Genomic DNA, 57671 nt, shown 5'->3' with positions numbered 1-57671 from the left:
ATCATAACATAGAGATGATCAAGGAGTCTGGAGCAAAGAGAATTGTTACTTCTGACCCACATGCTTATAATGCTTTGAAAAATGATTATCCAGATCTTGGCATTCCAATTGAGCATATTGTGGAAGTTGTTGCAAGAAGCATTAAAACAGGTGCTCTCAGGCTTAATCCGGTTGAGGACGCTTCAAATATTTACACCTATCATGATCCATGCTATCTTGGTCGTCATAATGATATTTACGAGGCACCAAGAGAAGCTCTTATGGCAATACCCAACCTGAAGCTTTCGGAAATGCTTAGGAGCCGTGACAGGTCTTTTTGCTGTTCAGGTGGAGGGCTGATGCTTTTCTATGAGCCAGAAGAAGAAGAAAGAATGGGTGTTCTTAGAGTAAGAATGGCTGCAAAAGCTGGTGCAAATGTTATGGTTACAGCATGTCCTTTCTGTATGGTAAATATGGAAGACGGAATTAAGGTTGCCAACATGGAAGATAAAATGGTAGCTATAGATTTTGTTGAACTTATAGACAGACATCTTGCTTAAATAAAACTCTGCCGGGATTTTCCCGGCAGTTTGACAATGTCACTTGCCTTAAATTTTTAAGGTTATGGCTATACTCCAAAATTAATATTCTTTTTTGGGAGGATTTGATGGAAATTTTAGTTTGTGTAAAAAATGTCCCTGATGTAGGGGAAGAAGAAATCGAACTAGACGGCAACGATCTTGATTACGACGAACTTACATATGTTGTAAACGAGTGGGATAACTATGCCGTTGAAGAAGCTATTCAGATAGCTGACAAAGTTGGCGGAAACGTTACTGTTATTACAGTTGGTGACGAAGATGCTGACGAAGTGCTTCGCCGTGAAATGGCAATGGGTGCTGGAAGTGCAATTCATCTTGAAGATGAAGCTTTTGAGAAGTCAGATGCAAGAGGTGTTGCTTCAATTCTTAAGGCTGCTGTTGAAAAGGGCAAGTATGACCTTATTCTTACAGGTGCCCAGGCTGACGCAGGTTATGGTGCTGTAGGCGGTATGCTTGCTGCAATGCTTGACTACCCATATGCTTCTCTTGTTAACAAGATTGAAGTTGGAGAAGGAAAGCTTACTGTAGGCCGTGAAATTGAAGGCGGAAACACAGAACTGAACGAAATAGAACTACCATGCGTTCTTTCAATTCAGACAGGTATCAATGAGCCTAGATATGTCGGTATTAGAGGTATCAAGCAGGTTTCCGGTGTTGAAATTCCAACGTTTGACGCAGCAGCTCTTGGTATTGACGAGTCTGCCGTAGGTGAGGAAGGCGCAATAGTTAAGCGTCAGGATTATTTTGTTCCTGAATCTGGTGAAGGCGCTGAGATGCTTGAGGGTAGCGATGATGAAATCATTGATAAACTCATTGAAATCCTAAGAGCAAATGGAGGGCTATAATAATGGCACAATTTTTCGCATATGTACAGCACGCTGATGGCGTAATTGAAGATACAGCAGGTGAACTTGTTGCTGCTGCAAAAGCAATGGGAGCTGATTCTGTAACTGCTATAGTAACAGGCTCAGGCATTGATGCTGCAGCCTCTGCTGCTGGTGAATTTTTTAATGAAGTTTATAAAGTTGACAATGATGCTCTTGCATATCCAAATGCTGAAGTTGTAAGAAAAGCTGTTGCAGCTATTGTTCCTGCAGATGCAGTTATTCTTATGTCCCATACTACTTTTGCAATGGATTTGGCTCCAGGACTTTCCATAGTAACAGATTCAGCATTTCTTGCTGACGTTACAGGAATTGACGGGGTTGACGGTTCTACTCTTAAAGTTGTTAGAACTGAGCTTGGCGGAAGTATCAGTGCTCATGTAAACGCTGATATTGCAAATGGTGCAGTTATCACTCTTCGTCCTGGTTCAGTAGAGGCTGCGGCTGGAGGAGTTGGTGGTGCAGTTGTTGATAAATCAGCTGATGCAGGAGATTTGTCTGCTAAGCGTAAGTTTCTTGAGGTTGTTGCTCTTGAAGCTGGCGAAGTTGATATTACCACAGCTGAAGTTCTTGTTTCAGTTGGTCGTGGTATTGAAGATGAAGACAATATCGAACTTGCCATGGAACTTAAAGAGGCAATCGGTTCAAAGGCTGAAGTAGCATGTTCACGCCCTATAGTTGACGCAAAATGGCTTGAGCATTCACGTCAGGTTGGTACCTCTGGTTTAAGTGTGAAGCCAAATGTTTATCTTGCTCTTGGAATCAGTGGCTCCTTCCAGCACTTGGGCGGTATTAAGGGCGGTGTTCTAATAGCTGTTAACAAAAACCCGAATGCTCCAATTTTTCAGGTAGCAGATTATGGTATTGAAGCAGATATTCTTGATTTTATCCCAGCTCTTACAGAAAAAATTAAAGATCTTTAATTCTTAATACTTAAGATTTTGGCCGGTCATGATTCATGGCCGGCTTTTTTTTTGGATTGCCGGCAAGATTAAGTAGTTAGTCAGATTGTCAGTTCCATAAAAATTGACTTTAGATTAAAATTAATTGACTTATTTCTTTTCCTTTATAAAAATATACAGAGTTAAACAACTTATAATCGGTGAATTATGGGACATTCCTTCAGTGTTTTTTCAATAGTTTCATCTGCAGGATTGGTGGTGAAACTCGTACTTCTGATTCTTTTGTTTTTTTCAATAACTTCCTGGGCAATAATTTTTCTTAAATTTTTTTCCATGAGAAAAGCAGAAAAAGAAACCGAAACTTTTGGTCAGACTTTCTGGAAATCTAAAAACATTTCTGAGGCTTATTCAAATACAAAAAATTTAAGTAATACTCCTGTGGCAAGAGTTTTTCGAATAGGATATTCTGAGCTTAGGCGCTTTGATAATATTACAGGGGTTCATCCAGGCGGCAAGATTTCAAGAGACAGCTCCAGGGCAGCAGTGACTATTCGAAGAAAGCTTAAAAATGGAGTTTCAGAGGAAATGAAAAGGCTTGTTAAAACGGTTCCTTTTCTTGCCACTGTAGGAAACACAGCTCCTTTTATTGGGCTTTTTGGAACTGTGTGGGGAATTATGGACTCATTTCACGGGATAGGGATGTCTAAAAGTGTAAGCCTTGCTGTTGTAGCTCCTGGAATTTCTGAAGCTCTTGTTGCAACAGCTTTTGGGCTTGGAGTTGCCATACCTTCTGTTATAGCTTTTAATTATTTTTCAAATAAGCTTGATTCATTAAACACCTCTTTAGAGTCTTTTTCAGCAGATTTTTTAAATTTAATCGAATATGAAGTTTTTAGATCTGGAAATAATTAAATGGGCTTTTTATCAAACAAAAACAAATATATATCAGAAATAAATGTAACTCCCTTTGTTGATGTTATGCTTGTTCTACTTATTATTTTTATGGTTACAGCCCCAATGATGATTCAGGGAGAAAATGTGGAACTTCCCGAGTCAGGCTCAGGGAGTATTGCAGGTGAGTCTGTTAAATGGGTTATAACCATAACAAAAGAAGGTGATTATTTTTTTAACGACGAAAAAATTGGAGTTGATTATCTTTCCGATTTTTTAAAGAACAAGCTTAAGTCTGAGAAAACTCCTCCTGAGGTATTCATAAAAGGTGATAAAAGCACATTGTATGGGAATGTAGTGGCTGCAATGTCTGAAATCAAATCTGCAGGAATAGAAAATGTTGGAATGATAACAGTTCCGGTTTCAAAGGATTAGGTTTTGGCTGTGGATAGAGAAAATAACAGGCCAAATGAGCCTGGATTATTTGTTTTTGTAATTTTTTCTATTGTTTTTCATTGTCTTATTTTTTCCATGGGATTGATTAATTTAAAATTTGGAAAATCTGACTTTGATTATCAAAAAAATTCTTTGAATGTCAGTGTTGTTTATTCATCTGAAGCAGAATTTGATAAAAAGGAAGTGGCACCAGTAAAAGCGTCAGGAAAGAATTTAGACATCGAGCCGGCAAAAGTTGATAAAATCCCAGAGATAGAAGATATTGAGCCGGCAAAAGTTGATAAAATCCCAGAGATAGAAGATATTGAGCCGGTAAAAGCTGATAAAATTCCAGAGATAGAAGATAAAAAGCCGGTTTTTTCAGGAGCTAAAAAGAAGCTGCCCAAAAAAGAAGTAAAGGAAGTTATAGCTTCTCAAAAGAAAAACCTTGAGAAAAACAAGGATTTGGCAAAAAATAAATTAACAAAAGAGATTGCTCAACTCAAAAAAGAAATAGAAAAAAGTGATACAGATTCTACTGATAAAGTTTTAGAGGATATAAAATCATTTAAAAAAGCGATAAGTTCCCAGAACCAGGGAAAAGATCAAAAATCAGACTCTATGTTTTCTGATCTTGAAAAAGGGGCAGAAAAATCGGAAAAAATAGATATATACAGATATAGAATTGCATATGAGGTTGAAAGACAATGGGCTTTACCCAATGATTTTTTTAATGCAGATGGTGTGCTGGAGACCTCTATTGTTTTCACAGTGCTTCCTGATGGTAAAATTCAAAATATCTGGTTTGACAGGAAATCAGGGAATGAATATTTGGACAATTCTGTTTATAGAGCTGTTAAAAAAGCAGAACCTCTTCCTCCTCACCCAGAAGGGCTGGAAGAAAAATCAGTTATGGTAGGCCTTAGGTTTACCCCTGAAGGTTTGAGGTGATTTTTATGAATATTAGGCGTTTGATTTGTTTTGTTTTTTTGTTGGTATCTTTACCTTTATCCGGCTTTTCAGACGAATACAGGAGTTTGAAATTTATTGATATAAACAATCCTTTTACCAATAAAATTCCCATAGCTGTACCTGAATTTGTTGCTTTGGAAGAAAATGAAAAAATCAATGAAATTTTAGATAAGGGAAGTAATTATCTTGGTTATTTATTGAATTTTACTTCCTATTTCAGGGTTTCAGACTCAAGTGTTAAAATCAAAGAAATTGTAGGGACAAAAATTGATTTTTCGGGCTGGAAAAATAAGGGCTATGAACTTTTGGTAAGTTCAGGGGTTTTTTATGATAAAAATACTGGATTCCTTGAAATGGAAATCAGGCTTTTTGATGTCTTCAAACAAGAGCTTCTAGTAGGTAAACGTTATACTGGCAAGGCAGATGACTACAAAAAAATGCTTAAAAGGTTTGCTTCAGAGGTGATGGAAAAGCTGTTTAAAAACACAGGTTTGTTTGAAAGCCAGATTGCCTTTGTATCTAATAAAACAGGGAATAAAGAATTGTATATCTGTGATTTTGACGGTACAAATATAAAAGAAATTACCAATAATAAAAGTATAAACATATCTCCTTCCTGGTCCTATGATAATAGTTATCTGGCTTATACAAGTTACAAGCGCGATATTCCTGAGATTTTTATTAAATCTCTTAAAGGGAAAAAAAATTATATAGTCTCCAAAGGAAGACTTAGTATTACACCTAGCTGGATTCCCGGGAAGTTTAGTCTTGCAGCAGTTTTTAGCATTGACGGAGATCCTGATATCTATATAATATCTCCAAGTGGGGAAATTTTAAGTACGGCAGTTAAAGGCTACGGTATTGACGTATCTCCAGCATTTTCACCAGACGGAAATAAAATGGCCTTTGTTTCGGGAAGGGGTGGTAGTCCTCAGATATACATTAAAAGTTTTTTGGACAATAGTGTAAAACGGCTTACTTTTGAGGGCAATTACAATACTTCACCTTCCTGGTCTCCAACTGGAGAATATTTGGCTTTTGTAGGAATGACCAAAGAAGATGGGATAAATATTTATACAATAAGGCCTGATGGTTCAGGGCTTAAAATGATTACATCTCACTCTGGAGATAATGAAGATCCTTCTTGGTCACCGGACGGCTCTTTGATAGTTTTTTCAAGTAGTCGCAACAAAGGAAAGAAATTGTTTGTAATGACCCGATCTGGTGAAGATCAAAGACAACTTATTAGTAATATGGCCGGAAATCAAAGTGAGCCGGCCTGGTCACATTGACAAAATAATTAAGGGAGATTTGGTAATGAATAAATATTTTTCAAGATTAACTGTTTTTATATTGATTTGTTTTTTTGGGTTAGGTTTGGGATGTGCATCAAAACAAGTTGATATTGATGAAGGAATGAGTCAGGAACAGCAGATTTCAGAGGAAGACAAGCAAAAAGCTGAAGAAGAGAAAAAAGCTAAAGAAGAAAGATTAAAAGCTGAAGAACTTAAGCGTCAGCAAAAGCTTGAGCAGCAGAAAAAAGAAGAAAAACAGAAAAAAGAGGCTTTGAGGAAATTTAGCGATGTAAACGTTTATTTTGGTTTTGACAGCTCAGAAATTACTAGCAAAGCAAGAGCTATACTTGAAGAAAAAGCAGCATGGCTTTTAGAAAATAAAGATGTCAAAATAATTTTGGAAGGGCATTGTGATGAAAGAGGAACTACTCAGTATAACCTTGCTCTTGGAGAAAGAAGGGCTGAAAGTGTTAAGACTTATTTAGTTGCTCTTGGAGTAGATGGCTCAAGAATTTCAACTATTTCATATGGAGAAGAAAGACCAGCTGTTCAAGGTTCAGGTGAAGATGTATGGTCAAAAAACAGAAGAGCTGAGTTTGTAATTGAGTCTGGAATCTAAATTACTTTTCAGTTAAAATTTTGCTTTGATTTAAAAAAGGGATAAAAAAACAATTGATTCCCTGGCTCTAGAATGTTTTGCCGCAGTTTAAACATAACTGCGGCTTTACTAACTGGAGACTATCTTCTCGTGTTAACAACTACAATAGCCGGAATCTTAGACATGGGGCATTAAAATGAAAAAAATAGTCTTTGTTATTTTATTTACTGTCTTTTTCAGCGGCTGTGTAACAGATCAGCAGTTTGAAGGTTTGTCCAAAAAAGTAAATCTCATTGAAGAAGAGCAACAAAGTTTTGGTTCAAATCTCAGTTCTGTAACTGATTTTTTAGATGACTTTGAAAAGAAAAACCAAGACCTTGAAAAAAACTTAAGAAGCGGGTATGCAAATTTAATCGCAGAAAAAACCGAGTTGAAAAATAAAGTTTCTGAACTTAATGGAGAAATTGAAAAGATTTTTTACAGGTTAGATTTGTTTTTATCCAAGCTGGAAACCATTGAAAAAAGATTTTTTGCCCTTGAGCAAAGGGTTTCCTCGGTGGAAAACTACCTGGATTTTGATAAAAACAATAACAAGGAAGTTTGGAAGAGCAGCAATGAAAATCTGGCAGATGACGATAAACAAGTTGATTCAGACTTGTTTGTGCTTGAAAAAGCAAGTGAAGAAGAAATTTATGAACAAGGGAAAAAAGAGTTTGATTTACAAAATTACAATAAGGCCAAAATTCTTTTCATCTATCATGAGAAAAACTTCCCAAAATCATCAATGGCAGACAATTCATTGTTTTGGCTTGGAGAAATTTACTATAAAAAAGCTGATTATAAAAGAGCAATTATTGAATATCAAAATGTCATAGAAAAATATCCTTCAGGGAATAAGGTTCCTTCAGCATATTTAAAACAGGGCCTTGCTTTTTATAAAATTGACAGCAAAGATAATGCTAAAATAGTTTTTGAAAAACTTATCTTAAAATTTCCCCTTAGCAATGAAGCTCATATAGCAAAGAAAAAACTTAAAAGTTTTTAATATATAATGACAGATTACCGCAAAATTATCGGTATTGATCCCGGCCTTGCATCTACTGGAATTGGAATTGTTAAAGGAAACAAAGACAAAATTGTTTCTTATGGATTCGGGTGCATTGAAACTTCAAGTAAATTGTCCCAACAGCTCAGACTTTATAAAATTTATAAAGAAATTTCTGACATTTTAGAAAAAGAAAAACCATCAATTATAATAATTGAAGATGTGTTTTCCCTTCCCCGGTTTCCTAAATCCGGAATAATTCTTGGCAAGGTCTGTGGAGTTGTTAGTCTTGCATCCTCAATCCATGGTCTTGGTGTTTTGGAAATTCAGGTAAGACTGGCCAAACAAATATTAACAGGAAGTGGCAGCTGTTCAAAGGAGCAGCTTGAAAAGGCAGTAAGACAAAGACTTGAGCATTTTGAAAAAATAAAGCCCTATCATGCATCAGATGCACTTGCGCTTGCAATTATAGGGCTTACGAGAGGAAATTGAATAGTGATTGCATATATTGAAGGAGAGGTTTTCAGAAATTCGGATGAAGGGCTTATTCTTTTAGTTAATAATATTGGTTATGAAATTCTTCTTCCCGAAATAACAGCAAAATCGTTTAAAAAATATAAAAAAAAAGACTTTGTTTCCCTTTTTATTTATTATCATCAGACAGAAAGGCAGCCTGTTCCGGTTTTGATTGGATTTGAAAATGAAAAGGATAAAAGTTTTTTTAAAAAATTTATCACTGTTGAAGATATAGGGGTTGTTAAGGCAGTAAAGGCTTTAACCATACCAGTTGAAGAAATTATAGCCGCCATAGAAACAGAAGATCATAAAATTTTAATTTCTCTTAAAGGAATTGGAAAAAGAACTGCTGCAAAAATAATTGCAACCTTGAAAGGCAAGTTTGAAGAAGCAGAAATTCAGGAATTAAAGATAAAAGGCAAACAAAAAATTTCATCAGGGCCAAATGATTTGATTGAGGCTGTAAGATCCGTTATGGTCGGGCAGTTAGGACATCACCCTAGAGATGCTGAAAAACTTATAAAAGATGCTATGAAAAGAAACCCAAAAGCAGTTGAGTTTGAGGAATTGATTGAGGAAATCTATAAAAAAGACGGCAGGGGAAATAAAAAATGACAAGTGAAGGACTCAAATTTTTTGAAAAAACTGCAGACGCCGATGAGCTTTTGTCACCAGAAGAAAATAGATACGATTTTCTTCCGGATGCAGGAGATTTGAGGCCAAAATCTCTAAAAGAATATATAGGTCAGGAAAACACTGTAAAAACACTTGAAATTGCCATAATGGCAAGTAGAAAAAGAAATGAGCCTATTGAACATATCCTTCTTCATGGTCCTCCTGGACTTGGGAAAACCACTCTTGCCTCAATAATTGCCAATGAACTCAATGTTAATTTTTTAATGACATCTGGGCCTTCGCTTGAAAAAGGGGGGGATCTGGTAGGTATTTTAACTAATCTTAATGATGGGGATATCTTGTTTATAGATGAGATTCACAGGCTTCCAAAAATTATTGAAGAACTTCTTTATTCTGCCATGGAAGATTTTGCCATAGATTTTGTTTTAGATAAAGGCATTCATGCAAGAACCCACAGGTTCAGACTCAATAGATTCACTCTCATAGGTGCAACAACAAGGCCAGGTCTTTTATCAGCCCCTTTAAGGGATAGATTTGGGATATTCAAGGCACTTGATTTTTACAATACTGACGATCTTCTTGTAATTATAAAAAGATCTGCAAAAATACTTGGAGAGGAAATTTATAATGATTCAGGAAAAATTCTTGCGATGCGTTCCAGGGGAACTCCAAGAATTGCCAATCGTCTTTTAAGAAGGGTAAGGGATTATGCTTCTGTCAAGGGAGACGGGGTTTTGTCTGCTCAGGTGGTTGAAAAAGCATTGAATTTAGAAGGCATAGACTCAATGGGACTTACAGGGCTGGACAGAAAGTACTTAAGGACTTTGATTGATTTTTACAATGGAGGTCCGGCAGGCATTGAAGCCATAGCAGCGGCTCTTCAGGAAGAAACAGATACTCTTGTTGATGTGGTTGAGCCTTACCTTTTAAAGGAAGGGTTTGTTTTAAGAACATCCAGCGGAAGGAAGGCTTCTTCCCTTTCCTATTATCATTTGGGCATTGAAAAGGATGATGATTAATCCATTAGTTCTTGTAACAGATTTCGGCACCAAAGATCCCTATAGTGCAGTTGTTAAAGGGGTTCTTTTATCAATAAATAAAAAATTCAATATAATTGACGCTACCCATGAAATTTCATCAGGCAATATTGCTGAAGCATCCAGATTTTTAAATTCTATAATAAGCTGGTATCCTGAAGGCAGTGTTTTTATCTGTGTAGTTGACCCTGGAGTTGGTTCTGAAAGAAAAATCCTTGTTTTAAAATCTTTAAACAGGATAATCACAGCTCCTGATAATGGAGTTGTTTCTGATTTGGTTAAAAAACATGGAATTCAAGAATTATATTTCGCCTCCAAAAAACATTTTATTTCCAAGGCTACTTTTGATGGAAGGGATATTTTTGCTCCTCTTGGTGCTGCTCTTGCTGAAAAAGGAACGAATCTTTCTTTTCTTGAAAAAGCAGTTCCAGAAAATATTGTTTTAAAAGATTTTTATCCGGCTCCAAAATCAGGGGAGGATTTAATCTCAGGTGAAATTGTAAATATAGACAAATACGGTAATCTTATAACAAATATTTCAAAAAACTGTGCTTTAAGGGCTTTTAGATCTTTTGAAGATACTAGGGTGTATTTGGGGGAGCAAAAACTTGGAAGTATTGTTTACACTTATTCTTCATCGGCTGAAGGTAAATTGATTACCTTGTGGAACAGCAGTGATTTTTTGGAAATTGCCTGTGTAAATAAAAGTGCTGAGAAAAAACTGGGAAATAAAGTAAAGGATAAAGTTTTTCTTAAATCAGTTTTTTATAAAAAATAGCTGGTTAAAAACCAGAAGTATTGGTTTGTTTTGATTTAAAATCCTTGAATAAATTTATTTTAATGGACATAAAACAATGTTTTTGCTTAAAAGGAGGGTGGTTTTTGAGCCAATTGAATCTTTTTGATAAAAAAACCTGTTTTTTTAAAGGAAACGATTGATTTTGTTGAAACTGAAATCTGTATTGAAAAAAGATTCAAGCTTTGAAGTTTAGTTGTAAGTGGAGAAAATACAGGTTTTATTCTGTTGATAAAGAATTGCTGATTGCAAACTTTTGCGGGTTTGTTTTTTTATTGAAATCAGTCTGCGGATGGGGCCAAATTAAAATTAAAAAATTGTCATAAAGGTTTTCTAAGGATGTTTTTTATAAATAAAAGTTTTTTTATCCGTGTTTTTTTGTTTGTTTTTTTAATGCCTTTTAATTCTTATTCTGGCCAAAATCGGCTTTTTCCTCTTGATGTTGTTTACTCAGATGTGGAAGAATTAAAAATTATTTTGGTAGACAAGGAAAGTCAAAAACTTTTTTTGATAGAAAATAAAAAGGGGGTTTTTGAATCAAAAATGGAGCTTAAATGTTCCACTGGAAAAAACAAAGGAGATAAGCTGCTGGAAGGAGACTCAAAAACTCCCGAAGGTGTGTATACAATAACAGGACATTTTACAAAAAGACACCTTTCTCCGGTTTATGGAACCAGGGCTTTGACCCTTGATTATCCCAATTATCTTGATAAGGCCAAGGGAAAAAATGGCTATAATATCTGGATCCACGGAACAGATAAGGAGCCTCTTGAAGAAAGAACTACCAATGGTTGTGTTGCCCTTGCAAATGGCGATATTGATATTCTTTCTGATTACGTAGAAGTTGATAAAACCCCTGTAGTCATAGCAGAAAAAACAGAGTTTATGGGTGAGGAATCGGATTATTTGAAGAGGAAAGAAAATTTTAAAGTTTTTTTTGATTCCTGGATTGAGTCAGCTGGAGAGGGCAGTTATCATGATTACCTGAGATTTTATTCAAAAGATTATCTACCTGATCTTTCATGGTGGGAAGACTGGCAAAAGTTAAAAAAGGCTTTTAAATCAATTTCGATTAAGAAAAAAAATCTGAATATATTTAGAGAAAATGATGGTCTCTATACTTTTTGGTTTGATTTTTTTATTGAAGCTGAGGAAGTCAAAAGTAATATTTTAAAGCGAAAATTATTTGTAAAATCAGAAAAAGAAGGGCTTAAAATAATAGGGGATGTTTATTTTGAAGACTCTGAAGATATTGTAACAGCCGGTAGAAAAATCAAGGATAAAGTTTTATATGAAAAAGATATAGAAGAGCTTGTTGGTGTTTGGGCAAGAGCCTGGTCAGATAAAGATATAATAGCCTACGGGAATTGTTATTCTTCAGATTTTTATTCTGAAGGAATGAATAAGAAAAAATGGCTTAAATATAAGGACAGGCTAAATAAAAAATATGATTATATAAAAGTTGAGGCAAGCAATATCCAAATTGAAAAAAAAGGCAGAACTGTTAAAGCGGTTTTTTTCCAAACTTACGAGTCTAGCGGATTCAGCACAAAGGGAATTAAAATATTGATGTTGAAAAAAGAAGAGGGGCAATGGAAAATTTTCAAAGAGATCTGGAAAGGAAACGGGTGAAAAAAGAGCCTGGTGAAAATATAAAGAAGAAATGGTCTCTGCTTTTTATAAGTAGCAGGGGAAAAACCTTTAATCTTAGATATATCAGGGCTCTTAGCTTTGTTGTTTTGTTTTGCTTTGTTTTTTTTCTTGGTATTGCCATTATTTCTTTAACCTCTTTTATCTTTCTTAAAAAGGACAATACCTATCTTAAGGAAAGTCTTGAAAAGGCAGATTTGCAAATTATAGAATTGAAAAATGAAAATGAGCAACTAAAAATCAAGCTTGCTTTTTTAAAACCTCCAGCTTCCCTTGTAGAACTCAAGGAATCTGTTGAGAAAAACAAAGTTGTAAAAAAAGAGGAGGTCAAGGTTGAAAAAATAAAAGATTTTTCAAAAATTCCTCTTGAAGCTAGGAATTTCAGAGTGAAAAATTTAAACTCTCAGGTGGAGACAAGCTTTGACATAGTAAATGTTTCTAAATCAGACTTAACTCTTTCCGGCTATATTTTTGTATTGCTTAACAATGAAAGACTTTCGGAAAATCATTGGATGGTTTCACCTTATTCAAAGATTTCCGGAGCAAAACCTCTCAATCCGAAAAGCGGACAGTATTTTTCCATTCAGCGGTTTAAGCCAGTAACAATTAAATTTCCTGGAATTTCAAGTACCGGTGTTCTGGATTGTGCTGATATTTTTGTCTATGGAGAAGACGGTGAGCTTCTATTGAAAAAAGGTTTTAGTCTAAATGAAAGCTAAGTTTATTTTATATGTTTTTTTAATTGCTTTTGTCTCAACTTCTGGACTTGCTTTGGAAAATTGGCCCATGAAAAGCAATAGAAAAGAACATATAGTTTATTTTGAAAACACTGATTATGAGCTTCATGTATATAAAATATATGGTGAGAAAAAAAGCAATACTCTTATGATCATAGGAGGGATCCAAGGCGATGAACCAGGAGGTTATTTAACTGCTGATTCCTATGCTGATATTTCTCTTGAAAAAGGTTCACTTATCCTTGTTCCAAGGGCTAATTTACCTTCAATTCTTGTTCAAAAAAGAAGTGTAAATGTGGATATGAACAGAAAGTTTGCGGATGAAGATGCAAGAGTTTATGAAGGTAAAATTGTAAAAATTTTAAAAGAACTGATATCTCAAAGCGATTGTCTTTTAAATCTTCATGAGGGTTCAGGCTTTTTTTATCCTCAATGGATTGATGAAATGAAAAATCCCATGAGATATGGACAATCAATTATTGTTGATTTTGAAAGCATTAATCTTGAAAACGGAAAAAAAGTAAGCCTACTTCAAACTGCAGAAAATGTTATAAAAAAAATAAACGAAAAAATTGAAGATCCAAAGCTTTACTTCAGGTTTAACAATCATAGAACTTCTGAAAATGACTCAAGGCATAAAGAGCAAAGAAAGTCTGCAACTTATTTTGCAGTTACAAAGTGCCAGATTCCCGGGTTTGGGATAGAGGTGAGTAAATCTTTGCCTCTGATTCAGAAAATAAAGCACCATCAGTATGCGATAAATGCTTTTTTTGAAGAGTTTGAAATCATTCCCAGGATGCCCAGGCTCAGTTTTGAAAAGTCCGAGCTTAAATATCTGGTTATTTCAATAAATAATCAGACCCCTATTGTTCTTGGGAATGAGGAAACTCTTTATCTTGAAAAGGGCTCAGTAATAAAAATAGCCCATGTTGAGGCAAATTATTCAAGGGGACTTACTGTTGATGTGATGGACTGCGGGGGCAAAAATGACATAAGAAAAGAAATTGTTATTGAAAAAGACACAAGAATTTCAGCAAAAAAAGACTATGAATCCTGTGGCTCAGTTTACCTCAAAGTTGTTGATAAACAGAATGGTAGTTTTTTTTCAGTTTCAGAAAAAAAGATTAAAGAAAAATATTTTTATTTTAAAATAAGAATTAACGGTCACAGGATTGTTTCTGTGGCAAATAAGGGAGCTTTAAAGGTAAATAAAGGGGACTTTCTAGAAGTTATTGATGTTGATTCAGGAATGTATGATCCAGGAAGTCTTGAAGTTAATATCAAGGGATATGTAAATGATGCTTTTAATAATACAGGAGAAGACAGAGGTTATATTGTTGATACTTCAAAGGATTTTTGGAGCAAGTACTCCATTGATGGAAAAGGCTTTAAGTATCCGATAAAAGCATCTAAAGGAAATCTTGTTGTTGGTGAAATGATAATTGAAATTGAAGAGGAGTCGGAAAAAATTCTTCTGATTGAATCAGAAGGAGGGAGGCTTATTGGAGTTAAAAACAATGAGGAAATTTATATTAAAGACATTGATAAATGTTTTCTAAATTCTGTTGCCGGAGTTAGTCGCTCAGATTTTGAAAGCGGGTTTTACTATCTTGAAGCCCAGGGCCGTAAAATTTTAGATTTAAATTCAAAAACAGCCGTTGGAAAATTGTTTGATCCGGGAAGCAAGGCCCTTCTAATAACCCTTTTTGCAGAATTTAAGAACAAAAAAGAAAAAATATCTCATTTTAAAATAAGAATAAAGGAGAATTAGGTGGCTGCTAAAACAAAAAACCTTTCAATTATAGATAATGATCTAAGGGTTGAAGGGGATCTTTCTTCGGAAGGAAAGCTTGTGATAAAAGGTGTAGTTAAAGGAACCATTGCAGGCGAATCTATTATTATAGCAGAGGAAGGACAGGTTTACTCTGATATGGAAGTAAATGATGTGACAATTGGAGGCGTTTATGAGGGAAATGTTAAGGCTAAGGGGAAAGTGGTGGTTCTTTCTTCAGGTAAATGTACAGGTACAGTAACTTGCAATGACCTTATCGTTGAAAGCGGGGGCATAATTAATGCTGAAATAACTTGTACAAGAGATGACGGATTTGTTCAGGGAAGACAAAATTCAGCAAAGGAAAGCTCTGCTAAAATCAAATGGCTTAAAAAAAAACCTAATGAGCCATCTAAAAAAGAAGAAAAAGAAGAAAAAGTTTTATAAACAAAAGCTCAAAATTTTATCAGAAAAATCTTTTGGTTCAACTTCCTTGAAGTTTTTGAAAGTTATATCATTAAATAAGAGGTCATTTTCTTTTTTTATTTTTTCAAAAATAGATATATAATCAGGCAGTATTTTTTTATTCCAATCAAATCCAAGGGCTTGGACAGCCGTTTTTATTTCATTTTCGGTTCCTTCAAGCTCAATAAAATCACCAAAAGGAAGCCGGTCAACACAGATTTCAAGCTCTCCTTTTGAAAAAATTTGTCTTTGTTTTTCATATATTTGTGTTTTTATGAATCCGGAGTTAGATAAAATATATTTCATTTCATCAAATGAATTTACAAAAACTTCAGATTCCTCAAGTTTTTTGAATTCTGGGGAAGTTTCTAGGGAAGGCTGCTTAAAAGTCAGGATTGTTTTTCCAAGATATGTTCTAAGCCTTAGGATTTTATTACTTTTTTTTAAAAAATGATTTTTTGTATCAAATAAGGTATTCTTTTCCAGACTGCTTTCGTTATGTTTATCAGAGTATTCTTTGATTTTTTTTATAATTTTTTCATAGTTTTTAATATAAAATTTGACTTCAATTTCAATTAATGGCATAAAGATTTCCTTGTAAATATTGATATTTTTTTCGGTGACTATAATCTTTTATGGGCAAGTGTCAATTATTCTATTTTTATTTTTTAATCAGTTGACATTTGGAAGTTGTGAATGTATATCTTAGAAGTTATTTTTTTGTTACGAGGAGTGTTAAATTGAAAAAACAGACATATAGTGCTAAAAAAGAAGACATACAAAAAAAATGGTATGTTGTTGATGCTGAGGGTAAAGTTCTTGGCAGGCTGGCTTCGGAAGTTGCCAAAATAATAAGAGGTAAGCACAATCCTTTATTTACACCTCATGTTGATTGTGGAGATTTTGTAATAGTTGTAAATGCTGAAAAAGTTGTTCTTACAGGAAGAAAACTGACTCAGAAAAAATATTACAGACACAGTGGTTACACAGGCGGTTTAAGGGAAACTACAGCTGAAAAACTTCTTGAGAAAAAACCCGAACAGCTTGTAACTCTTGCTGTTAAAGGGATGCTTTCAAAAAGCAAGTTAGGAAGACAGCTTAATAAAAATTTAAAAGTTTATTCAGGTTCAGTTCATCCTCATAATGCACAGCAACCTGAAGTTCTCGAAATTTAAGCAGGATAGACAGGGGAATTAAAATGGCAAAGGATAGTAGATATTACGCTACAGGAAGAAGAAAGACTTCTGTTGCAAGAACTTGGATTGAGCCAGGTGCGGGTGAAATTTATGTGAATGATAAGCCCATTGATACATATTTTAGTATTCATCGTCACTCTTCAAGTGTGATTGAACCACTTAAAATTACAGATCAAATTTCAGCTTTTAATATAAAAATTAAAGTTAAAGGTGGTGGAATTACAGGGCAGGCGGAAGCTTCAAGACACGGAATTAGTCAGGCCCTTATTAAGTTTGATCCTGAATTGAGAGACGTACTTAAAAGAGCCGGCTTTGTAAGAAGAGATCCAAGAATGAAAGAAAGAAAAAAGTACGGACTAAAAGGTGCTCGTGCAAGCTTTCAGTTTTCAAAACGCTAGAATCTTTTTTTCGAAATGTTTTTTTGGCTATAGGGAGACAAATCTTTGTCTCCTTTTTTTTATTAATTTTTTTCTATCCAGCGACTTCCTCAAATGTTTAGTCTAAAATCATCCTCTTAAAAAATATGGGCAGTAACTGGTTTTAGCTATACAATAATCCTTTTGTTTTTTTCAAACAAACTAATCTTTAATCATAAACATGGCTATTTTATTTGACAAACTTGGCTTGGTGTCTAAAATTGTCTTGAAAGGAGATTTGTTATGGAATTTATTCAGACTATTATTGTTGTTTTTATAGTTATTGCAGCCTTTCTTTTTATTTTAAAAGCTGTTTTTTCAAAAAAAACTAACAACAATGCCTGCGGGGGATGCCATTCTTCATGTTCAAATTGCAGTCAACCTGGAATAAAGCTTGAGAAAAGAAGTGAGATCAAGGAAAAAGATTTAAAGCCTTAAGTTTTTTTATTGAAAAAAATCAAGTTATTAAGGCTTTGAAGCATACTCTTTTTTGCAATAAAAACTAAGATCAAACTTTTGAAAATAAGAAGTGCTAAAAATAGCTTCTTTTTCCTTTATCCTTATTATATATTTCTTTGTATGAAAAAAAATTTGTTTATTTTAATATTAATTTTATACCCAAAGCCTTCCCTGGCTGATTCTTTTGATTTTAGAAGTATTACTTGGGGAATGCCTCGGGTTGAAGTGCTTGCAGCTGAAAAACTTAAGCCTCTTAAAGCAACAGATGATTATATCTCCTATAAATTTAGTTTGTTCAACCAAGAAGTTTTTTTGCTTTATGAGTTTGTTTCTAATAATCTTTTAAGTGCAAAATATGTTTATGAAAACCTGAAAAAGGAAAATCTAGACAAAATCTTGGATATACTTGAACTTAAGTATGAAAAAAGAAAAGCTGGCTCTGATTTTTATCTTTATGAAAACAATTCTACAATCATAGAAGTTGAATATGGAAATGATTATTTGAAGGTTTTATATAAAAGCAAAAGAATTCAAGATTTTGATTTGGAAAAGGAAAAGCGGAGAAGTGAGAATGAAAAAAAACACTTACTTTCTATTTTTTAAGTTTTTTTTTGTATTCTTTATCAATTCAGTCCAGTCTGAATCCTGGAAACAAAGAGAAAATAGTTTTTTTAAACAAAACTCCAATTGGATTAAACTTGAAGAAAACAAGAAGTTTTTGTTTTATGCCCGGGATAAAAGTTTTTTTCTAAGAGATTTGGGCTGGCAGACAGAAAACAATTCATGGGTTTTAAAAGATAAAAAATGGATGGACACGGAAAAAGAAAAAAATGATAAATTTAATTAAAAAAATACAGTCATTTTTTAAAAAAAGTAAAAACTTTAAAGGAAAAAAAGATCTAAATGATAATAAGGTAAATATTAATTTTGAACCCGAATTTAAAGAAAAGGAAGAAAGGGTTTTTCCAGAAAAACCTGATTCTTCTATAGATTCTGAGTCTGTTGATAAAGAAAAAATAAAAATTGCCCCTCCATTAAAAAAAATTTCGCGGAAAAAAAACAAAGCCCTTCAAAAAAAAAGAGCTAAAGAAAAAATTCGGCAGATTTCCATGGAAGATGACCTTTACGAGCTTTTTACAGGAAAGAAAAATCCTGGAATTAAAGAATATAGTCCATCTGAAACAATCAGGTATTCAAAACCTGACAAAAACTGTTTGAAAACATCAATGCTCAAACCTCAAGAAATTGTGGATCTTCATGGGCTGAGTTTTTTAGAAGCAGATAAAAGAATTGAAAATAAGATAATATCTGCAAAATACAAAGGGGTCGGTTCGGTTCAATTTATAACTGGTAAAGGAAAGCATTCAAAAAATATGAAACCAGTGCTCAGAGATCTTGCAGAGAAAAAAGCAGTTGAGATGAAAAAAAATGGGGAAATCTGTTCTTTTGCTTGGGAAAAAAAGCAAAAGAAAAAAAGCGGTGCAATTACTTTTTATTTAGTTTGACATTTCAACCTCAGTTTCAAAGGGTGGTTTCTTGTTTATAAAGGATGAAAGGCTTATAGCAGCACTAGGCTTTATATTAATGGCTATAAGCTTTGTTTGAAAGATTGAGCAGGCTTTTGAAAGCATACACAGCCAATCATAATAGACTTCATCAATAATAAGAATTTTATTAAGATCATAGTAAAGCTTAGGTACAGGTGTTTTGAAAAGGCTGTTACTTATTGTTTCAATCATTGGCCCAGGGCAAAGAGGATCAAGATTATCATAGGGTTCCATAAGAAGTGAGCTTGAACCAAGTTTTGTCAAGTTAAATCCCAAGTTACTTTTCATTTGTTAACCTGTAGTTCCCCTGATAGTTTTTAAGTTGTACTTAAATCTTATTTACTTTAATTCCAAGTATGGAAAATGCTTGCTTAAGCCCTTCTGCCAAAGTTGAATTTGTCTGGATTTCATCAAGGTTTAAATTAAGGTTTGCAAGAGAGCTTGCAATTGCCGGTCGTATTCCTGTCATAATTGCTGTTGAGCCCATAAGAGCTGTGGCACGGATGACCTGGATTAGATGGTGCATCACCTGAGTGTCTATGCTGCTTACCCCTGTAAGATCAAGGATGATTACCTTGGCTCTTTTTTCTTCAATTCTTTTAAGAAGTTTTCCCATTAGATCCATTGCTCTTACTGAGTCAAGTGTTCCTATTACAGGCAAAGACAAAACCCCGTCCCAAATTTCTGTTATGGGAGTTGAAACCGCAAGAAATTCTTCTTTTTGTGCTTGTAAAGCACCTTCTCTTTCCTCTTGATAAAGCCTAAATGCGTCCATTACAATATTGTTGAAAAATTTTAAGAGGAATAAAAATTCACGGTCATTTTTTTCGTTTTCGTAATTTACAATTTCGCTCATGAATGTGTACTGGATATAATGCATCAGTTGAAGAAACGACTCTGTGCTTCCTCCCCTCATTTGTATTTTGGCATTGACTGTAGCCATGAGATGCTTCAGGGCATTTAAGGTTTCTTCTGGCATTGCTTTTGACTCTCCAAGGAGTGAAGCAAAAAGCTCAACAAGCTCATAGGTATAGTCATGAATCTCTTCGTCTGTTAAAAGCTTTTCTTTTGCCAGGCTTGAATTGCCGGCATCTATAATTTTTTCTGTTACAGAAGACAAATCTATTTTTTTTAAGATTTTTTTTCCATATTTTTTTAACTCCATCATATCTGCTCCTTGTCATGTTTTACTATAAAAAGACTTTTATCATCATTTCTTCTTGAAAATAAATTTCCTAAAAGATAGGCAGTCATTTGGGGATGCTTGGTTAAAAGACCCGGATAATGTGAGAAATCAAAGCTTTGGGAGATTCCGTCAGATATTGTCATTATAAGATTGCCCGGATCAATTTTTCCCCTATAACTTTTCATTTGCATATCAGCTTCACCAAGGGTGCGGTTTTTAAGGAGGACTGATTTTTGTTTGCCTTCAGGACTTAATATTTTAATTAAAACATTTCCACAGCCTGAATATAAAAAATTGCCAGAGTTATCAAGAAAAATTGAAACGCCGTTGGCCATTTTTTTACCATAAAGATTTTTATTGAGATCTGCAATTGTTTTTTCAGGTTCAAGTTTTCCTATTGGAATTTTGTTTGCAATTACACCACTTAAAGATGCGTTTTTTCCGTGGCCAACACCGTCAATATGAAGCCATACAAGATTATTATCATTAAATTCAAAGTTTATGAAATCACCATTGTAAATATCATCATTAAGAGCCCTGATAAAAACTCCTGTTTTTGGATAAGCTTTGGGAGCCTGGTTTTTTTTGGGATAGAATCTGCACCAGACTGCAGTTCCCTTCCAAATATCTTTGTTATCTTTTTTTGTAGTTTTTGTATAAATTTCAAAAATATCAGAGGCCCTCATTATGGTGCCAAGTCCGTGTCCAAGGGTATTTGATGTTGAAAAACCATCAACCATTGCCTTTGAAATGTTTTTTATTCCAGGGCCCATGTCATAGCCAAAGATATCAAGACAGTGATCTGGTTTTTTGTGCTCCCAGATCTGAACAATTCCTGCACCCAGGGAATATTTGAGCTGGTTTGTCATGATTTCACTTGCAGCAAGTAAAATCATATTTGAGGCAGATTCAGAAAACTCAAGCCTTGACGCCACCGCTTTGATTTTACTTTTTGTAAGAATTTGGGTGCTTTGGTCGCTTACAAGTCCATTAAGAAGAAGCTTTACTTTTTCCATTAAATAAAATTTCCAATGATGATGCAGATGGGTCTTCAGTTTTTGGAGACTTGAATGCACATGTTATTGAACCACGTCCTTGATCCTTTGAAAAATATAAGGCCATATCAGCCCTTTTGGTTATTGTTTCAGGTGTGTCTTTTTTGCTGGCTTTTGTATAACCAATGCTGATTCCCTGCTGAATTCCTTCCATAATTTTTTTGGAAATTCTTAAGGCTGCATTTTCGTTAGAAAAAATAATAATTGCAAATTCATCTCCTCCTATCCTGAAAGCAAGGTCGGTTTTTTCTCTGATGGAGTTAGTCATATTCATTGCCATTGATTTTAAGACTTTGTCCCCGAAACTATGCCCATAAGTGTCATTTATTATTTTAAAATGATCCAAATCAAGGTAAAGAAGGCAAAAAACCTTATTTTGCATCCTGAGAGCATCAAGGGAAGAGTTTATCTGTTTTGTATATGCTCTTCTGTTAAAAAGACCTGTTAGAGGGTCTGTTTCAGCTTTTATCATATACTCTTTTAGTTTTTCTTTTCTTGACTCCAATTGTTTTTCTATTTGTTTAATTTCTTTTTGTGCTTCTTTTTTAGCATTTTCAAAACGGTTTTTTATTTTTAGATTCTGAAGCCTTAAAAGTTCTGGAGATGCACTGGAAAGCTCTTCGTTAAAAAAGTTTTTCAAGAAATTTATTTTTTCCTTTGACGGCAGGGAAGAAATTGATGCCAGAGCTTTTTTTTTAGAATTCCATTTTACAAAAAGCGAGGTTTGTTCAAGAATCAATGAAACTTTTACAGGATTTTCAGTTTGAAAAAAATCCTGTCTTATTTCTTTTGTCAGTTGCGGAATAATCTGAGCGACCCTGTAGTTTTTTTCAGACAATGACTCAACTCCTTTCATAAGAGAAGTGTTAAGTCTTTGGAAATCAGGTTCTGTGATCAGGTGTATGGTGAAAATTTCATCCATTTATTTTATTCCCAGAAGTTTCCGTTTCTTTTTTTTAAATCAATTATTTCAATTGAGTGATTTTTTAAAGTTAAAATATTAAGAAAAAAACTTACAATACTTATAAATAAAGCTCCGAATATAGAGGTGAAAAACCCCTGAACAGTAAATCCTGGAATAAAAAAAGCTGTCATTTTAAGAATAACAGCATTGATAATAAAAATAAAAAGTCCAAGGGAGAAAAGAGTCAGGGGAAGGGTGAAGAAAATGAGAATTGGTCTTACAATCGAATTTAAAAGTCCAAGAATTAAGGCAGCAAAAAAGGCTGCAATTACACTGTCCACAACAATTCCTTTAAAAAACACTGCTGTTACAAGTATGGCAAGGGTTTGTACAAAAACTTTAAACCAAAAATATTTATTATCCATATCCTACCTTTGCTTAGTTTGAGTCGTTGAGTATTTTGTTTTAAAATCAACTAACTTAAACAAAATTCATCTTTAAGGTCAATCAATAAGTTGTAAGGATAAACAGGAGGTTAAATTTTTGTTTTTGTAAAAAACTTAGTTTCAGCCATCAATGTTTTTAAGATTTTCAACCCCTGTTGAAATATCATAAAGAAATTCTTTGTCTAAAACTTTTATTTTTCTTTTATCCACTTCTATCAGCCCTGCTTTTGAAAACCTACCCAATGTTCTTGAAAGAGTTTCCTGGGTTGTTCCAAGTACTTTTGAAAGCTGACCTTTGGAAAATTCCAGAATTATCTTATTTTTTTTACCCTGGGCTTTTTCTTGGATGAGAATATATGATGCAAGTCTTTCCGGAAGCTCCTTAAGTGTGAGATCTTCTACCAATCTTGTAAATTCTTTTAGCCTTAAAGATAAAACAGCCAGCATATTCATTGCAGTAGAGGGATCTTTTTTAAAGATTTCAAGAAGTTCTTTTTTAGGGATGTAAATAATTTCAGACTTTGAAATAGTCTGGGCATTGGCGGGGAACCCTGTATCTGCAAAAACAGCTGCTTCACCAAAAGGCTCTCCCCTGGAAAAAATATGGAAGATCTGTTCTTTTCCTTCCTCTGACATTTTAAAAATTTTTACTTTTCCTGTTTTTATAAGATAGAGGCCGTTGGCAGGGTCATTGTCAAAAAAAATCATCTGATTTGGATCATATGATTTAAGAGTACAGATTTTAAGAAGTTTCTGAATCTGTTCATTGGACAAAGACTTAAACATAAGTGTGATTTTAAGAGTTTTTTCCATAATATTTCTTTAAATTTGATCCAGGTCAAAGATTAATAGTTCAATAAAGTTATAGTTAATCTAAAATTGATTAAACTTCAAGCTCACTTAATTTGTTTAGCTGATAAGTGAAAAGTAAAACTGATAATCACCCAATAACTGATTCCGGAGAAAAAAAGATGATGATAAAAAGAAAAATAATAAAAATAAATGAAGACCTATGCAATGGATGTGGAAACTGCGTTCTTGATTGTGCTGAAGGTGCAATAGAAATTGTAAATGGGAAAGCAAAAATTATTTCAGATAACTTATGTGACGGCCTTGGAGCCTGTATGGGAAGCTGTCCTGAAAATGCCATGGAAATTATAGAAAGACAAGCTTTGGAGTTTGATGAAGAAGCTGTGAAAAAGCATCTTGAAAATCAGTCAGCACCCAAATGTCCTTCTTTTGCAATGAGTCCTTTTCAGGGCAAAGGAACCCTTTCAAACTGGCCTGTTCAGATTTCACTTATTTCAGCTGATTCAAAAGTTTTTGATAATTCAGACCTTCTTGTGGCAGCCGATTGTGTTCCAGCTTCCTGCAGAAATTTTCATGAAGAAATTGTGGGAGGCAAAAAGCTTATGATAGGATGCCCAAAGCTTGATAATATCGATGAATATATTGAAAAACTTGGATTGATTTTTTCAAAGAACAATCTAAATTCCCTTACTCTTGCCAGGATGGAAGTTCCCTGCTGTTCAAAAATGGAAATTATTTTAACAAAGAGCATAGAAAAGTCAGGCAAAGAAATTAAATTTGATATGATTACAATATCAAGGGAGGGAAAAATCATTTAATCGGGTCAAGATTTTGAATGGATCTTTGTCCGGGGTAAACTAAACTAAAAGGTTTACCCTTTACTTTAGTTCAAGAATCTGGAAAAATTGTTATTTCAACTGACTAATAATTATGTTTAGGAGGAAAAATGAATGATTTTTCTCAGTTTTTAAAAGAAAGAAGATCCATTAGGAAATTTCTTGACAAACCCATTGAAAAGGAAGTTGAAAAGGAGCTTCTTGAAGCTGTGAGGTGGTCTCCATCATGGGCAAATACTCAGTGCTGGGAAATAATTGTTGTAAGAGACAGTGAAAAAAGAAAGGAAATTCAGGGAGCTTTTTTTGGGAAAAACCCTGCAATCAAGGCAATTATTTCAGCCCCGCTTCTTTTTGCTTTTTGCGGCAAAAAAAAGATGTCTGGTTATTATAACAATGAAGCCCCTACAATACTTGGGGACTGGTTTATGTATGATCTTGGGATAGCAACCCAGAGTTTTTGCCTCTGTGCTCATTCAAAGGGTTTGGGGACAGTTATTACAGGACTTTTTGATCATAAAAAAGTAGAAAAAATTTTAAATCTTCCAGATGATATCAATGTTGTAAGTCTGGTTCCTGTTGGTTACCCTGACCAAGCTCCAAAACCGCCCAAGAGAAAAGAATTGTCTTCCTTTGTTTATAATGATTTTTATGGAAACAAGATTTGAAATTAATAATAATCAGGCTGTGATTTAATTTTAAGTCACAGCCTTTGTTTTTAATTTTAGAAAAGAGCTGAAAGGGATAAGTTAGCGAGTTTTGAGTTTAATCTAATAGTTTTGATGATGCCTTATTTCAAAAAGTTGGAGCTGATGGATAAATTTGCCTAAAATTTCCTCATGACTTCTCTCCCAATGGCCAAATTTGAATCCTATAAGAATGTATCTTTCATTGAATTTTCTGTTTATTCTTACAGTTTTTATTCTGTTAAAAATTTTTTTAATTTCTGGAAGATCTTTTTCAGTACCGGGACTTTTCATCACTATGCCGATTTTTCCAAGATCATTTAATTCGAGTTCAATTAAGGGGTTTTTTCTTCTATCCAGCGAATTTGGAATAAGAATTCCCATACCTGTAAGCGAAATATCATAAATCCTGAAGTTTTTCCCTGAAATATAGTCCTTGTTTTTTAAAATGATTTTTGCCATTACGGAATAGACGTTGTTTGGCTTAATTCTAAAAGCAGATCTTATGTTAGCCTCAGACACCTTGCCTGAATAAGTAATCTTTAATGCAGGTTCTGTGGTTTGGTTGTTTAGTTTGTAATTATCAATAAAACCAGTGATAGAGCCTTTAATCCCAAATCTTGTTCTTTGGTTTAGTTCATTGTTTTTTAAAGTGGTGATATGAAGTGTCTCATAGGAATAAAATTTCCCTGTATTCGGGGTTGTCTGGGATACAATAATTTCTTTTTTTTTTGGGTTAAGATCAAAGATAATAGAATTCCTTGATACTGGAGAAAGAGAATCAATGTTAAACACTATTTCAATAGGTTTTCCCGGGACAAAAATTTTTTCTGGAGTATAAGTCATATTATTTGTTTATTTTTAATTGTTAGGTAACAATTTTTACCATAGAAAAACCACTTTATCAAAGTTATAAATACCAGAATAACCTAAAATCAGATCTATATTTAAACCTAAACATAAATTTTAATCTTACAGTTTTTTGAGTTCAAAAATTTCAATTTAATGGGCAAAAGGGCATCTAAGATATTTTTTTGCAAATTTTATAATCAGGGTTTAAATTAAAAAACACAAAAAATTTATCCAAGAGCTCTGAGGCCTACTGCTTTTTTGATTTTTTTAAGCATGGGTATAGCTTCTTCCCTTGCTTTTAAGCCACCTTTTATTAAGGTTTCTTCCACAATAGAAGGGTTTTTTATCAGATATTCATATTGTTTTCTTGGTTCTTTTAGCTGATCATTTAAAAGTTCAAACAAAGTTAATTTCATTTCACCCCAGCCTATTCCTTCTGAATATCTTTTTTTAATTTCCTCAATCTGATTTTTATCAGCAAAGGCAGAGTAGATTTCAAAAAGAGTGCAATCCTTTGTATCTTTGGGTTCTTCGGGCGGCTGGGAATTTGTTGTAATTTTATTTATCATTTTTTTAAGTTTTTTTTCAGTGTCAAAAAGTGGAATGGTATTTCCGTAGCTTTTACTCATTTTTCTTCCGTCAAGCCCTTTTAGAACAGCTGCGTTTTCATCGGTTAATGCTTGTGGAAGGGTAAATAATTCTTCATATAAATGATTAAACCTCATTCCGATATCCCTTGCCATTTCAAGGTGCTGGATCTGATCTTTTCCAACAGGCACAAGGTCTGCCTTGAAAATAAGAATATCGGCTGCCATAAGAATAGGGTAGCTGAAAAGCCCCATGGTGATTCCTTTATCGGGATCCTTTGCTTTTTGTTCAATGTTTTCAGCCACAGAAGCTTTATATGCATGGGCTCTGTTCATCAGCCCCTTGGCTGTAAGGCAGCTTAATATCCAGGTAAGTTCTGAAATTTCTGGAATATCAGATTGTCTGTAAAAATATGCGTTTTCAGTGTCAAGCCCAAGTGCCAGCCAGGTTGCGGCAACTTCAAGGCTTGATTGGTGGACTTCTTTAGGATTCTTGTTTTTTATCAGAGCATGGAGGTCAGCAAGAAAATAAAATGATTTATTTTCCAGGTTCTTGCTTGCTTCAATTGCAGGCTTTATTGCTCCTGCATAATTGCCAAGATGAGGTGTTCCTGTTGTTGTAATTCCTGTTAAAATTCTTGTTTTTTTCATTACCTGTTCCTGATTATTGTTTTTAAAAATTAAATGAGGTTTACAAATATCTTTTGGCAAAGTCAAACTCATCGTTAAAAGTTTTTATATTTCCGTCGATTTTTTCAAGAAGAATCTTTTCAAGAATTTCTCCAAATATAGGACCGGGTTTAAAACCAAGAGTTTTAAGCTCCTTACCTTTAATCTGGATTGTTGTTTTTTTAAGTTCTGTAAAAAATAAAACAATATTTTGTTTTATTTTCTCATCTTTTGTTATTGAAAGAAGGTAGAGTAGGGTTTCAGTTTTGAATTTGGAAAGTTTCAGGTAAACTTTACTTCTTTCTATTTCCCGATTTTTTTTCATCCATCCTATCACCTCTTGTGCCTTAAAATTTTCTTTTGTAAAAATTTCCATGATTTTTGGGGGAAGCTTGAATTTTGTGCATATAGATTCTTTTGTTTCAGAATTTAAGTTGTGAATAAGTCCTGAAAAGTAAACCATCCACCTGTTTATTTGAGTTTCTGGATCGTTAAGGGAAAACCAGTTGATTGTTTTTTGGGAAGACTCTATTATTTCACGGTTTCTGTCTGAGAATTCAAATTCGCTGTGAATTGCATGAAAAAGGCCAAAGCTTGCAATTCGTTCTATTGCAGGAAGAGGGTTTTCCTCCATCAATATATATTTTAGCTCACTGAAAACCCTTGGGCCGCTTAGTCTTTTGAAAAATTCCATATCAATTGCGTTTTTGATCAGTTTTTCAGTAAATTTTCCAATTTTAAAATTAAACCTTTGTTCAAATCTTACAGCACGAAATATTCTTGTGGGGTCTTCCACAAAAGAAAGATTATGAATTATTCTTACTACCTTGTCTTTTAGATCCCTTTGTCCAAAAAAATAATCTATGAGTTTTCCATAATTTGTTGTGTTGAGCTGAACTGCAAGTGTATTTATGGTAAAATCCCTTCTGTAAAGATCCAGCTTGAGTGAACTCATTTCAATTTCAGGAAGAGCTGCCGGAGAAGAATAAAACTCTGTCCTTGCTGTAGCCACATCAATTTTAAGGCCGTCTTCAAGGGAAACAACAGCTGTATTGAATTTTTCATGGGGGCTTATCCTGGCATTGAGGGATGCTGCAAGCTTGTTGGCAAAGTGAATTCCATTGCCTTCAACAACAATATCAATGTCAAATTCGTTTTTGTTTAAATAAAGGAGAACATCCCTTACAAAACCGCCCACAACATAGGCATTTATATTGGAGTCATCAGCTGTTTTGCCTATATGTTTTAAAAGATTAACTATTTTATCGGGGAGCCTGTCTTTTAAAGTGTTTGAAATGTTTTTTGTAGCCGGAGAAAGGGAGTAAAGTGTTGAATCCTGGATAAAAGGACCTTCCCTGAAATTGCTGACTATATGGTGTAAAAGATCGGTTCTTGTAAGAACTCCTGCAAGTTCGCCTTTGTTGTTTCTAACAGGGAGGATTCTTTGTCTGTTTCCAATTATTTTTTCTTCTATTTCAGAGATAGGAGCATCTTCTGATACCTCCATAAAGTCAGTACTCATAAATTTTTTTACAGGGACATTGATTATATTGTGATATTTTGCCTTTTCAACAACCTGACGGGAAATAATTCCCTTTAGAATTTCACTTTCATCAACTGCAAGAAGTGCGTTTATATTGTATTTGGTTAAGATTTTTGAAGCATTGCCAATAGTGTCTTCGGTCTTAATTTTAAGAGGAGGGGAAGACATGAGATTTTTTGCTTTGAAATTTGATTTAAGATATTTTCTTATCCCGGTGAGTAAAAGATCTCTTGTCTGTGAAAGAGTTTTTTTCCCTATTGAAGCTGAGCCTGCAAAAGGGTGGCCTCCTCCTTTGAAAGTTTTTAAAATCTTACCTATATTAAGTTCCGAAGAGCTGCTTCTTCCTATAACAAAGACCTTGCTTTCCATTCTAGCTGCAACAAAAACCGCATCTTTTGATTCCATTTTATTGAGCTTATGTGTTAAAAATCCAAGATCTGGAATATAATGATCTCTTGAAACAGTTGAGATCACAATATTTAAGTTGTTTATTCTGTATGAGATAGAGTTTTCCACCATATCATTTAACAAAGAAAGCTGTTCAGGAGATATTTCCTTTGAAATAATATTTGAGATAAATTCTGTATCTGCACCTTTGTCCCTTAAAAAGCCTGCAATTTTAAGATCTTTTCCTGTTGTTGAATTAAATTTGAAGGAGTTTGTGTCTTCATAGATTCCAAGGCTTAAAATTGTAGCTTCTTCAGGTGTTATTTCAATGTTTTTTTCTAAAAGCAGCTGGGTGAGTATTGTTGCTGTTGCTCCTGTTTTTTCATAAAGTTCAAAATCTGCTTTTATATCTGAGTCTGTTCTTTCATGGTGGTCGTAAATGTCTATTGAAATTTCTTTTTTGTCAGCAAGTTTTGCAATTTCACCCAGTCTTCCCCTTTGTCTTGTGTCAACAATAACAAGTTTTTTTATTTTGTAATTATCCAGTTCTTTTAGCGAGATAATATTAAAAAGATGGGCTAGAGACTGAATAAAAAACCGCTTTAAAACTCCTTTGCCTTCGTGGTGAAAAACTATTTTTGAGTCAGGATAAAGTTTTTGAGCTGCAAGCATTGATGCAACACCGTCAAGATCAGCATTTGTATGGGTGGCTATTAGTGTGATTTCTTTTTTTTTGTTCAAGTGGAGTTCCTGATCTTTATAATGGTTGATTTGAGCAAATTATCTTCACATAAACAAAGTTGTTTATCAATGAGAGAGTCTAAAGCTTAAAGAGCTGGTGTTGTATTTATCAATATAAAATATTTATAAAAACTTAAGGATCTTAAATTGAAAAAAATCCAAAGGTTTAAGGGCTGAATCAAGCTTTTAACAGAAGCAAAAAACTCTATTATATCTGGCAGATTGAGGTGGAAAACAGCTCCTCTCTTTCTTTTGTCATTCTTTGGAAACCCGAATTTTCCATAAACTCAATAGCTGGTTCAATACCTTTTTCAAAAACAAAGACAAAGACTTCATTGTTTTCTTTTATGGACATTTCATTTCCAAAGGGAATTATTTTTCCTTTTTTACTAATGGCTGCAAAAAACATAGTTTCAGGGGCATTTTTTGCAAAGTTTGAAGCTTTGATTTCCTTACCGTCCATATTTTTCCATAATTGGAGTCTTACCTGTTGTTTTTTGAATCTTCCAGACCAGAGAACAATGTCAAGAGGTTTGGCAAATAAAAGCTTTGTTTTTGAATTATAAAGCATGTTTTCTGTAAGGGAACTAGTTGCCTTTTTCATGGCAGAATATAATCCGATATTTTTTACATTTGCCCTTACATTTTGAATAAACATATAGTTTACTTCCTCGTTTCCAGTAAGAGCTATTGCTCCAAGCCTCATTTCAATTTCTGCTCGTTTAAGATATCTTGACTGGAGTCCGTTCCCATAGATTACTTTTGTGCAATCTTTTTCCGCTTCTTTGCAGTGATCTGCATTTGAATCTATACACACAACCTCCTGACCCGACTCTTTAAGTATCTTTGCCATACTTCTGGCTGTTTCGTTTGCCCCCAGAATAACCCATCCAATTCCTGAAGATCTTTTAAGGCCCAAAAGAGCTGCTGCTGTTTCTCCAGTTAGACCAGCCCATATAACAGTGATAGCTATCACAAGAAACACAAGGGCTCGAAGCTCTATTCCTCCGCTTATTCCGGCATGACTCATTTCGGCTGCAAAAAAAGATGCTATTGCTGCTGCTACAATTCCCCTTGGGCCAATCCATGAAATAAAGATTTTTTCTTTTATATTGAATTCAGAAAAAGCTGTGCCTGCAAAGACAGCAAGGGGCCTTACAATGAAGATTAGAAACATCACTGTTATAACCCCGGGAATTCCCAGATTTATAATACTTTCTATTCTTACATCTGCTGACAAGAGAACAAAAAGCATTCCTATGAGCATGATGGTTATTTCTTCTTTAAATTCTGTTAAGTTATGCTGAACATGGGTGCTGTAGTTTCCCATTATAATTCCTGCAATAGTTACTGCTGCAAGACCACTTTCAGATAAAAATGCATTGGTTGCCTGAAACAGGAAGAGGATCATACAAAGAATGAAAACATTTTCCATTCCTTCAGGTATGAGGTTCTTTTTTTTAAAAATATAAACAAACACAAAGCCTGAAACAGCACCGGCAAATGAGCCTATTCCAATTCTTGAAGCAATTCCAAGAATCCAGATTCCAGGTGAGCCTGAAAAACTTTGCATTGCCGCCTCAAATGCAACTATAGCTATAACAGCACCAATTGCATCAATTAAAATCCCCTCTGCTTCAAGAAGGGTTGCAACTGAACGCTTTACTTTTATTCTTTTTAACAGTGGGTTTATAACAGTGGGTCCTGTTACTATGACAAGGGTGCCAAACAACACTGCAGTCTGCCAGGGCCAATTCATTATATACTTTGCTGCCACACTCCCTGCACAGGCAGTTGTTATACAGCCGGATAAAAGCAGAAAACGGATGGATTTTTGTTCTCTTTTAAGTCTTGAAAATTTTAAGTTCATCCCCCCTTCAAAAAGAATTACTGCTACAGCAAATCCAGTTATTATAGTAAGACCTTTACCAAGGGATTCAGGCCTTACGATTCCAAAAACATCAGGGCCCAGAATAACTCCTGAAAATAAAAGAATGACAATACCTGGTATTTTCATGTGGTGGGAAAGGATTTGAGATAAAATTCCTGCGACAAGAGCAAGCCCTATTGTAAGACCCGGGTTTAAGAAAATATCCTGGAACATTATTGCTCTCCTTAAGGGGTTGGTTAGATTTATTTTCAGCTTAGAAAAAAAGTTGTTTTCGGGCAATGATTAAGTTTTAAATAAAAAATTTCTTATAAAGAGGATAATTGCAAGAATTAAAGTTTTATGGTAGTAAAAATTAAAAATTAGTCCTGTTTTTACAAGATAAATTTGAATTATAAAAACTAGCTCCGGGTTGAGTCTGGGAAATACCTTAAGGCTTTTTATTTTTAACAATTATAGATAGTAAATTATAAAAAAAATTTAAATCAAGGAGCAGCTGATGCCTGTATATATCTGGAAAGGTAAAAACAGAAAAAACAGAACAATTAAAGGCGAAATGGAAGGCTCCAGTGCAGATGCCGTTCGTTCAAGGCTTTTGAAACAGAGGATAACTCCTAAAAGCGTAAAGCCAAAGCCAAAGGACCTTTTTGAAAACATTGAATTCCTTCAACCCAAGGTGGAAACAAAGGATGTGATAGTGTTTTGTCGTCAGTTTTCAACCATGATTGATGCTGGAGTTCCTGTAGTTCAATGCCTTGACATTCTTTCTTCCCAGGAGGAAAATCCAACCTTTAAAAAAGTTTTGAAAAGTATAAAAGAGTCTGTTGAAAGCGGAGATACTCTTGCAAATGCCATGAAAAAACATCCTAAAGTTTTTAACAGTCTTTTTATAAATATGGTTGCAGCTGGAGAGGCCGGCGGTATTCTTGATGAAATTTTGAGAAGGGTTTCAGCCTATATGGAAAAAGCTGCCAAACTTAAAGCCCAGGTAAAAGGTGCTATGACTTATCCTCTGGTTACTATAATTATCGCCTTTGTTGTTGTAGCTGTAATTCTTGTTTTTGTAATTCCTGTTTTTGAGAAAATGTTTGCTGAGATGGGTCAAAGTCTCCCGGCTCCCACTCAGTTTGTAATAAATGCAAGTGACTTTGTTCAGGGTAATATCTGGTATATTCTCGGGGGTATAGCTGCTTTTATTTTTATATTTAAAAGAGTCTATAAAACTAAAAGAGGCAATTATTTTATAGATGACATCCTATTAAAACTTCCTGTTATAGGTATTTTGATAAAAAAAGTTGCTGTTGCAAACTTTACAAGAACAATGGGTACTATGCTTGCCTCCGGGGTTTCTATTCTTGATGCCCTTGATATTGTTGCAAAAACTTCTGGCAATGCAATTGTTGAGGAATCTGTGCTTGATGTAAAAGATGCTATTTCTGAGGGTCGTACAATGGCTGAACCCCTTGTGGAAAGCGGTGTTTTTCCCACAATGGTTTGCTCTATGATTTCAGTAGGTGAACAAACAGGGGCTCTTGAAAGTATGTTGGCTAAAATAGCCGATTTTTACGAAGAAGAAGTTGATCAGGCCGTGGAAAACCTTACTTCTCTTATTGAACCTTTTATGATTTCCTTTCTTGGTATTGTTGTTGGCGGGCTAGTGGTTTCAATGTATCTTCCTGTCTTTCAGATGGCAGGAGGGATTGCCTGATCAAAAACTATGGGGCTCTTCTGATTTTAATAAAACAATAGACTTTCAGGTTTGTCTCTAAATTCAAAACATTTAAAATCCTTCAGGCTTTCATAATTTTTAAAAAGAAAGCCTGATTTAGGTGGAAACAGCTTGACAGATAAAACTAAAAAACTAAGTTTTTATGAAAAAAGCCTAAGTATGCGGCTCAAATGGCTTATGTTTTCCAGGCTGGTTTTTTCAATTCTTGTTATTTCAGGATTTTATTATTTTTATCTTTCAGGAACCAGCGCTTTTTCCCAGCAGATGGTTGGCCTTTATTTTTTTTCAGCATTTATAATTGTTCTGACTCTTTTTTACTCTTTAATTTTTAATTTTGTAAAAAATAAATTTGTTTTTTCCACAGTTCAAATAATTGTGGACACATTTCTTGTCACACTTCTTATTTATTTTACAGGAATCTATAATAATGTTTTTCAGTTTCTCTACCTTGTGATTATCCTTTATTCTTCAGCAATTTTGTTTGGAGCAAAGCCTTTTTGGGTAGCTGGAATTGTAAGTATCCAATATGGGCTTTTGGCCAATCTTCATTTTTATGGTTTTATTCGATGTTTTTTTTATGAATCAAATTCTGTCGATTATGAAGGCCCAGCAATATTTTTTCAGGTTTTTATTTTCATTCTCTCGTCTTTTGCAATTGCCTGGCTTTCAAGTATTTTGTCTGTTCAGCTGAAAAGGGCAAGGGGGGAACTTGAAAAAATGGACGAATATGTTGAAAGAGTCAAAAGGCTTGCAAGTGCAGGAGAAATTGCATCAGGCTTTGCCCATGAAGTTAAAAACCCAATGGCATCCTTAAGAGGTTCTATTCAGCTTTTAATTTCAGATATTGAAAAAAATAGGAAGGATGATGTAAAAAAACTTGGAGACATAATTTTAAGGGAATCAGGAAGGCTTGATCAGCTTGTAAATGATTTTTTGTATTTTGCAAGACCGGTTGGAAGCCAGAAGCAAAGACTAGTGCCTTCACTTCCAATAAGAGATTTATTAAATCTTCTTGGAGAAGATCAAGCTGTAAAAAATAGAGTTCAAGTTGTTTCAAAGCTTGATGATCAAGCAGTAATTGAAGCAGATCCTGACCATTTTAGGCAAATAATATGGAATATTCTTATAAATGCCTCCCAAGCTTGTGAAGGGAAGGGGTATATTTCAGTTAGACTTAAAATATTAAAAAGTCTTGTATATATTATTGTAGAAGACTCGGGCAGGGGAGTCAAAAAAGAGATAATTGAAAAGATTTTTGATCCGTTTTTTTCAACCAAAAAAAGTGGAAGCGGACTTGGCCTTTCAATTGTTGCTAGACTAGTTGAACTGAATGGGGGAAAAATTGAAATTAAAAACAGGGAAAATGTTTCCGGGCTCAAGGTTACCTTGATTTTTAATCGTTGCTGACATATAAAGTCTAGTTGCTTGACGTGTGATTTTAAATAAGTTACCTAAGTCAGATTGAAAAATTTTAACAAGAATAATAGATGGTGAAATATATGAGTGGTAAAAAAGACCTTCTTAATCAAAGAAGAGAAAAAAATAAAACAATTTCCGATTCAGGAGTTAATCTCTATCCAAATAATTTTAAGGTTGAAAATACAATTGGTGAAATTCGTTCAATTATTGAACAAACTCCTGAAAAATTAGGTGAAGAAGGCTTGAAGTTCACCATTGCAGGAAGGATGATGGCTGTTAATAAATTTGGTAAGTCCTCTTTTGCAAGAATTAAAGATGGGAGCGGGAAAATAATCCAGGCCTATCTGGCAAAAAACAGGATTGGAGAGGATTCTTATTCTCTTTTCAATCAGCTTGATATTGGAGATATTGTGGGGGTTTCAGGTCCGCTTTTTCAAACAAAAACAGGAGAATGGACAATCTATGTTGGTAAGTTCAATCTTTTGTCAAAATCTGTCAGGCCTTTGCCTGAAAAATTTCATGGGCTAAAAGATCCTGAAAAAAGATACAGAAGAAGATATGTTGATCTTATTATGAATGAAAATGTGAGAAACATTTTTGTTACAAGAGCAAAAATAGTTCAGACCATAAGAAATTTTTTAACAGAAAAAAATTTTCTTGAGGTTGAAACTCCAATGATGCAGCCCCTTGCAGGTGGTGCTGAAGCCACTCCTTTTGTAACTCACCACAATGCTCTTGATATGAAACTTTACCTAAGAATCGCTCCTGAGCTTTATCTTAAAAGACTTGTTGTAGGAGGATTTGACAGAGTTTTTGAAATAAATAGAAATTTTAGAAACGAGGGCGTTTCCACTAGGCATAATCCTGAATTTACCATGCTTGAATTCTACCAGGCATACTCAACATATAAGGATTTAATGGATCTTACAGAGGAGTTGTTTCTTAAAATTTCAAAAGAAGTTAGCGACTCACCTGAAGTTGAATATCAGGGAGAAAAAATTTCTTTTAAATCTCCATGGAAAAGAATTCCTCTTACCGAATCTTTATGTGAAATTGCAGGCATGGATAAATCTATTCTTTCAGACAAGGAAGGTCTTTTAAAATTTGCTGAGGAAAAAGGAGTTGCAATTACTAAGAAAGATAAAATCGGCAAGATTATAACCAAGCTTTTTGAATCTTTGGTTGAACCCAAGCTTATCCAGCCTACTTTTGTAACAGACTATCCGGTTGAAGTATCTCCTCTATCAAGAAGAAACGATGAAAATCCTGAATTTACAGAAAGATTTGAGCTTTTTATAGGCGGAAGAGAAATTGCCAATGGATTTTCCGAGTTAAATGATCCAGATGATCAAAGGGAAAGATTCCTTGATCAGGCAAGAAAAAGAGATGAAGGGGATCTTGAGGCCCATATGATGGATACAGACTATGTGGAAGCTCTTGAATATGGAATGCCGCCTACAGCAGGGGAAGGTATTGGGATAGATCGTCTTGTTATGCTTTTTACCAATGCGGCTTCAATAAGGGAAGTTATTTTTTTCCCCCATATGAGACCATCTTCTGAACAATAATTTTTTGGAAAAAAAAATGCTTAAATCAAGCTTTGGTTTCGAATTTTCCATTGCTCTCAGATATTTGAGGGCAAAAAGGAAACAGGGATTTATTTCCCTTGTAGGTTTTTTATCCGTGGCTGGTGTTTGTCTTGGAGTTATGGCTCTTGTAGTTGTTATAGCAGTGATGTCAGGAGCAGAAAAAGACTTGAGAAAAAGAATTCTTGGGATGGAGCCTCATCTTATTTTAAATTCAAAAACCGGTTCCTTTGCAGACTATAAAAAAGTCTGCGAAAAATTAAACAATAAAAAAAATGTATCTGATGCACTTCCAAACCTTTCTGGAAGGGTGATGCTCAGATCCAAGTGGGGTTTTACAGGAACAATAATAAGGGGGGTTGACAGCGAATCACGCCGTAAGCTTATCAAGGGGTTTGAACCTTTGAAAGCCACAGAACTTCTTGAAAATACATCATCAGGGAAAAATTCAATTATCATTGGCAAGGGAATTGCTGAAAGTCTGGGAGTGGCTAAAGGAGACAGCGTTTTTGCACTTACTTCAGACTGGAAAATTTCTCCTGTGGGTGTAATGCCTAAAATGACTGAGCTTGAGGTTGCAGCTGTTTATGAAAGCGGGCTTTATGAGTACGACAGTGCTGTTGCTTATATGAACCTTGAAAATCTCCAAAGCCTTCTTGGAATGGGTAAAAAAGTCAATGGTATAGGTGTTTATATAACCGATGTTTATGCGGCAGATGATTTGGCAAAAACAATAGACGAAGTCTTTCCAGGCCGATTTTTCACACGAACATGGATGGAGGTAAATCATTCACTGTTTTCTGCCCTGAAACTTGAAAAAACAGCAATGTTTATAATTCTCACTCTTATAATTCTTGTGGCAGCTTTTAATATAGCAAGTTCTTTGATTATGCTTGTAATGGAAAAAACCAAGGAAATTGCAATAATGAAAACCATGGGAGCAACCAAAAAAAGTATAAAAAGGATTTTTGTTATTCAAGGGACTTTTGTTGGTTCCATAGGAACTTTGTCAGGGGTTTTTCTTGGGATAATCATGTGTGAAATCTTGAGTCGGTACAAATTTATCAAGCTTCCTGATGCCTATCCATTTACAACTCTTCCAGTTGATTTGGCTTTTTCAGATGTTGCTCTGATAGCTTTTAGCGCTCTTTTAATTTGTTTTTTTGCAACTGTTTATCCTGCTTCTAAGGCTGCAAATCTAGACCCTGTGGAGGGTATTCGTTATGGTGAATAAGGAAGGCTGTATAGTTCTTGAAAATATTTCCAAAAGCTACAAAACTGGGGAAACTGTTTTGGAAATTTTAAAAAACGTTGATTTCACAGTTAATAAAGGTGAAAAAATAGCAGTAACTGGATCTTCTGGAATAGGAAAATCAACTCTTCTCCATGTTTTAGGAGGGCTTGATCATCCTGATGAAGGCAAAATTTTTATTGAGGGCGAAGATCTTTATTCCCTTGGGGATGAAAGAGTTGCGGGGATAAGGAATAAAAAAATTGGATTCATGTTTCAATTCCACCATCTTCTTCCTGAGTTCAATGCTGTTGAAAATGTTATGATGCCTTCCCTTATCGGAGGAAATGATAGAAAATCTTCTCTGAAAAAGGCAAAAGAACTTTTAAAAAAAGTCGGACTTTTGAGCAGGATTAATCATAAGGTTACCGAGCTCTCAGGCGGTGAACAGCAAAGAGTTGCCATTGCAAGAGCTCTTGTAATGGATCCTGTGGTTCTCCTTGCTGATGAACCCACAGGAAATCTTGACAACAAAAACAGTGAGGATGTTCATTTGCTTCTTGAAGAGCTTAACACAGAACTTGGAATGACTCTTATAGTGGTAACCCACAATATGGAACTGGCATCTTTTATGGGTAAACAAGTAACATTAAAGGAAGGTTCTCTTGTATCGGTTTAACTTGTTAAATATAATATTTATATCAGTTTTGGCTTTATTGTCAGTTCCTGCTGTTTCCTTTTCCCTGGAAAATAAGGTTGTTCTTTTCCCCTTTCAAATTGAAGGGGGAAGCGAATATGAATATTTAAAAGAAGAAATACCTGAACTTATAGGCTCTGAAATAAGAAAAGCTGGAGGAAATAGCTATTTTTATAAAGACGATGTTTTAGATTTTGATAATAAAAAACTTTTTGAAATTGCAAATGAGTCTGGTTCAAAAGGGTTTATAAAAGGAAAGTTTCAGGCCATAGGCAACAACGAATTTATACTGGATGCAGTCCTTGGAGTTTCAGAGGAAAATAAAATCTATGAATTCAAAGAAAGCTTTACAGGAGTAGTAAACCTTTTTGGAAGGGTGAATAGCCTGTCCAAAAAAATCGGGGGTACTTTATTTGTAAAAGTAAGGATTACTGAAATTGAAATCAGAGGTAATGAAAGAATTGAAGATGAAGCAATTAAAAGACTGATAGCTACCAAAGAAGGAACTGCTTACGCAGATGGTGATCTTTCCGATGATTTGGACAGAATTTATAATATGGGTTATTTCGGAGATATCAGAGTTACAAGGGAAGAAACTGAAAGTGGAGTAAAAGTTGTTTTTCATGTAAAAGAAAAGCCCACAATAAGACAAGTTCATTTCAAGGGAAACCATGCCTATGACAATGAAAAAATAAAAGAAAACATAACCTTAAAAAGTGGTTCAATCCTTAATATATTTGAAGTTAAAAAAGAAATTGAAGCAATTAAAGAACTTTACAAGGAAAAAAACTACCATCAATGTGAAGTGAATTATGAGCTTAAAGAGCTGTCGCATAACAGAGCTGATCTTATTTTTATAATAGCAGAGGGCGACAAAACTTTTATCCGTGAAATTGTTTTTGAAGGCAATGAAGACTACACTGACAAACAGCTAAAAAAAAAGATAGAAAGTTCTGAAAAAGGTTTTTTTTCATGGCTGACAGGTTCAGGTGAGTTTAAAAAAGATCAGATTCAGCAGGACAGTGGAAGAATTCTTGCATTTTACCATACCACTGGATATGCCGAGGCAAGGGTAGCTGATCCTGAAATCAGCTTTGATGGAAACAATGTAAAGCTTTTATTTAAAATATCTGAAGGAAACAAGTTCACCATAGGAGAAGTTAAGGCAGAAGGTGATTTGATTGTTTCAGAAGAAATAATTTTAAAAGCAGTGAAAACAAAAACAGGCGAAATTTTTAACAGACAAAATCTTCAGGATGACTCAATTTCCATTGCAGATATTTATGCTGATGCCGGGTATGCTAATGCAGATGCTTTTCCAGATCTTCAAAAAGATTATGAAAATAATATTTTAAATGTTATTTTTAATATAAAGAAAAACAATTTGGTCTATATTGATAAAATAGTTATCGGCGGAAATACAAAAACAAGAGATAAAGTTATAAGAAGAGAGTTTCCCATAACCGAGCAATCCCTTTACAGCAAGTCAAGGCTTCAAAGGGGAGTTCGAAATCTTTACAGAATGGACTATTTTCAGAATGTAAACCTTGAAACTATTCCTTCGGGTGAAAAGGACAAGGTGGACATTCATGTAAGTGTTGAAGAAAAAACCACTGGAATGTTTACTTTTGGTGCAGGGTATTCAAGTGTAGACAACCTTTTTGCAACTGTTTCTGTTACCCAGAGAAATTTCAGGGGAAAAGGGCAGGTGGTAAATCTTAAAGCGGAGTTTTCTGGAAGTGCTACAAGATACACTTTTAGTTTCACCGAACCATGGCTTTTTGATATTCCCTTATCTGCAGGATTTGATGTGTATAATTGGGAAAGAGAATATGACGACTATGATAAAAAAAGTATAGGGGGCTCAGTAAGATTAAGTTACCCTGTTTTTGATTATACAAGGCTTTATTGGTCATATACCTATGAAGTTGCAACCATAGACAAGATTGATCCATATGCTGACCCGACTCTTTTTTTGATTGAAGGAGATAATGTTGAAAGTTCAACAACGGTTGCCCTTAAATATGATTCAAGGGATAGAATGTTCAATCCAACTGAAGGTGTTAAACATTCTATTTCAGTGGAACATGCAGGAGGTTTTCTTGGCGGAGATTATACATATACAAAATATATAGCAGAAACCGGGGTTTATATTCCTCTTTTTTGGGATTTTGTGTTTTTTGCTCATGGTGAAGGAGGTTATGTCAGGAAAAATTCAGGCGGAGTCCTTCCAGACTATGAAAAGTTTTATCTTGGAGGGATGAATTCCGTAAGGGGTTATGACTGGAGAGGAATTTATGTTTTAAGTCCTGAAGGGTATGAAGTGGGCGGTGAAAAATATATTCAGGCAAATCTTGAGCTTATTTTTCCTCTTATTAAAAGTGCTGGTCTTATGGGGCTTTTCTTCTTTGATGCGGGAAATGTGTTTGCAAAAGATAAAAGTGTAGGATTGAGTGATATAAGAAGATCCTGGGGATATGGTATAAGATGGTATTCTCCGGTTGGACCCATCAGACTTGAGTATGGAAGAATGCTTGATCCTAATGAAGATGAAAGCGGAAGCGGCAGATGGGAATTTACCATGGGCCAGGCGTTTTGATAATGAACTGATTTTTTAATAAAGAAAATTTTTAATAAAGAAAATATGCTCAATAAAAGATACATCAATTGAGGTTTAACTAAAAAAGTACTCGGAGGTAATAAATGAAAAGAACAGCAGTTTTTTTTCTAGCTTCACTGGCGATTTTGTCATTTGTTTTTTCTGGAATCGGAGGAGCAGCAGATATTGCAAAAATAGGTGTTTTTGATTATCAGAAGTTTATGGTGAACTCAAAGGGCGGTCAAAACATAAGAGAAATTCTTAATACAAAAAAAACTCAGCTTGAAGGAAAGCTAAAGGAAAAAGCTGGTGAAATTAAAAAACTTGGGGATCAGCTTGAAAGAGAAGCTTTTGTTATGTCACCTGAAAAGCAGGGAGAAAAACAAAGGGAGTATCGCATCCAGGTAAATGACTACAAAGATATGGATGAAATGTATGCAAAAGAAATTAAAAGAGCTGAACGAGAAGAAACAAAAAAAATTTTTGATCAGGTTGATGAAATTTTAAAAAAGATTGGGAAAGAAGAAAATTTCCTTCTTATTCTTCCTCAAAGTACAGTTCTTTACTCTCCAGACCAGCTGGATATCACAGATAGAGTTATAAAACTTCATGACAAACAGTTTTGAATCAATGAATAAACAATACTCTCTTCAACAATTGGCAGATTTTACCGGTGGAGAAGTATACGGAGATAAAAGTCTTGAAATTTCAGGAGTGTCTCCTTTTGAAACTGCAACTTCAAAAGACATTTGCCTGGCAAGGACAGAAGAATATATACAAAAAATTCCCCTGTCCATGTCAAAGGCTTTTATAGTCACAAAAGTTCCTGACTTTAAAGATCTTAATTTTCTTGTGCACAATAATCCCTATTCTGCTTTTGCAAAAATAATTTCTCTTTTTCATCCTTTGGAAACCAAGGAAGAGATGATTCATCCAAGTGTGTCCATAGGCAGGCGTTTTTCCTTTGGTAAAAGGGTTTATCTAGGTCCTGGCTGTGTCATAGGTGATAATGTAGTTCTTGGTGACGATGTTTATATTTATCCAAATACAACCATTGGCGATAATGTTTTAATTGACAATGGGTCAAGAATATATTCAGGGGTTACAATTTATTCAGACTGCGAAATAGGCAAAAGGGTGATAATCCATTCCGGAACTGTTATTGGAAGTGATGGGTTTGGTTTTGCTCCGGATTCAGGTTCTTGGGTAAAGATCAATCATCTTGGAAAAGTGATAATAAAAGATGATGTGGAAATAGGAGCTTCCAATACAATAGATCGGGGAACTTTTGGTAATACTGTGATTGGGAAATCTGTAAAAACTGACAACCAGGTTCATTTAGCACATAATGTTGAAGTTGGAGATAATACTATTTTAATTGCCCAGTCAGGAGTGGCAGGAAGTACCAAAATTGGAAAAAATTGTATAATTGCTGGAAAAGCCGGAATTTCAGGGCATCTTAAAATAGAAGATTTTGTGATAATAGGACCTATGACAGGTGTAACAGGAAATATAAAAAGCGGGAGTGTGGTTTCTGGAATCCCTGAAATGCCCCATAAACTATGGCTTAAAGTTTCTAAAATACTGACAAGGCTTCCGGAGTTGAGAAGAAAAGTTTCTCTTATTGAAAAACGGGTTAAGAATATAGAAAAAAAGTAAAATGCAAAATGAAAAAACACTAAATATAGACGAAATTCTCAGGATAATGGTTCACAGGTATCCTTTTTTGATGATAGACAAAGTTGTTGAAATTGATCCTGGTAAGACAATTAAAGCTATTAAAAATGTAACTTTTAATGAACCATATTTCCAGGGACATTTTCCGGAAAAACCTGTGATGCCCGGAGTAATGATTTTAGAAGCCATGGCCCAGGCCGGTGCTATTCTTGTTAATCAATCATTTGGAAATCCAGATGATTTTTTTTATTTGGGCGGAATAGATAACGCCAGATTTAGAAAGCCTGTGATTCCAGGGGATCAATTAATAATTGAAATGGAAATTCTTAAGAAAAAATTAAATGCATTCAAGGTTAGGGGAGAATGTCATGTTTATGATACAAAGGTATGTCAGGCTGAATTTATGGCTGTAATGGAGAAAGGGACCAAATGAAGATTCATCCAACAGCAATTATAAAAAAAGGTGCTCAAATTTCAGAGGATGTGGAAATAGGGCCTTATGCCATAGTAGATTCAGATGTAAAGATAGACTCAGGGTGTGTAATAGGTTCCCATGCTATGGTTCATCAGTATACTGAGCTAGGCTCAGGCTGCCATATTTTTCCTTTTGCCTCTGTTGGTTCAATTCCCCAGGATCTTAAGTTCAGGGGAGAAAAATCTTTTCTCAAAGTGGGTAAAAAGACTGTTATAAGAGAATTTGCTACATTAAACAGGGGAACTGGCGAAGGTGGGGGAATAACTGAGGTTGGAGAAAACAATCTTTTAATGTCTTATACCCATGTGGCCCATGACTGCAAAACCGGAAACAATGTAATAATGTCTAACAACGCAACCCTTGCAGGGCATGTTATTGTGGGCGATTATGTTATTCTTGGAGGCTTTGCCGCAGTACATCAATTTGTTAACCTTGGCAGGCATTGTTACATTGGCGGAAAATCAGCCATTGTAAAAGATATTCCTCCCTTTGTAATTGCTTCAGGCGACAGAGCTGCTCTTCATGGGCTTAATAAAATAGGGCTTGAAAGAAGAGGGTTTACAAATGAGTCTCTTACCCAGCTTAAAAGAGCTTATAAATTTATCTTCAGGACGGATCTTACAATAAGTCAGGGGCTTGAAAAAGCAAAAAAAGAAGTTGAACTCACCCCTGAGGTATTAGAGTTTTTAACTTTTATAGAAAAATCCGTCCGGGGAATTACAAGATAGAGTGGATAAGTGAATAAAAAGATAGGTCTTATTGCAGGAAATGGAGATTTCCCTTTAGCTTTTTTAAAAAAAGCTAAAAAAGAAGGTTTGGATGTTTTTGTTGCTGGCTTTAAAAATGAGGCTTCCCCAGAAATAGAACAAGTTGCAGATAAATTTATCTGGATTTATGTAGGTCAGATAAAAAAAATAATAAATTTTTTTAAAAAAAATCTTGTTGATGAAGTAGTTTTGCTTGGCGGGGTTAAAAAGACCAGGCTTTTTTTTGATGTTCGTCCTGATATCCTTGCTTTAAAAGCTGTTGCAAAACTAAAAACCACCCATGATGATAATGTTTTAAGAGCTTTTTCATCAATAATGGAAAATCATGGGATAAAAGTTTGCAGTTCTTCAAAATTAGTACCTGAATTTTTGTCAAAAAGAGGACTCTGGACAAAAAAAAATCCATCTAAAGAAGACTTAAATGATATAAAATTGGGCTATGAGGCTGCAAAAGCAATAGGATTTCTTGACATAGGTCAAACTGTGGTAGTTTCAGGAGGAAGTATTGTTGCTGTTGAAGCTGTTGAGGGAACTGATGAAGCCATAAAAAGAGGAGGAACTCTTTCCCATGGAGGAGGAGTTGTTGTTAAAACCTCCAAACCAAACCAGGATTTAAGGTTGGATATTCCAGCCATTGGTCCTGAAACAATTATCCAGATGAAAAAGTTTGGCCTTGATGTTCTTGCTGTTGAAGCTGAAAAAACCAATGTAATAAATCTTGATGAACTGATTTCTCTTGCTGATGAAAATAAAATTTCTGTTCTTGGAATTGATGATCTTTTTTTAAAGGAGCTCAAATTTGAGTGAAATTAAAAATTCTTTAAAACCAAAAAAAATCATGATTGTTTGCGGAGAATCCTCTGGAGATCTTCACGGTTCATATCTTGTTTCAGAGCTTTTTAAATTAAGACCTGAATTGAATGTTTTTGGAATTGGCGGAAAACAAATGAGAAGGCAAGGTTTTTCAGCTTTTTTAAAGTCGGAAGATCTTTCTTTTATGGGAATAACAGATGTTTTAGCAAATTTAAAAACAATTTCTGCTGCAAAAAAAATGGCTCAGAATGCTGTTAAGGATTTAAAACCAGACCTTTTAATTCTTATTGATTACCCGGGTTTTAATTTAAGGCTTGCTGAGTTTGCAAAAAAGCATAATATAAAAGTTTTATACTATATAAGCCCTAAGTTCTGGGCATGGAATTTCAAGAGAATAGAAAAAATTAAAAAATTTACAGATCATGTTTCTTTGATTTTTCCCTTTGAAAAAAAAATTTATAATGAATTTAATATTCCTTCTACTTTTGTTGGAAATCCTCTTCTTGATTATGAAATTCCTTCAAAAAAAATCAGGGATTTTTCAAAAATTTCTACTTTTCCTATTGTCGGTCTTTTGCCTGGCTCAAGAAAAGGCGAGGTCAGGAAACATCTTGAAACAATCCTTGAATCTGCTTTGGAGATTTCAAAGGAATTTGAAAGAGTAAAGTTTGTTGTTTCCTTTGCATGCAAAGGTGAGGAGACCTTTTTTTATTCCCTTGTAAAAACCTATGAAAATTTAATTGATATAGAGGTTGAAACAGAAAGCGTTTACAATGTATTTGAAAAATCAGACTTTCTAATTGCAGCATCTGGAACAGTAACTCTTGAAGCAGCTGTATCAGGAGTTCCCATGCTTATAATGTACAAGGTGTCTCTGATTACATATTTTTCAGGAAAACTTCTTGTAAAAACTCCCTATATAGGACTAGCTTCAATAATAGCTGGGAGGGAAGTTATTCCTGAATTTATTCAAGGAGCTGCCACACCAAAAAAACTTAAAAACGCAGTGGTTTATTATCTCAAAGAAAAAGATGCTTATGAAAAAATGATAAAGGATTTAAAAGAAGTCAAATCCATGCTTGGAAATAAAGGAGTGGCAGAAAGAACTTCTAGAATAGCCATTGAAATGGCAGATAATTAAGAAAAGATTAGAAATTTGTAATTTTTGTGAAAGTATCTGATAATAATCCAAGCGACATTGGTAAATTTATAAACTTGAAAAGTAAAGCCAGATCAATTTACGATTAATTGGTTTTGCTGGAGAAAAAACTAGATTAATTAAACTAGAGATTGATTTTTATGTTTTTTAAAAAATTTGAAATAAGACAAAGACACAAAGAAATTGCAGGGTACCTTAAAAGTAAATGGGTTCATCTTTTGTTTGCTATTGTATGTATGCTGATGGTTTCAGCTTCAACTGCTGCTTCAGCCTATGTGATCAAACCTGTTTTAGACGATGTGTTCATAAATAAAAAAGAAGATATGCTTAAACTCTTACCCTTTGCTGTATTGTTTATTTATTTATTAAGGGGGATTGGACTTTATGGGCAAGAATATTTTTTAAATTATATAGGGCAGGTTATTATCAGAAAAATAAGAGATAGCCTTTATTCAAAAATTCAGGATCTCCCCCTTTCTTTTTTTGAAGGTGAAAAAACAGGAGAGCTTATGTCAAGGCTTTCCAATGACGTAAATATAATCAAAAGTATGGTATCCACCACAATAACATCAACTTTGAGAGACTTTTTTACAATTTGTTTTCTCATAGGAGTTATTTTTTATCAAATTTGGAGCCTTGCTCTTTTTGCAATTTTAATTCTTCCCCTTGCTTTTTATCCAATAATTTATTTTGGAAGAAAGGTAAGAAAAGTTTCCACAGGCTGTCAGGAGGCAATGGCTGAAATGAATTCCTTTGCCCATGAAACTATTGTGGGAGCCAAAATAATCAAGGCCTTTTCCATGGAAAACTATGAAAAGGAAAGGTTTTATGAAAAAACATCACTTATTTTTAAAATGGAAATAAAAAATGCAATTGTAAAAGCTCTTTCATCTCCAGTGATGGAAGTTCTTGCAGGAACAGGTGTTGCCTTTATTATCTGGTATGGGGGTTCAAGGGTTATTTCAGGTGTGTATACAACAGGAACTTTTATATCTTTTCTTGCATCTGTAATTATGCTTTATGATCCTGTTAAAAAAATATCAAAGCTTAATAATGCAGTTCAACAGGGTCTTTCAGCTGTTGACAGGGTTTATGATATAATTGAAAGAAAATCCGATCTTACAGAAGCTTTAGATGCTGTTACAATTGAAAAAAAATCCCATTTTGTAAAAATGGAAAATGTTTGGTTCAAATATAAGGGATCAGATGAATATATTCTTAAAAATATAAATCTTGAAGCAAACAAAGGAGAAATAATTGCCCTTGTTGGGATGAGCGGTGGAGGTAAAACTTCATTGGTTAATCTTATTCCAAGGTTTTTTGATCCAACAAAAGGGAAAGTTTTAATTGATGATATTGATGTAAAAAAGATCAAGCTTTCCAATTTAAGGGATCAAGTCGCTTTTGTAACTCAGGAGCCTATTTTGTTTAATGATACTGTATACAGCAATATTGCATACGGTAAAGCTGATGCTAGTTTTGAAGATGTTGTTCTGGCTGCAAAATCTGCCTATGCCTATGATTTTATAATGGATTTTCCAGAAGGTTTTGATACTGTTATTGGAGAATTTGGGAACAGGCTTTCAGGAGGGCAGAAACAAAGGCTTTGTATTGCAAGGGCTCTTGTTAAAGATGCTCCTATTTTGGTTCTTGATGAAGCAACTTCAGCACTTGATACAAATGCTGAAAAAATAGTTCAAAAAGCTCTTGAAAATCTTATGAAAGGCAGAACAACATTTATGATAGCCCATAGACTTTCTACCATATCCAATGCAGACAGAATAGTAGTTATAGAAAATGGTGAAATAAAAGAAACTGGGACTCATCTTGAGCTTATCAAAAACAATGGTCCTTACAAAGTTTTATATGAGCTTCAGTATCTTGAATCTGCTGGATAATCTTTGAGTTTTTCATATTTTGCTGTTAAATTATTTTTAAATCTAGAAATTTTTCTTAAAATTTTATTTTGAGCTAAAGGCCTGAAATAAAGAACAAGAGGAATAAATTCTGTTGGGCCAATATCATCAATAATAACAAATTTGATTTTATCTTTTGAAATTTTTTGGACAAGTATGTTTCGCTCTTTTAAATTTCTTGTAATTATATTTTCTTTGATGAGGCTTTCTTTCATTTCCAAAAAAGCCTGCCTAAAATAGGGAATTTTTTTTATATATTTATTTAAGTTTTTTAAATAAAACTCAAGTGAATTGGAAATTGTTCCATCGTAATTTTTTACAAGTTCAAAAACATAACCTTTGCCAAGATTTGTTTCAATAGTGTCTTTGTAGCTGGATATAAAGTTTTTGCCTGAGTTTGTTTTATTGATGTGTTTGTAATAGTTTACTTCCTTAACCACATCCTGAATATGGTTTTTTTTGGGCAATTTAATACATAGGTTGTTATCATGGGGATGAATATAGCATTTTTTGTGAGCTCCTTGAGCTAAAAAAAGCTCTGGATTCAACTTAACCATTTCTTTACCTGCCTTTTTAAACAAACCAGTGTTTTTAATTTAAAAATATGATTATTCAGTTTAGGTTAAACTAAAGAAATAACAATTTATCTAAGTTGAATACCAAATTCAAGTAAAATCATTTCAAGTGTTAAGAACTTAGCTTTGATTATTAAAGGTTATTAAAAATTGTTAAATTTAAATTACTTAATCAATATCTGAAAAACTTAGCTTTGTGTTAGTTTCTAAGTGGTCACTAAAAGATTTAATTTCTTTGTATATATTTTTTTAAGTTCATCTGAAAAAAGAACAAAAATAATAGTTTTTGGGAAATTGTTTTTTTCTAAAAACTCAGCTGAGGTTTTGATTGCAATTGAAGCGGCTTTTTCAGGGGGATAACCATAGACCCCGCAGCTTATTGCAGGAAAAGCAATGGAATTTAGTTTTTTTGAAAGAGCAATTAAAAGGGAGTTTTTATAAGAGTTTTCAAGAAGGATTGGGTCATTTTTCTGGTTTTTATAAACAGGGCCTGGTGTGTGGATTATGTAATCTGCTGTTTTTATATTAAAAGCCTGAGTAATTTTTGCCTCTCCTGTTTTGCAACCCCCAAGTTTTCTACATTCTTCCAAAAGCATGGGGCCGGCTGCTTTATGAATTGCTCCGTCAACTCCGCCTCCCCCAAGAAGAGAATTGTTTGCTGCATTGACAATTGCATCAGCTTTAATTTTAGTGATATCGTCTTTAATTATTTTTATATTTTCAATTATATTTTTCATTTTGCTTCCTTTATTCCTTTAGAATCTGATTTTAAAATAATAAGCTCTTTAATACATTCCCCGTTTAGATTAAAAAAAGTTGGGCCTGTAATAGTGTCAAATACAGGGGTTGATTTAATGGAATCTCTTATTTTTTGAGGTGAAGAGGAGCCTGCTTTTTTTACAGATTCAAAAACTATCATTGCACTGTCATAACTCAAAGCTTCAATAAAACCAGGTTTGTTTCCAAAAAGAGTTTCGTATGAAATCAAAAACTTTTTAACTTTTTCCTTTGAAGAGCCGGGGTAAAAAAGAGATGCAAAATAGGCTTTTTTTATATAACCTTCGCTTGATTTTATCAGTTTTTCGTCTTCCCATAAATTTGGCCCTAAAAATACAGGGTCAAACACATCAAAATAAGCAAGCTGAGGAGCAAGAGCAATGGTTTGAAAGGGGCCGTCTGGGATAAATACAGCCTCAAAATCAACAATTGGTTTTAGTTTTTCATCTTTTTTTGATTTTTTTTCCTCTTCTTTTTCTACCTCTTCTTCCTTAACTTCAGCTTGAATTTCTCTTAAACCCTTATGGTAAAGGCCTGTGAGTTTTTTGATGGGCTCGGAAAAATCAGCTGAATCAGGGTTGTATTTTTCAACTCCCATAATATTACAACTATGTTTTTTTGCGGAGTCAAAAAAAGAGTTCATGAAAATTTCTCCATAGGATTCATCAGGATATAAAATAGCAAAAGAATTTATTAAAAGTTTTTCTTTTGCAAAACTTACAAGAGCTTCTGCCTGCATTGACGGGGTTATAAAATGCCTGAATACAAAGTTTTTGTTTTTGGTTATTGAAGGTTTATGGGTCATTGCAATTATGGGAATAAGGTTGGCCTCTGAATATTCACAAGCAGCTTCAGCAGTGTGAAAAGGGCCAATTATTGCGGAAACTTTATTGTTTATAAGTTTTTCAGCAGCTTCCCTGGAACCTGACTCAAGAGATTTGTTATCTTCAATAAAAAGTCTTATTTCAACCTCAGGATTTATTGAAAGAAATTCAGAAACAGCAAATTGAATTGCTTTTAAAGCCATTTCTCCATAAGGGGAAAGTTGTCCTGAAAGGGGGAGGATTACTCCTATTGATATTTTGTCCTGACTTTCAATCAATTTAAGCTGAGCTTTTGCCTCATTAAATGTTTCAGTTTCAGGGTAGTTTTTTAAAATTTCATTTAAAATATTTTTTGCCTCTTCTTTGTTGTTTTCTTTAAAAAGGGCAAGGGCATAATATTTTTTAAAAAGAGCTGAAGCATCATCGTTTGAAAACAAGTCAAAGGATTTTAAAAGAGATTTTTTATCCATTTTTGAGGCAGCTGTGGATAATAAGGGTCTGATTTGCAGATATTGAACAGAGTCTTTTTTATATATTTCATTATAAATTTTAGCAGCCTGATAGTAGTTTTCAAGATTTAAAAAAACATTTGCCTTTATATATAAAAATCTTATTTTTGTATCTTCCCTCTTGGTCTTTTTTAATGCTCTATCGCAAATTGGAAGGGCTTTTTCAGGCTTTCCTAGATCAATAAATATATTTGCTGAGTGGATGGAAGCTTCAAAAAAAGCATCTGAATCAGGATGTTCAGAAATTATTTTAAGGTAGAAACCCAAGGCTTTTTTTGGATTTGTTGTTTCTGTTATCAGAGCTTTTTTTAGATATGCTTCTGGAAGATAAAAGGAGGCTGGAAACTCTTTTATGAATTGAATATATAGATCTTTTGCTTTATCATAGTTTTTATCATTAAAAGCTTGCTCAGCTGTTTCAAATTTTGTTTTTTCAACCTCAGAGTACAGCTGATGAAGCTCATCTTTTTTCAACGCCGCACACCCTGAGATTAAAAACAATAAAATTGCAAGACTAAGAACTTTTGTTTTATCCATCTTATTAAAACCTTTGATTTTTAGTTTTTTTCCATTAATATTTTGTGGGTACCTGATTTCTTAATCAGCTGTCAAATTCAAAATTTAACGGAGACTGGGATGTTAAATTCAGGAAATTTTTTTATAAACCTTACTTTTATACTCTTATATTTCTTTTTTTCCTCCAATGCAATCGCTGAATTTTACAGTTATACTGACGATTCAGGTGTTTTGCATTATACAGATGACTACTCAAATATTCCCGACAAATTTAAAACTCAGGTGGTTGTTAATGAGAAAACCTTAACCCGGGCTGTTGAAAAAAAGACTTTTGAAACAAAGAACCTGGAAGAAGTTGAGCAGGATTTTGGTGTTGATGATAATTCCTGGCTTTTAAAAGAAGCAGAAGAATTGAAAAAAAGAAAGATCAGTCTTGATAAGGAATACAATATTCTTGTAGAAAAGCAAAAGTCCATTGAGCTGTTTAAAAAAGGAGTAAAAACCAAAAACCAGTCAAAGAAATATTTTGAAAAACTTGAAGAGTTAAATGTCCTTGTAAAAAATTATGAAGAAAAAAGGGTTAAATTTGACAAAGATGTGAGTGTGTACAATGAAAAGCTCAATAAGGAAAAAGAATAAAGTTCAAATGGAGTCGGGCTTTTTTTAAGTCAGGAAGAAATAAAATTTTTTATAAGCTCTTCAGCTTTTTTATTTTCATTGGGTAAAAGCCAGTTTATTTCATTATCGCGTCTGAACCAGGTAAGCTGTCTTTTTGCATATCTTCTTGTGTCTCTTTTCATCAGTTCAACTGCTTCATCAAAGGAGAGCTCTTTGTCTATGAAAAGATTCATATGTTTGTATCCAAGAGAATTCATGGATTTTAGTTCAGGTGAATACCCAAGGTTTCTAAGTTTTTTAACTTCCTCCAAAAATCCGTCTTCCATCATCTGATCAACTCTTGATTCTATCCTTTTATATAAAAGGCTTCTTTCCATATAAAGTCCGATTTTTAAAACTTGGTATTTTTTATAATTATCTTCTTTGCGGAGCTGGGAAATTTTTTGGCCGGTTGAAAAAAAACACTCCAGGGCTCTGGCAAGCCTGAAAATATCGTTTTCGTGTATTTTTAATCCAGCTTCGGGGTCATGAATCGATAAAAGTTTTTTAAGATGGCCTTTGCCATGGATTTTTTCTTTTTCATATAATGATTCAATTATTTTTTTATCAGCAGGTTTTGATCTGAAAATTCCTTCTGTAAGTGCTTTTATATAAAGTCCAGTTCCTCCTGCAATAATCGAGATTTTACCTTTGCTGTGAGCTTTTTGAATAAGGGCATCTGCTTTTTCAACAAATTTTCCTGCATTAAAATCATCATTTGGGAAACAAATGTCTGTTAGATGGTGAAAAGCTTTTTTATTTTCTTGTAAACTGGGCTTTGCTGTTCCTATATCCATCAGTTTATATACCTGCATGGAATCAGCACTTACTACAATTGATGGGAATTTGGAAAAAAGCTCAATTGTCATTGAGGTTTTGCCAATTCCTGTGGGTCCGCAGATAATTACAATTTTTGGGGAATTATCTTCCATGGTTTTTGTTCTTTATTTTTCAAATTACCTATTGTTTTTTAAGTATTTTTTGATGATATATAACAGAACTAAATGTATTGACAACCTTTAAAATAGCCGATATGGATATGTTTGCTGATATAATATTTAAATAAATAAATCTTGAATTTGGCTAAGAAATCAATAGCAGGGTTATCAACCCTCAAAAGTTTAATATCTGAAAAGTTGCAGAAGATAAGAGCAATTTTTGCAAAATTTTAACAGGAGAAGAGATTATGTCAAAAGAACTCGTTGGAGCCGCAATGGTTGTTGGCGGTGGTATCACAGGGATGCAGACAGCCCTTGATCTAGCTGACGCAGGGTACTATGTCTATCTGGTTGAAAAGAAACCGTCCATCGGCGGTGTGATGGCCCAGTTAGACAAGACATTCCCAACCAACGACTGTGCAATGTGAATTATTTCACCTAAACTGGTCGAGGTCGGCCGGCATCAAAATATTGAATTGATGACTCTTAGTGAAGTAACATCAATTTCAGGAGAAGAGGGAAATTTCGAAGTAGAGGTTTTGAAAAAGCCTAGATACGTAGACATGGACAAGTGTATTGCTTGCGGTGCCTGCGTTGAGAAATGTCCCAAGAGGGTGGATGACGATTACAATGCAGGTCTTAAGAAGAGAAAAGCAATTTATGTTGAATATGATCAGGCTGTTCCTCTTAAGTTTTCAATTGATGCAGAAAACTGTATCATGCTTACAAGAGGCAAGTGTGGACTTTGTGAGAAAACATGTCCTACAGGAGCAATCAATTATGATGACAAGCCTGAAACTGTAACGATTAATGTTGGTTCTTTGGTTCTTGCTCCGGGATTTAAGGCTTTTGATCCTTCAGTTTTCGATACTTACCAGTATTCAAAATTTCCAAACGTAGTTACAGCTCTTGAGTTTGAAAGACTTCTTTCTGCTTCAGGACCTACTCTTGGACATCTTGTAAAGCAGTCAAAAGATCAAGAAGAACCTAAGAAGATTGCTTTTTTTCAGTGTATAGGTTCAAGGGATATCAATCGGTGTGACAATGGGTATTGCTCTTCTGTATGCTGTATGTATGCAATAAAAGAAGCTGTGATTGCCAAGGAGCATTCAGGTGATGACCTTGACTGTGCTATCTTTTATATGGATATGAGAACCCATGGAAAAGATTTTGAAAGATATTACGAAAAAGCCAAGGAAGACGGAGTCCGTTTTGTTAGAAGCAGGGTGCATACAATAAATCCTGTGCCAGAAACAGACGATCTTGAAGTTAGGTATGTTGACGACTTTGGAAATATCAAAGACGAAGTCTTTAACATGATTGTTCTTTCTGTTGGTCTTGAAATTGATCCTACTACAATTGAGCTTGCTAAAAAACTAAATATTGAACTTACTCCTGGTAATTTTGCTCAGACCGGTACGTTTACTCCTGTTCAGACATCAAGAAAAGGTATTGTTGCTTCAGGTGCTTTTCTTGGACCCAGGGATATTCCCCAGTCCATGATTGATGCAAGTGCTGCTGCTGGTGTTGCAGGTGAAAACCTTGCTTCTGTTCGAGGAACCTTGCTCAAGGAGATAGTAACCATACCTGAAAGGGATGTTTTTGGGGAAGCTCCACGAATTGGTGTGTTTGTATGTCACTGCGGAATTAATATTGGCGGTGTTGTTAATGTTCCTGAAGTTACTGAATATGCAAAAAGCCTGCCTTATGTTGAATATGCTACCGACAATATGTTTTCCTGCTCCCAGGATACTCAGGACAAGCTGATTGAGATTGTCAAGGAGCAAAATCTTAACAGGATAGTTGTAGCAGCCTGTACTCCAAAAACCCATGAGCCTTTATTCCAGGAAACTCTCATGGCTGCAGGTCTTAACAAGTATATGTTTGAGATGGTTAATATAAGAAACCAGGATTCCTGGGTGCATAGAGACACCCCTGAAAAGGCAACAGAAAAAGCAATTGATCTTGTAAGAATGGGTGTTGCAAAAATTGCACTTCAAAACCCTCTTTCTGAAGCTCAGCTCCAGGTTGGCCAGTCAGCTATGATAGTTGGAGGCGGTCTTGCAGGAATGGCTGCTGCCGAAACTCTTGCTCTTCAAGGGTATGAAGCTCATATCATTGAAAAAGCAGACAGGCTTGGCGGAAATGCTTTAAAACTTTATAAAACACCCCAGGGTGAGGTTATCTCAGATAAGGTTGCAGAGCTGGTTGAAGCAATAGATGCAAATGATAAAATCAAAGTTCATCTTAATACCACAATAGAAAGTGTTGATGGTTTTGTTGGAAATTTCAATGCAAAACTTATTGAAAACGGTCAGGAAGCATTTCTTGAACATGGGATAGCTGTAATGGCTACAGGTGGAAAAGCTTACACTCCTGACGAATATATGTACGGAAAAGATTCAAGGGTTCTTACAACCCTTGAGATGGATGCAAAAATGAAGGCTGACGATCCTCTTGTTAAAGATGCTGATTGTGCAGTCTTTGTTCAGTGTGTAGGTTCCCGTGAGCCTGAAAGGATGTATTGTTCAAAGGTTTGCTGTACCCATTCTGTTGACAGTGCTCTTGAATTGAAGCGCCGTAAGCCGGATATGAATGTATTTATCCTTTACAGAGATCTAAGAACTTATGGTGAAAAAGAATATCTTTACAAGGAAGCAAGGGATGCAGGAGTTCTTTTTGTAAGGTACGATCTTGAAAACAAACCTAAAGTTTCAGTTGAAGATGGAAATCTTAAGATAGTTGTTAAAGATCATGTTCTTAACCGTGATCTTGAAATAGAGCCAGATGTTATTTCGCTTGCAACAGCTATTGTTCCTAATGAAGTAGGGGCTCTTGCCCAGTTTTACAAGCTTCCGGTGAATGAAGATGGATTTTTTATTGAAGCCCACGCAAAACTTGGACCATCAGAGTTTTCAACAGATGGTGTTTTTCTTGCAGGTATAGCCCATTATCCAAAGCCAATTGACGAAGCAATTGCCCAGGGCAAGGCTGCTGCTGCAAGAGCAATCACACTTCTTGCAAGAAAAGAAATTTTTACAAGCGGTCAAATTGCAAGGGTTGATCCTGTATTGTGCAGTGGCTGTGGAATTTGTGTAAGTGTTTGTCCATATTCAGCGCCTTCATTTCTTACAGAAGGTCCATTTGCAGGCAGAGCAGAAATTAATCCAGTTCTTTGCAAAGGCTGTGGTCTTTGTGTTGCATCTTGTCGTTCAGGTGCAATCCATCATAATGGTTTTGACAATGATCAGATTTTCAGCCAGATTTTTGCAGTAAACGCATAAAACTAAGGGTTCTCCGCTTTTTATTAAGCGGAGACTTTATATATCAAGGAGTTTGGCAATGAGTGAATATGAACCAAAAATTGTGAGTTTTCTCTGCAACTGGTGCAGCTATGGTGCAGCAGATCTTGCAGGTGTAAGCCGTTTTCAGTATCCTGACAATATCAGAGTTATCAGAATACCATGTACAGGAAGAATGAGCCCCAAGTTTTTTCTTTCGGCATTAAGAGAGGGTGCTGACGCAGTTTGGGTTTCCGGCTGACATCCCGGAGACTGCCATTACCTGGAAGGTAATTATTATGCACGCCGTAAATTTCAGCTTTTCAAGAACCTTATGGAATTTGTAGGTCTTGAAGAAGACAGACTTCATTTTTCATGGATTTCATCTGCTGAAGCAATAAAATTTTCAGATGTTGCAAATCAGGTTTCAGAAAAAGTGAAGGCATTAGGCCCAAACAAAAAATTTGTTAAGCGTTACCCAACTAAGGATACTGACTAATGGACGCATATACAGATAAAATAAAAGAAATATCAAAAAAGATTTTAAAAGAGGGAAAGGTAGATGTAGTAATGGGGTTCCGAAAAGGAACTCTTGGCTATATGTCCGAGCCCTATATGGCAAAAAGTGAAAAGGATGCAGAAAACTTAGTGTTTGACTGCAACTGCCGCATGAACCTTGTAAATTACCTGACCAACCGTAAAGACAAAATTGGAATAGTAGTTAAGGGATGTGACAGCAGAAACCTTATAACTCATTTAATTGAAAATAAAATAAAACGGGAACAGCTTTATATTATAGGTGTGCCTTGTACAGGCCTAGCAGATAAAGCTTCTTTACTTGCCCATGCAGATGGTGAAATTACTTCAGTTGAAGATGATAATGAAACCATCACAATCAAGGGTGAAGGCTTTGAAAAGAAAGTAGTCAAAACAGAGGTTTTACAGGCAAATTGTAAGACCTGCATCAAAAGAAATCCTGTAATATTTGACGAGCTTGTTGGTGAAGAAGTCCCTGAGCTTGAAATAGAAAACAGGTTTGCCGATGTGGAAAAAGTTGAAAAAATGAGTCCAGATGAAAGATGGAACTTTTTTGGAGAACTTCTTTCAGAATGTACTCGTTGCTATGCCTGCAGAAACGCTTGCCCGCTCTGCTATTGTCCTACATGTTTTGTTGACGAATCCCGCCCCCAGTGGGTAGGGAAGAGCGACAATGAAACAGATGTGCAGACCTATCATCTCTTAAGAGCATTTCATGACGCAGGTCGCTGTACAGACTGCGGAGCATGTGAAGCTGCGTGTCCCATGGATATAAAAATGAGGTATTTTACACGTAAAACAATAAAAGACTGCGTGGAAAAATTTGGTTTTGAAGCTGGAATGGATCTTGAGCAGCGTCCTGCACTTGATCAATACAAAATCAATGACCCCAATGAGTTTATAAAGTAGGCCCTAAGATACCATGTGGATAATGAACCTTGAGGAGATGAAAAAGGAACAGCCATGAAAATGATAAGTGTAAAAAAATCAGATTGGGCCGGTGCAATGGAAAAAGCGCAAAAGTCTTTTAGACTTGCAGGTCCGGTAAAAGCAAAAAAAGGTCACACATTCAGGGAGCTTAAAAATGGAGAAATTCCAGACCTTGATTATGTTGAGACCAGAATGTCGGTAAAGGAAGTAGTTCTTCCCCAGTCGGAAGTAATGTTTACCTACAGCCTTGATAATGAAAAAGAAGGGCATCATATATTAGAAGAAATGCCTTTTGATGAAACTCCCCGTGCAGCTGTGGGAATTCGTCCCTATGATGCAAAAGCAGTTGAAATTTTAAAAAAGAACTTTATAACAGATGATTATATAGACCCTTATTTTGAGAGAAGATACGAAAACATTACTCTTGTGGGAATGGCGGAAAACAATCCTTCATCAGTAAATTTCAGCTTAAGCTGCGGTACAGGTCCTTTTGATGAATCATGCCTTGATATAATACTTGCAGATGCAGGAGATAATTATATAGGAAAGGTTTTAACAGAAAAAGGCGAAAAATTTGCAGCAGCAGCAGGATTTGCAGAAGGTGATTCAGGAATAGAAGCAAAAATTGCAGAGCTAAAAGAAC

The 57671-nt window shown here is 34.6% G+C and carries 58 protein-coding genes (1 of these 58 running past the window's edge); 43 read left to right on the top strand and 15 right to left on the bottom strand.

What is annotated here, in order from left to right:
• From RBR53_02225 to RBR53_02145, 17 genes are all read left to right on the top strand, one after another.
• Nucleotides 1-539, top strand: the 3' portion of a protein-coding gene (locus RBR53_02225) for a (Fe-S)-binding protein (GenBank protein ID MDY0131462.1). The gene continues 1531 nt to the left of window position 1, outside the view; only the last 539 of its 2070 coding nucleotides appear in the window; its start codon lies off the left edge, out of view; its stop codon occupies nt 537-539.
• A gap of 107 nt (nt 540-646) precedes the next feature.
• Nucleotides 647-1426, top strand: coding sequence for an electron transfer flavoprotein subunit beta/FixA family protein (locus tag RBR53_02220; protein ID MDY0131461.1), 780 nt, complete (start codon nt 647-649; stop codon nt 1424-1426).
• Between the two features lie 2 nt (nt 1427-1428).
• Nucleotides 1429-2388 carry an electron transfer flavoprotein subunit alpha/FixB family protein gene (locus tag RBR53_02215; GenBank protein ID MDY0131460.1) on the top strand — a complete coding sequence of 320 codons (960 nt, stop codon included), beginning with the start codon at nt 1429-1431 and terminating at the stop codon, nt 2386-2388.
• Nucleotides 2389-2574: 186 nt separating this feature from the next.
• On the top strand, nt 2575-3279 hold the full coding sequence (gene tolQ / locus RBR53_02210) for a protein TolQ (protein MDY0131459.1): 705 nt from the start codon (nt 2575-2577) through the stop codon (nt 3277-3279).
• A complete protein-coding gene (locus tag RBR53_02205; GenBank protein MDY0131458.1) occupies nt 3280-3693 on the top strand; it encodes an ExbD/TolR family protein in 414 nt (137 codons plus the stop codon).
• A 9-nt stretch (nt 3694-3702) separates the two neighbouring features.
• The gene (locus RBR53_02200) at nt 3703-4644 is read left to right on the top strand and encodes a TonB family protein (GenBank protein ID MDY0131457.1); all 942 of its coding nucleotides are present in this window, start codon (nt 3703-3705) and stop codon (nt 4642-4644) included.
• Nucleotides 4645-4649: 5 nt separating this feature from the next.
• Nucleotides 4650-5957, top strand: a complete 1308-nt coding sequence (locus RBR53_02195; protein MDY0131456.1) for a Tol-Pal system beta propeller repeat protein TolB — start codon at nt 4650-4652, stop codon at nt 5955-5957.
• A gap of 25 nt (nt 5958-5982) precedes the next feature.
• Nucleotides 5983-6579 carry a peptidoglycan-associated lipoprotein Pal gene (gene pal, locus RBR53_02190; protein MDY0131455.1) on the top strand — a complete coding sequence of 199 codons (597 nt, stop codon included), beginning with the start codon at nt 5983-5985 and terminating at the stop codon, nt 6577-6579.
• Nucleotides 6580-6754: 175 nt separating this feature from the next.
• Nucleotides 6755-7603 (top strand): tol-pal system protein YbgF, encoded by an 849-nt coding sequence (gene ybgF / locus RBR53_02185; GenBank protein MDY0131454.1) that lies wholly within the window; start codon nt 6755-6757, stop codon nt 7601-7603.
• A gap of 6 nt (nt 7604-7609) precedes the next feature.
• A complete protein-coding gene (locus RBR53_02180) occupies nt 7610-8095 on the top strand; it encodes a crossover junction endodeoxyribonuclease RuvC (GenBank protein MDY0131453.1) in 486 nt (161 codons plus the stop codon).
• Nucleotides 8096-8098: 3 nt separating this feature from the next.
• Complete coding sequence (gene ruvA / locus RBR53_02175; protein ID MDY0131452.1) at nt 8099-8734, top strand: Holliday junction branch migration protein RuvA; 636 nt, start codon at nt 8099-8101, stop codon at nt 8732-8734.
• Nucleotides 8731-9774 carry a Holliday junction branch migration DNA helicase RuvB gene (gene ruvB, locus RBR53_02170; GenBank protein MDY0131451.1) on the top strand — a complete coding sequence of 348 codons (1044 nt, stop codon included), beginning with the start codon at nt 8731-8733 and terminating at the stop codon, nt 9772-9774. Before ruvA ends, ruvB begins: the two co-directional genes overlap by 4 nt.
• Nucleotides 9767-10570, top strand: coding sequence for an SAM-dependent chlorinase/fluorinase (locus RBR53_02165; protein MDY0131450.1), 804 nt, complete (start codon nt 9767-9769; stop codon nt 10568-10570). The genes ruvB and RBR53_02165 overlap by 8 nt, the downstream gene beginning before the upstream one ends.
• Nucleotides 10571-10927: 357 nt before the next feature.
• Nucleotides 10928-12220, top strand: coding sequence for a L,D-transpeptidase family protein (locus RBR53_02160; GenBank protein ID MDY0131449.1), 1293 nt, complete (start codon nt 10928-10930; stop codon nt 12218-12220).
• Entirely contained in the window at nt 12181-12957 is a 777-nt protein-coding gene (locus RBR53_02155) for a hypothetical protein (GenBank protein MDY0131448.1), read from the top strand. Before RBR53_02160 ends, RBR53_02155 begins: the two co-directional genes overlap by 40 nt.
• Nucleotides 12947-14746, top strand: a complete 1800-nt coding sequence (locus RBR53_02150; protein ID MDY0131447.1) for a M14/M99 family metallopeptidase — start codon at nt 12947-12949, stop codon at nt 14744-14746. Before RBR53_02155 ends, RBR53_02150 begins: the two co-directional genes overlap by 11 nt.
• The gene (locus RBR53_02145) at nt 14747-15193 is read left to right on the top strand and encodes a polymer-forming cytoskeletal protein (protein ID MDY0131446.1); all 447 of its coding nucleotides are present in this window, start codon (nt 14747-14749) and stop codon (nt 15191-15193) included.
• Here RBR53_02145 and cyaB read toward each other — a convergent pair.
• Nucleotides 15188-15796 (bottom strand): class IV adenylate cyclase, encoded by a 609-nt coding sequence (gene cyaB / locus RBR53_02140; protein ID MDY0131445.1) that lies wholly within the window; start codon nt 15794-15796, stop codon nt 15188-15190. The genes RBR53_02145 and cyaB overlap by 6 nt on opposite strands.
• A gap of 155 nt (nt 15797-15951) precedes the next feature.
• Here cyaB and rplM point away from each other — a divergent pair, with 155 nt between their 5' ends.
• From rplM to RBR53_02110, 6 genes are all read left to right on the top strand, one after another.
• A complete protein-coding gene (gene rplM / locus RBR53_02135) occupies nt 15952-16386 on the top strand; it encodes a 50S ribosomal protein L13 (protein ID MDY0131444.1) in 435 nt (144 codons plus the stop codon).
• A 23-nt stretch (nt 16387-16409) separates the two neighbouring features.
• Nucleotides 16410-16805, top strand: a complete 396-nt coding sequence (rpsI, locus tag RBR53_02130; protein MDY0131443.1) for a 30S ribosomal protein S9 — start codon at nt 16410-16412, stop codon at nt 16803-16805.
• Nucleotides 16806-17066: 261 nt separating this feature from the next.
• Complete coding sequence (locus RBR53_02125; GenBank protein ID MDY0131442.1) at nt 17067-17261, top strand: FeoB-associated Cys-rich membrane protein; 195 nt, start codon at nt 17067-17069, stop codon at nt 17259-17261.
• 153 nt (nt 17262-17414) lie between these two features.
• Nucleotides 17415-17885 carry a hypothetical protein gene (locus RBR53_02120; GenBank protein ID MDY0131441.1) on the top strand — a complete coding sequence of 157 codons (471 nt, stop codon included), beginning with the start codon at nt 17415-17417 and terminating at the stop codon, nt 17883-17885.
• Complete coding sequence (locus RBR53_02115; GenBank protein ID MDY0131440.1) at nt 17854-18129, top strand: hypothetical protein; 276 nt, start codon at nt 17854-17856, stop codon at nt 18127-18129. Before RBR53_02120 ends, RBR53_02115 begins: the two co-directional genes overlap by 32 nt.
• Nucleotides 18113-18787 carry a Smr/MutS family protein gene (locus tag RBR53_02110; protein MDY0131439.1) on the top strand — a complete coding sequence of 225 codons (675 nt, stop codon included), beginning with the start codon at nt 18113-18115 and terminating at the stop codon, nt 18785-18787. Before RBR53_02115 ends, RBR53_02110 begins: the two co-directional genes overlap by 17 nt.
• Here RBR53_02110 and RBR53_02105 read toward each other — a convergent pair.
• The 6 genes from RBR53_02105 to RBR53_02080 all read right to left on the bottom strand — a co-directional run bounded on the left by RBR53_02105 (nt 18779) and on the right by RBR53_02080 (nt 23233).
• The gene (locus tag RBR53_02105) at nt 18779-19117 is read right to left on the bottom strand and encodes a hypothetical protein (GenBank protein MDY0131438.1); all 339 of its coding nucleotides are present in this window, start codon (nt 19115-19117) and stop codon (nt 18779-18781) included. The genes RBR53_02110 and RBR53_02105 overlap by 9 nt on opposite strands.
• Before the next feature lie 40 nt (nt 19118-19157).
• Nucleotides 19158-19997: an STAS domain-containing protein gene (locus tag RBR53_02100; protein MDY0131437.1), complete on the bottom strand. Its 840-nt coding sequence runs from the start codon at nt 19995-19997 to the stop codon at nt 19158-19160.
• A complete protein-coding gene (locus RBR53_02095) occupies nt 19994-21031 on the bottom strand; it encodes a hypothetical protein (protein ID MDY0131436.1) in 1038 nt (345 codons plus the stop codon). Before RBR53_02095 ends, RBR53_02100 begins: the two co-directional genes overlap by 4 nt.
• Nucleotides 21006-21992 carry a GGDEF domain-containing protein gene (locus tag RBR53_02090; protein MDY0131435.1) on the bottom strand — a complete coding sequence of 329 codons (987 nt, stop codon included), beginning with the start codon at nt 21990-21992 and terminating at the stop codon, nt 21006-21008. Before RBR53_02090 ends, RBR53_02095 begins: the two co-directional genes overlap by 26 nt.
• 5 nt (nt 21993-21997) lie before the next feature.
• Entirely contained in the window at nt 21998-22399 is a 402-nt protein-coding gene (locus RBR53_02085) for a phage holin family protein (GenBank protein ID MDY0131434.1), read from the bottom strand.
• Between the two features lie 141 nt (nt 22400-22540).
• Complete coding sequence (locus RBR53_02080; protein ID MDY0131433.1) at nt 22541-23233, bottom strand: Crp/Fnr family transcriptional regulator; 693 nt, start codon at nt 23231-23233, stop codon at nt 22541-22543.
• 158 nt (nt 23234-23391) lie between these two features.
• On the opposite strand from RBR53_02080, the gene RBR53_02075 reads away from it, so the two are divergent.
• Both RBR53_02075 and RBR53_02070 read left to right on the top strand, forming a co-directional pair.
• On the top strand, nt 23392-24048 hold the full coding sequence (locus RBR53_02075; protein ID MDY0131432.1) for a 4Fe-4S ferredoxin: 657 nt from the start codon (nt 23392-23394) through the stop codon (nt 24046-24048).
• Nucleotides 24049-24176: 128 nt separating this feature from the next.
• Nucleotides 24177-24731 (top strand): nitroreductase family protein, encoded by a 555-nt coding sequence (locus RBR53_02070; GenBank protein ID MDY0131431.1) that lies wholly within the window; start codon nt 24177-24179, stop codon nt 24729-24731.
• A 102-nt stretch (nt 24732-24833) separates the two neighbouring features.
• Here the strand turns inward: RBR53_02070 and RBR53_02065 are convergent, their stop codons facing one another.
• The 4 genes from RBR53_02065 to RBR53_02050 form a co-directional block, all read right to left on the bottom strand.
• Nucleotides 24834-25595, bottom strand: coding sequence for a PilZ domain-containing protein (locus RBR53_02065; protein MDY0131430.1), 762 nt, complete (start codon nt 25593-25595; stop codon nt 24834-24836).
• A 233-nt stretch (nt 25596-25828) separates the two neighbouring features.
• Nucleotides 25829-26839: a tryptophan--tRNA ligase gene (locus RBR53_02060; protein ID MDY0131429.1), complete on the bottom strand. Its 1011-nt coding sequence runs from the start codon at nt 26837-26839 to the stop codon at nt 25829-25831.
• 40 nt (nt 26840-26879) lie between these two features.
• On the bottom strand, nt 26880-29528 hold the full coding sequence (locus RBR53_02055) for a CBS domain-containing protein (GenBank protein ID MDY0131428.1): 2649 nt from the start codon (nt 29526-29528) through the stop codon (nt 26880-26882).
• A 208-nt stretch (nt 29529-29736) separates the two neighbouring features.
• Nucleotides 29737-31632, bottom strand: a complete 1896-nt coding sequence (locus RBR53_02050; GenBank protein MDY0131427.1) for a sodium:proton antiporter — start codon at nt 31630-31632, stop codon at nt 29737-29739.
• A gap of 283 nt (nt 31633-31915) precedes the next feature.
• On the opposite strand from RBR53_02050, the gene RBR53_02045 reads away from it, so the two are divergent.
• The 13 genes from RBR53_02045 (at nt 31916) to RBR53_01985 (ending at nt 47466) form a co-directional block, all read left to right on the top strand.
• The gene (locus tag RBR53_02045; GenBank protein MDY0131426.1) at nt 31916-33124 is read left to right on the top strand and encodes a type II secretion system F family protein; all 1209 of its coding nucleotides are present in this window, start codon (nt 31916-31918) and stop codon (nt 33122-33124) included.
• A 132-nt stretch (nt 33125-33256) separates the two neighbouring features.
• The gene (locus tag RBR53_02040; protein ID MDY0131425.1) at nt 33257-34552 is read left to right on the top strand and encodes an ATP-binding protein; all 1296 of its coding nucleotides are present in this window, start codon (nt 33257-33259) and stop codon (nt 34550-34552) included.
• Nucleotides 34553-34635: 83 nt separating this feature from the next.
• A complete protein-coding gene (gene lysS / locus RBR53_02035) occupies nt 34636-36132 on the top strand; it encodes a lysine--tRNA ligase (protein ID MDY0131424.1) in 1497 nt (498 codons plus the stop codon).
• A gap of 16 nt (nt 36133-36148) precedes the next feature.
• Complete coding sequence (locus RBR53_02030) at nt 36149-37384, top strand: lipoprotein-releasing ABC transporter permease subunit (GenBank protein ID MDY0131423.1); 1236 nt, start codon at nt 36149-36151, stop codon at nt 37382-37384.
• Entirely contained in the window at nt 37374-38060 is a 687-nt protein-coding gene (locus tag RBR53_02025; GenBank protein MDY0131422.1) for an ABC transporter ATP-binding protein, read from the top strand. Before RBR53_02030 ends, RBR53_02025 begins: the two co-directional genes overlap by 11 nt.
• The gene (gene bamA, locus RBR53_02020) at nt 38047-40677 is read left to right on the top strand and encodes an outer membrane protein assembly factor BamA (GenBank protein ID MDY0131421.1); all 2631 of its coding nucleotides are present in this window, start codon (nt 38047-38049) and stop codon (nt 40675-40677) included. Before RBR53_02025 ends, bamA begins: the two co-directional genes overlap by 14 nt.
• Before the next feature lie 104 nt (nt 40678-40781).
• A complete protein-coding gene (locus RBR53_02015; protein MDY0131420.1) occupies nt 40782-41303 on the top strand; it encodes an OmpH family outer membrane protein in 522 nt (173 codons plus the stop codon).
• Nucleotides 41287-42336 (top strand): UDP-3-O-(3-hydroxymyristoyl)glucosamine N-acyltransferase, encoded by a 1050-nt coding sequence (lpxD, locus tag RBR53_02010; GenBank protein MDY0131419.1) that lies wholly within the window; start codon nt 41287-41289, stop codon nt 42334-42336. Before RBR53_02015 ends, lpxD begins: the two co-directional genes overlap by 17 nt.
• Nucleotide 42337: 1 nt before the next feature.
• Nucleotides 42338-42787 (top strand): 3-hydroxyacyl-ACP dehydratase FabZ, encoded by a 450-nt coding sequence (gene fabZ, locus RBR53_02005; GenBank protein ID MDY0131418.1) that lies wholly within the window; start codon nt 42338-42340, stop codon nt 42785-42787.
• Entirely contained in the window at nt 42784-43557 is a 774-nt protein-coding gene (gene lpxA / locus RBR53_02000) for an acyl-ACP--UDP-N-acetylglucosamine O-acyltransferase (GenBank protein MDY0131417.1), read from the top strand. The genes fabZ and lpxA overlap by 4 nt, the downstream gene beginning before the upstream one ends.
• Nucleotides 43558-43566: 9 nt before the next feature.
• Entirely contained in the window at nt 43567-44403 is an 837-nt protein-coding gene (lpxI, locus tag RBR53_01995; GenBank protein ID MDY0131416.1) for a UDP-2,3-diacylglucosamine diphosphatase LpxI, read from the top strand.
• Complete coding sequence (gene lpxB / locus RBR53_01990) at nt 44396-45550, top strand: lipid-A-disaccharide synthase (GenBank protein ID MDY0131415.1); 1155 nt, start codon at nt 44396-44398, stop codon at nt 45548-45550. The genes lpxI and lpxB overlap by 8 nt, the downstream gene beginning before the upstream one ends.
• Before the next feature lie 158 nt (nt 45551-45708).
• Nucleotides 45709-47466 carry an ABC transporter ATP-binding protein gene (locus tag RBR53_01985; protein ID MDY0131414.1) on the top strand — a complete coding sequence of 586 codons (1758 nt, stop codon included), beginning with the start codon at nt 45709-45711 and terminating at the stop codon, nt 47464-47466.
• Here RBR53_01985 and RBR53_01980 read toward each other — a convergent pair.
• The 3 genes from RBR53_01980 to RBR53_01970 all read right to left on the bottom strand — a co-directional run bounded on the left by RBR53_01980 (nt 47442) and on the right by RBR53_01970 (nt 50706).
• Complete coding sequence (locus tag RBR53_01980; protein MDY0131413.1) at nt 47442-48041, bottom strand: YrbL family protein; 600 nt, start codon at nt 48039-48041, stop codon at nt 47442-47444. The genes RBR53_01985 and RBR53_01980 overlap by 25 nt on opposite strands.
• Before the next feature lie 224 nt (nt 48042-48265).
• A complete protein-coding gene (locus RBR53_01975) occupies nt 48266-48796 on the bottom strand; it encodes an O-acetyl-ADP-ribose deacetylase (GenBank protein MDY0131412.1) in 531 nt (176 codons plus the stop codon).
• Nucleotides 48793-50706: an ABC transporter substrate-binding protein gene (locus RBR53_01970; GenBank protein ID MDY0131411.1), complete on the bottom strand. Its 1914-nt coding sequence runs from the start codon at nt 50704-50706 to the stop codon at nt 48793-48795. The genes RBR53_01975 and RBR53_01970 overlap by 4 nt, the downstream gene beginning before the upstream one ends.
• A 99-nt stretch (nt 50707-50805) precedes the next feature.
• Between RBR53_01970 and RBR53_01965 the strand changes: the two genes are divergently transcribed.
• The gene (locus RBR53_01965; protein MDY0131410.1) at nt 50806-51324 is read left to right on the top strand and encodes a DUF4124 domain-containing protein; all 519 of its coding nucleotides are present in this window, start codon (nt 50806-50808) and stop codon (nt 51322-51324) included.
• Between the two features lie 29 nt (nt 51325-51353).
• Here the strand turns inward: RBR53_01965 and miaA are convergent, their stop codons facing one another.
• Nucleotides 51354-52274: a tRNA (adenosine(37)-N6)-dimethylallyltransferase MiaA gene (miaA, locus tag RBR53_01960; protein MDY0131409.1), complete on the bottom strand. Its 921-nt coding sequence runs from the start codon at nt 52272-52274 to the stop codon at nt 51354-51356.
• 254 nt (nt 52275-52528) lie between these two features.
• On the opposite strand from miaA, the gene RBR53_01955 reads away from it, so the two are divergent.
• The 4 genes from RBR53_01955 to RBR53_01940 form a co-directional block, all read left to right on the top strand.
• Nucleotides 52529-55564 carry an FAD-dependent oxidoreductase gene (locus RBR53_01955; GenBank protein ID MDY0131408.1) on the top strand — a complete coding sequence of 1012 codons (3036 nt, stop codon included), beginning with the start codon at nt 52529-52531 and terminating at the stop codon, nt 55562-55564.
• Between the two features lie 58 nt (nt 55565-55622).
• The gene (locus RBR53_01950; protein MDY0131407.1) at nt 55623-56060 is read left to right on the top strand and encodes a hydrogenase iron-sulfur subunit; all 438 of its coding nucleotides are present in this window, start codon (nt 55623-55625) and stop codon (nt 56058-56060) included.
• On the top strand, nt 56060-57007 hold the full coding sequence (locus RBR53_01945) for a 4Fe-4S binding protein (protein ID MDY0131406.1): 948 nt from the start codon (nt 56060-56062) through the stop codon (nt 57005-57007). The genes RBR53_01950 and RBR53_01945 overlap by 1 nt, the downstream gene beginning before the upstream one ends.
• Nucleotides 57008-57061: 54 nt before the next feature.
• Nucleotides 57062-57671 (top strand): sulfite reductase (locus RBR53_01940; protein MDY0131405.1); only part of this gene is annotated, 610 nt, incomplete at its 3' end.

The organism is Desulforegulaceae bacterium (assembly GCA_034006035.1).
Classification (GTDB): domain Bacteria; phylum Desulfobacterota; class Desulfobacteria; order Desulfobacterales; family JACKCP01; genus JACKCP01.
Note: the sequence above shows the minus strand (reverse complement) of the source record. Positions and strands in the feature narration are given on the sequence as shown.

Coding starts and splice junctions, on each gene's coding strand:
- RBR53_02220 (MDY0131461.1), top strand. CDS start 647: ATGGAAATTTTAGTTTGTGTAAAAAATGTCCCTGATGTAGGGGAAGAA.
- RBR53_02215 (MDY0131460.1), top strand. CDS start 1,429: ATGGCACAATTTTTCGCATATGTACAGCACGCTGATGGCGTAATTGAA.
- tolQ (MDY0131459.1), top strand. CDS start 2,575: ATGGGACATTCCTTCAGTGTTTTTTCAATAGTTTCATCTGCAGGATTG.
- RBR53_02205 (MDY0131458.1), top strand. CDS start 3,280: ATGGGCTTTTTATCAAACAAAAACAAATATATATCAGAAATAAATGTA.
- RBR53_02195 (MDY0131456.1), top strand. CDS start 4,650: ATGAATATTAGGCGTTTGATTTGTTTTGTTTTTTTGTTGGTATCTTTA.
- pal (MDY0131455.1), top strand. CDS start 5,983: ATGAATAAATATTTTTCAAGATTAACTGTTTTTATATTGATTTGTTTT.
- ybgF (MDY0131454.1), top strand. CDS start 6,755: ATGAAAAAAATAGTCTTTGTTATTTTATTTACTGTCTTTTTCAGCGGC.
- RBR53_02180 (MDY0131453.1), top strand. CDS start 7,610: ATGACAGATTACCGCAAAATTATCGGTATTGATCCCGGCCTTGCATCT.
- ruvB (MDY0131451.1), top strand. CDS start 8,731: ATGACAAGTGAAGGACTCAAATTTTTTGAAAAAACTGCAGACGCCGAT.
- RBR53_02165 (MDY0131450.1), top strand. CDS start 9,767: ATGATTAATCCATTAGTTCTTGTAACAGATTTCGGCACCAAAGATCCC.
- RBR53_02160 (MDY0131449.1), top strand. CDS start 10,928: ATGTTTTTTATAAATAAAAGTTTTTTTATCCGTGTTTTTTTGTTTGTT.
- RBR53_02155 (MDY0131448.1), top strand. CDS start 12,181: ATGGAAAATTTTCAAAGAGATCTGGAAAGGAAACGGGTGAAAAAAGAG.
- RBR53_02150 (MDY0131447.1), top strand. CDS start 12,947: ATGAAAGCTAAGTTTATTTTATATGTTTTTTTAATTGCTTTTGTCTCA.
- cyaB (MDY0131445.1), bottom strand. CDS start 15,796: ATGCCATTAATTGAAATTGAAGTCAAATTTTATATTAAAAACTATGAA.
- rpsI (MDY0131443.1), top strand. CDS start 16,410: ATGGCAAAGGATAGTAGATATTACGCTACAGGAAGAAGAAAGACTTCT.
- RBR53_02125 (MDY0131442.1), top strand. CDS start 17,067: ATGGAATTTATTCAGACTATTATTGTTGTTTTTATAGTTATTGCAGCC.
- RBR53_02115 (MDY0131440.1), top strand. CDS start 17,854: ATGAAAAAAAACACTTACTTTCTATTTTTTAAGTTTTTTTTTGTATTC.
- RBR53_02110 (MDY0131439.1), top strand. CDS start 18,113: ATGATAAATTTAATTAAAAAAATACAGTCATTTTTTAAAAAAAGTAAA.
- RBR53_02105 (MDY0131438.1), bottom strand. CDS start 19,117: ATGAAAAGTAACTTGGGATTTAACTTGACAAAACTTGGTTCAAGCTCA.
- RBR53_02100 (MDY0131437.1), bottom strand. CDS start 19,997: ATGATGGAGTTAAAAAAATATGGAAAAAAAATCTTAAAAAAAATAGAT.
- RBR53_02095 (MDY0131436.1), bottom strand. CDS start 21,031: ATGGAAAAAGTAAAGCTTCTTCTTAATGGACTTGTAAGCGACCAAAGC.
- RBR53_02090 (MDY0131435.1), bottom strand. CDS start 21,992: ATGGATGAAATTTTCACCATACACCTGATCACAGAACCTGATTTCCAA.
- RBR53_02085 (MDY0131434.1), bottom strand. CDS start 22,399: ATGGATAATAAATATTTTTGGTTTAAAGTTTTTGTACAAACCCTTGCC.
- RBR53_02080 (MDY0131433.1), bottom strand. CDS start 23,233: ATGGAAAAAACTCTTAAAATCACACTTATGTTTAAGTCTTTGTCCAAT.
- RBR53_02075 (MDY0131432.1), top strand. CDS start 23,392: ATGATGATAAAAAGAAAAATAATAAAAATAAATGAAGACCTATGCAAT.
- RBR53_02070 (MDY0131431.1), top strand. CDS start 24,177: ATGAATGATTTTTCTCAGTTTTTAAAAGAAAGAAGATCCATTAGGAAA.
- RBR53_02065 (MDY0131430.1), bottom strand. CDS start 25,595: ATGACTTATACTCCAGAAAAAATTTTTGTCCCGGGAAAACCTATTGAA.
- RBR53_02060 (MDY0131429.1), bottom strand. CDS start 26,839: ATGAAAAAAACAAGAATTTTAACAGGAATTACAACAACAGGAACACCT.
- RBR53_02050 (MDY0131427.1), bottom strand. CDS start 31,632: ATGTTCCAGGATATTTTCTTAAACCCGGGTCTTACAATAGGGCTTGCT.
- RBR53_02045 (MDY0131426.1), top strand. CDS start 31,916: ATGCCTGTATATATCTGGAAAGGTAAAAACAGAAAAAACAGAACAATT.
- RBR53_02030 (MDY0131423.1), top strand. CDS start 36,149: ATGCTTAAATCAAGCTTTGGTTTCGAATTTTCCATTGCTCTCAGATAT.
- RBR53_02025 (MDY0131422.1), top strand. CDS start 37,374: ATGGTGAATAAGGAAGGCTGTATAGTTCTTGAAAATATTTCCAAAAGC.
- RBR53_02015 (MDY0131420.1), top strand. CDS start 40,782: ATGAAAAGAACAGCAGTTTTTTTTCTAGCTTCACTGGCGATTTTGTCA.
- lpxD (MDY0131419.1), top strand. CDS start 41,287: ATGACAAACAGTTTTGAATCAATGAATAAACAATACTCTCTTCAACAA.
- fabZ (MDY0131418.1), top strand. CDS start 42,338: ATGCAAAATGAAAAAACACTAAATATAGACGAAATTCTCAGGATAATG.
- lpxA (MDY0131417.1), top strand. CDS start 42,784: ATGAAGATTCATCCAACAGCAATTATAAAAAAAGGTGCTCAAATTTCA.
- RBR53_01985 (MDY0131414.1), top strand. CDS start 45,709: ATGTTTTTTAAAAAATTTGAAATAAGACAAAGACACAAAGAAATTGCA.
- RBR53_01980 (MDY0131413.1), bottom strand. CDS start 48,041: ATGGTTAAGTTGAATCCAGAGCTTTTTTTAGCTCAAGGAGCTCACAAA.
- RBR53_01975 (MDY0131412.1), bottom strand. CDS start 48,796: ATGAAAAATATAATTGAAAATATAAAAATAATTAAAGACGATATCACT.
- RBR53_01970 (MDY0131411.1), bottom strand. CDS start 50,706: ATGGATAAAACAAAAGTTCTTAGTCTTGCAATTTTATTGTTTTTAATC.
- RBR53_01965 (MDY0131410.1), top strand. CDS start 50,806: ATGTTAAATTCAGGAAATTTTTTTATAAACCTTACTTTTATACTCTTA.
- miaA (MDY0131409.1), bottom strand. CDS start 52,274: ATGGAAGATAATTCCCCAAAAATTGTAATTATCTGCGGACCCACAGGA.
- RBR53_01945 (MDY0131406.1), top strand. CDS start 56,060: ATGGACGCATATACAGATAAAATAAAAGAAATATCAAAAAAGATTTTA.